A 56506-nucleotide genomic window follows, 5' to 3' on the forward strand; every position below is an offset into this window, starting at 1 on the left:
CTAATTAACTCAGCCCTGCTGGGTCATTTTGTATGGCTTAGTCTAAACTCCAGTATGTATTTATATTTAACTTAAGCGTATATAATAAAAGAATCTCACTTTTCCTAGACCAGTTATTAGTATGCTGCGTTGTATCGTAATTTTGAGCAGAGAGTCAGTATAAAGCGTAGATATATAGTAGTTACCTGCAAATTACTAGCTTTACATTACATATTATGCTCTTTGATGAATCTGCAATTATTTTCGCTCTCAATTCCTGTTGGAAAGCTATTGGTTGTATCGCTGCACAAGAACCATCAGCTGTTGCGGATATCGAAATTTAAACAGGCAATTATTAAACTAATCGCATAGACACCTGTTTTTTTGTTAGTATTCAAAAAAACCTATTGACCCATTTGTCAGATCAATTGTTCGTTGTTTGTAAGTAAATGTCAACAATTGTTTCAAAAGGAAGAAAGCACCTGAGGTTTAATGACTGATTATTTCCAAGGAAATTTCCCATTGCAATCTGTCCCACTGACGAAGAGTGCGGTAATAAGCCACGGCCAAACCGAAGAGGCAAGCGAAAAATTAGCTGCAACGATCGCTGTTGCGGCATCAGACCGCAAAGCAGGTGAGATTTTATTGCTCAAAGTAGCAGAGGTATCTTACCTGGCTGATTACTTTGTGATGATGACTGGCTATTCTAGAGTACAGGTCAGGGCGATCGCTCAAGCAATTGAAGGAAAAGTCGAAACTGAGTTGCAACGCCGTCCCATAAGGACAGAAGGAAAAGTCGAGGGTAGTTGGGTACTACAAGATTACGGTGATGTGATCGTTCATATCATGATGCCCAAGGAACGGGAGTTTTATAATTTAGAAGCGTTCTGGATTCATGCAGAACGTATTTCCCTTCCAGAATCTGATGAAGGTGAGGGTAAGCCAACATGATTAGGTCTTCGGTTTCTAATTGCCCAGTTCCTACAGACCAACAACCACTCAATGAATACGAAGAGTTAAAAACTTCCTGGCTGTTTCGTGATACTACTTTAGATTGGCGCGAGTATATCACGAAACTTGTTTGGATTTGGGGTTTATCTTGGCTTTTCGCAGGGCCTATAGCTGCGGCAAGTTTTCCCCCTCACAAGTATATTGCACATTTTCTTCTCTGTGGTGCAGCAGGAGCCAGTGTCGGGTTAGTGTTGATACTAGTAAGGTTGTACTTAGGCTGGTTCTACGTGTGTGATCGCCTTTGTAGTCCCACAGTATTTTATGAAGAGTCCGGCTGGTACGATGGTCAAACTTGGACTAAACCACAGGAAATCCTTAACCGCGATCGCTTAATTGTCTCATACGAAATCAAACCCATTCTGCGGCGGTTACAATTTACCTTCGCTGGCTTGGCGGGAATGTACGTTATTGGTACTATAGGTTGGCATTTGTTTTAAAGCGTCATTGGTCATTGGTGAGTCAGTGCGGTCTTCTCCCAAAGGGAGAGGCTAGCGCCAAGGGGGTTTCCCCTATGAGCAACTGGCGTTAGCGCAGCGTTAGCGCAGCGTTAGCGACGCAGGAGCGTCACCTGAAGGGTCATAGCTAAGGACTAATTACCAATGACCAATAACTAAATTAATTAAAAAAGGTGATAAATATAAACCCATGACAATGGGAAAACGAACTCAAGCCACAGCACTGGAAGTCCGGTTGCTGCGGGAAGGTATTATTGAATCCAGGCATATAGTCCAAGCTGTTGTCTGCGACGAACGAGGACGGGTTCTAACCGTTGCTGGAAATTCTGAAACTGCTGCATTTATTCGTTCAGCCCTCAAACCATTTCAGGCACTCGCAGTAACTACCACAGGTACACTGGAACGCTATCAACTCAGCGATCGCGACTTAGCAATTATCACAAGTTCTCATAAAGGAAAAGTAGATCAAGTCCGACAGGTATTTAACATCCTTTGGCGAGCCGATCTTGACCCGACTACACTCCAGTGTCCAATTCCTGAAGGCAAACGGAGTCCTCTGGAATACAATTGCTCTGGAAAACATGCCGGAATGTTAGCCGTTTGTCAGCAACGCCATTGGCCCTTGAATAACTACTTAGATCGCAAGCACCCAATCCAGCAATTGATTTTAGGCAAAGTAGCAGAGTTGCTGCGAATGCCAGCAGCAGAATTTATCAGCGCTCATGATGACTGTGGCGCACCAACTTATCTGATGCAACTCGGTCACATGGCATCTTTATATGCACTGCTAGCCTCTAGTACCAACTTGGATATGGAGCGGATTGTCCGTGCTATGACTCATCACCCCGCGATGGTCGCAGGAGATGGAGAATTTGATACGGAACTGATGCGCTTAACTCCAGGAGAACTAGTCAGTAAAACTGGTGCCGAAGGAGTGCAGTGCATTGGTAGACTCGGTGAAGGCTTGGGATTGGCAATCAAAGTCATGGATGGGGCAAAACGAGCAAAATATGCCGTTGCTATTCATTTACTTCAGCAGATGGGGTGGATTAGTCCCAGCGCCGCCGAAAGCCTCTCAGAAAAGTTTGTCACCTTGGGAAAATACAAGCGTTTAGAAGTAATTGGAGAATTATCATTTTTGTAGTTGCCAAACTCTTGACTATAGGTTATGCTATAAAAGTTAAGAGCAACGCGGGATAGAGCAGCCTGGTAGCTCGTCGGGCTCATAACCCGAAGGTCAGTGGTTCAAATCCACTTCCCGCCACCACATAAAAAATAAAACAAAACCCTACAATCAGTAAAGATTGCAGGGTTTTGTTTTATTTTGATCTATTCTGGAAGAAATAGCCATCCAAAAAGCGCGGAGAATCATGGTTGTGAAGTTGCAGCGACCAATTTTAGTGGGAGGATTGGGACTTTCCTTTTCCCTGTGGATGTTGGACAGTTGGCACGATTCTATATTGCAGGTGGGTGAGTTCGGTTTGTTGAGTGCCTTAGCTGTAGGTGGTGGTTTGTGGTTATTCCAGCAAAAGCGCCCCAAAGACAGTTTAAAGCAGCTAGATGATATGGTGGTGGATCGGGCGACTGTGGAAAGTGCGATCGCTAAAACTGAAACTGTAATTAACCAACTAGCACAAGAAGCAGAAAACCATCCAGCTTTAGAGACACTCAGAGAACAAGTTGCCCAATTGTTGCTGGAATTAGACAGGCAAAAAATTAAAGTAGCTGTGACTGGCGGGAAATCCGTCGGTAAAAGCACTTTAATTCAAGTGCTAGAGCAAAATCTAGAGACACAAAATTTCGTATCTTTACAAGAGACACCACCTTTATTTAGAGAAGTGGGTGAAAACTCAGATACGGCTATTTTGGCAGAAGTAGCAAAATCTGATTTTGTGCTATTTCTGACAAACGGTGATTTGACAGACTCAGAATTTCAAACCTTACAGCAGCTAAAGGCAGCAAATCAGCCTAATATGCTGGTTTTCAACAAACAAGACCAGTATTTAACCGATGAAAGTGCCAACATCTTGCTGTCTTTGAAACAGCGGATGCAGGGAAATGTAGTTGCAACTGCGGCCTCTCCCATTGCCATCAAAGTCCGAAAGCATGAGGCTGATGGTTCTGTGCAAGAGTGGATGGAGCAACCAGCAGCAGATATCCAGCAGTTAACGCAGCAGTTGGGTGAAGTTTTAGCACAGCAAAGACAACGGCTAGTTTGGGTAACTACCATGAGAAAAGCCGGGTTGTTGAAAGCCGAGGCGAAAAATTGGCTAAATGGAACCAGACGCGATCGCGCCACCCCAATTATTGAACAATATCAGTGGATAGCTGCTGCCGCTGCCTTTGCTAACCCAGTACCAGCCTTTGATATTCTGGCAACTGCGGCAATTAATGCTCAAATGGTAATGGATTTGGGTAATATCTATCAGCAAAAATTTTCCCTAGAACAGGCACAAACCGTAGCTGGAACAATGGGAAGTTTGATGCTGAAATTGGGTTTAGTTGAACTTTCTACAAAGGCTATTAGTACTGTTCTGAAAAGTAATGCCGTTACCTTTGTTGCTGGTGGCGTAGTGCAAGGAGTAAGTGCAGCTTATCTGACTAGAGTCGCAGGGTTAAGTCTAGTTGAGTATTTCCAACAGCAGGAAATAGCGATAGATTCTGGAACTGGTTTGAATTTGGAGAATTTGCGGCAAACATTGCAAAAAGTATTTCAGCAAAATCAGCAGATTGGTTTTTTGCAGGGGTTTGTTAAGCAAGGTATGAAGCGTTTGTTGCCAGAGGTGCAGCAGGTTGAAGTAGTTAGTGTTCAGAAGGCGGTGGTATAATATCACGCAAAGGCGCAGAGTTTTTCTTAGCGCCTTTGCTTAAAGCAAAAAACCAGTTTAAAAGGTATTTTTAGATACTATTAATTACAGTCAAAAGTCTTTGTGCTATCGGCTCAAAATAATCAACTGAGTCGCTAGCTCTGCTAATGTGTGCCCCACGCAGACCATCTGCACTTGTACAATCAAAAACCGGTTTTTTTGCTTCTAATGAATAAGGAATTAGACTGTGAAGATTAGGAATTTTTCCTAAATTAAAAGTTTTATCAGGCCAGTAGTGAACTTGATCCCACTTTGCTAATCTTTTGACAATATTTTCTTCGATTGCAGACTCGATGCGATTTCCAAATATTTGCCAGCCTTTTGTCATTTTTTCTTCAGAATCTTCGCGGATATTATGCTGTTGCATTACATAACCTAAAAAAGTTGGGCGTCCATGTGGTAGAGATAAACTTTTATCTTTCCATGCATCATTGCATTGTTCCCAACCTTGACGCCATGCTTCGAGTTTAGAACCTAAATTTTCTGTACCTCTAATTGAGAATAGATCAGGAGAGATAGGAATTATGAAATAATCGCTAGCCCCCAGTACAGCACGATTGAGAGCACCCAGGTTAGGGCCAAGATCAACCATGATAACATCCGCCTGAACACGGTTTGCAGCCCAATTAATATAACGATAAATAGCTGACTGAACTCTTAAACTAGATTCACTACCACCTCTTCCACTGTTCCATGTATCACCCAAAAGGTCTTCATAGTTACTTAGCAACAAATCGCCAGGAACTATGTAAAGATTTGGATATTTGTTTGAATTTATTTGAGATGGGCCACGTTGTCGAATATCTCCAATTGATCTATAAACTGGCTCAATTGCACGCCAAATGCTGTTTCCACGCTCGCTCCATGCTCGTTCTATACTGTTTTCAGGCAGCGCATAAGCTGTTAAATTGCATTGGCTATCACAATCAACCATCAATACGGTTTTTTTATACTGCTCAAGAAGGTGGGCTATATGGAACATATAAGTTGTCTTACCGACTCCACCTTTGTTATTAAAAATACTAATGATAGCTGGCATATATATGATAAATAAAACTTTCAGATATTAGAGTAACATTTTAATTATAAAGTGTGTATTTTATTTGACTTTTACGTGATATTCACTTTTTAATTTTTACTTGTTAAGCAGACGACAACATTTGCGTTTTATTTGCTAAAGGTACACCTAAAATTTACCCAAGCCCATTTAGGGCTTGGGTGTATTTAAGAATATCGTGAGAGTTGCGAGTTACCTAAAAATTGTGAATAAGGATAATTAGCTAAACAGCACCACTGTTTCTATTAAACAGAATAGCTATAGTTTTGAAAATTAGCTTTAAATCGTACACTAAACTCCAATTTTTTTGATACTGCAAATCCAGACGAATTACATCTTCAAAACTACGGACTGTAGAACGTCCATTTACTTGCCATTCGCCAGTCATGCCGGGTTTTACATCTAAACGTTGCCACTCCGGTACTTCATAGCGTTCAACTTCATCGGGTGTAGGTGGTCGCGTGCCTACTAAACTCATCTCTCCTTTGAGGACGTTCCAAAATTGGGGTAATTCATCAAGACTAGTTCGCCGTAAAAAGCGCCCTACCTTAGTAATTCTAGGGTCATTTTCATTCTTGAAAAAAGCACCTTGCACTTGGTTTTTGACTTCGGATTTCTTCGCTTCCGCATCCACACACATAGAGCGGAATTTCCAAATTTTAAACCGTTTCCCCATCCAACCACAACGAATTTGGCTAAAGAAAATGGGCCCGGGATCGTTAATTTGAATAGCGATCGCAATTGGAATAAACAAAATTCCTGTAATTAATAAACCAATCACTGACCCGATAATATCTAAGAACCGTTTCATCCAAGACGCCATAGAAGGGTGAGTAGTGGGTAACTGCTCTACTTTACGGGAAGTTGTCTTCCGATTATCTACTACGTCATCTTGTTCTATTAACGACCCATCCCCCACAAGCTCCAGAGGAAAAACTTGATCCAACCCTGTGAGTTTTAGGACTGCCATCACTTGAGGTGTTACATTCCGCAGTGTTAATGTAATACCTTTGGTCTGAGCGTATTTAAAATTACTGACTAGGGCACCTAAACCACTACTATCGATAAAAGTAGTTTGATGAAAGTCAATGATAATTTGCTTGGGATGTGAATTGGGCCCAATTAAGCCTTGGCAGGTTTGCTTAAAGCCTAAAGCCTCTAGCACGCTCAACCGCGTCGGCACCTGCACTATAGCCATGTCGTTTAGGGAATTAATGGGAAAATCGACCTCTGTCGGTTGGCTAGTCATGAAGCTCTGCACTTTCGTTGCCATGTATAATGTAATCTGCCAAACATTACTTTGTCCTACAAAATTACTGAACCTAATATCGGAATTAGTTGTAATCAGGACTAACTGCTATTTTCCAGGGCTGAGATTGGAGATCGCTAGCGACGATTCACAATAGAACAAGAAGCCAAAAAACATCCTTGCTGTTGTGCCGACGCAGCGCGATCGCGTTGCTCTCATCAAATGATTGCTAAAAATACGGTTACACCTACCGCACGCCTGATTGAGGTCTTTTCTGCCATTCAAGGGGAAGGACTGAATGTAGGGACACGTCAGATATTTATTCGTTTTGCTTTGTGTGATTTGCGCTGTCACTTTTGTGATAGCGCCCACACTTGGAGTGCACCTACAACTTGTCGGATAGAGCGATCGCCTGGATTGCGCGACTTTAAAATCTACTCTAACCCCGTTCCATTACCCACATTAATCGAATGGGTGGAACAGCAAAATCTGCCTTCTCTACACGATAGCATTAGCTTAACTGGCGGCGAACCACTTCTTCATGCCTCATTTCTAACGCAGTTTCTACCACAAGTGCGAGCCATAACTGGTCTACCTATATACTTAGAAACTGGCGGACATCGCCCAGAACAACTAGCAATGATTATCCCATACTTAGACTCTGTAGGTATGGATTTCAAATTGCCCAGTGTTAGCGGCGAAAGTCATTGGCAAGAACATAGTAAATTTCTCCAGTTATGTCATGACTCATATTTAAATGTTTTTGTCAAGATAATTGTGTCTCAAAACACAGATCCCGCCGAGTTGGAACGTTCAGCTTCGTTGGTGGCAAAGGTTAGTCCAGATATCCCAGTATTTTTACAACCTGTTACGCCTTTGGCAGTATCAGAACAATTTTCTCCAATACCTGTACTTGCGCCTTCCAGTGATCAAGTTTTGACGTGGCAAGCTTTGATGAAGGGGTTTGTCAGGCACGTGCGCGTGATCCCCCAAACGCATAAAATGCTGAACCAGTTGTAAAATTTTAGTTTGATAAAGATGTAGTCAAGAAAAAAGTAAGATTTTATGAAATGGTAATTGGGCTGTTGCCGCTAATTAGGCAGGCAGCGGCCCCCTTAGTAGGCAGTCTCATGAGCCGAATCAAAAGACCCTAAGCAATACTTCTCGCTTTGTGCATTTTTAACTCGGAATCGGGTTTGGGGTAAAGGGTAAAGGGTAAGAGTTAAAGGTTTTTTCTTTCCCTTTTCTCTTTCCCCTTTTCCCAAAACCCGAGAAGTATTGAGACCCTAAGAGGTTTTATTACGTAAAATCTTGCCTCCCTGACTCGGAGAGAAACTTGAACTAAAGTTCAAGGCAGGGAGAGGTTCGTCAAACTCAAATTGATTTAGGTATTTCGGGGGTAGGCAATACCCACCCAACCTAATTTCTGGTTGTTATAGTGCGCCCTCATCTGGAGCTTTGGATTTAGCTTTTGCCTTATTAGCACTGCGTTTGAGGGCAGAGAGTCTTGCTTCGTATCTCGCTCGTTGGCGCTTACTAGGAGTATTATCAATCAGGGTTTTCAAGGCGCTACCAAGACTCTTGTAGGCATTGGGAAGGCTATAACCAAAACGAGTTGCTAAAGCGATCGCTTTCTCATCAGCATTGAGCAATTCTCTTAGTTGCTTTTCCCCATTATTCTTTTGGTAGAGTCGCCAGCCTGACACGCCACAAAGCGACAAAGCTAACACCAGCAGCAATCCATCTTGTACCCACAATTCCCCGACAGCACCACCTAAACCGATGGCTAGAGCTGCCATTTCCCAACCATCTTTAGGAATTGTGTCATTTTGAACGCGAGCAACCTCATGCCAGAACAGCAGATTACGCTGATCCATTGCGAGGGCATCCCATTTCACTAAATCAATTTGAATTTCTACCTGGTCTTTCCCAATTTCTTCGCAGCGAACCAGGGGTGGATTGACCTCAGTTGTGCCTTCTACCGTAACCCAGCTTTGCAGTTCTGGTGGTAGTAAGGTTTTCAACCGCCGGAGTTCGCTCATTTCCGCTTTGGCAGAGGAGGTTGCATAGGATGTCATAATATCCAGCCCCAGAAAATTTCAGTATATAGTGAGGGTATCACTTTGGAGTATAGCTATTTAAGTGATGATCCGTCTCACTCACTAGGAAAACTTCCTCGCTTTTTTCGTGCTTCCATTGCTTTTTCTAGTAAATCTAACAATCCTGGGGCTTCTTCTTGAATACTGAGTAACAGTCTTTCCCCAAGTTCTATATTCCCCGGATCGAGACCTGTTGCCATCACTTCTGTCAAGCGAGGTATTGCTATGCCATCCACAATCTGAATTAATCCACTCAGACAACGGTGAAATTGTTTTTCTGTAAGAATCGAGTCTTCTAAAGGAAACTCAATAATGGCACGAATTTCACCATCGGATGGGTCATACTCCCATTGCAACATTTTGGTTTCCCAGGAAATGGCAAGCATTGTCTGGAGGATAGCTGCCTTGTGAGGATGGTCTTGGATTCCTCCCAGAACTTGAGGGGCAAATACCCGAAAAAATTTTCCTTCTTCATCCAGTTGGACAACTATTAGAAAATCTTCTAGGTTATCAGCCTCTACACCTGTTATAATTCGGTCTTCTTCATCATCAAAACGGTAGTCCCAACCAAGGTTGTCTAAATAGTTGGCAATCTGTTTGAGGTTAGCTCCCATAAAAGCCTCATAAGGAACGTGGAGCAGTTGTTACCAGACCTAGTTTAACCTGCTAGGGGTATTTGTTTGGGTTGGTGTGGATACTTCTAATCCCATAGAAGTATGCAATTAAGGTATTGGGCATGGGTTATGGCGCATGGTGCATTGAAGATGAGAAAAATAGAAGATTGTTCGGCGCTATAAATGATATTTTTTGAATGACTCTTACTCATTATTTAAGAAGCAATAATTACTATTTTTCAAATCTTAGCCAGTGAAATATATAGCACTAACTTGGATAAAGTTTAATTTTTTTATAATTTAAATGAATGTATTGCTAGAGCAAGCATAGTGGCAGGATTTGTAGAAAAATTGAAATATAAAGCTAAGTTTAAATAATTTATACATAGTATCTGAGTTTTTTAAATATCCGTAAACCCCTCAATTACTACTTTTAAAAGCGAATAATATAACATATTAAATGATGCATTTTTATATTATAATTAACAAATTATTTTCACATAATTATTGTAGCTAGCAATACTTTTTTTAGTATGAATATCAAGAAATTTTATGCGTAAATCAGCATTAATAATAGCGATCGCACCTCTAATTTTTGTTATAAATTTTCTGAAACCTCTACGCTACTTTGCGCCTCTCTGCGTTTATATATTTATAGATAATTGAAACTTATAAAATATCAAAAAGATGGAACTGCGACATCTGCGCTACTTTATTGCTGTCGCTGAAGAACTGCACTTCAGTAGAGCCGCCGAGCGACTGCACATCGCTCAACCGCCCTTAAGCCAGCAAATTCACCAATTAGAGAAGCAATTGGGAGTAGAACTGTTTCACCGTAAAACCAAACGACAAGTACAACTAACAGAAGCAGGGGAAGTTTTTTTGCAAGAGTCTTATCAACTTTTAGCTCAACTCCAAAAAGCAATTGAGCTAACCCAAAAAACGGGAAGAGGTGAAAAGGGACAATTACGAATTGGGTTTACCAGTTTGGTAACTTACGATTTGCTTCCTGTGATTTTGCGGCGGTTTAGAGAACAGTTTCCAGAAGTAGAGTTGGTATTGCAAGAATTAACCACAACTCAACAGGAGCAAGCGCTACAGAATCGGCACATTCATGTAGGTTTTGCCCATCCGCCCTTAGAAGACAAAACACTCAATCAAGAGTGCATTCAGCAAGAAGCGTTAATTGTCGCTATGTTGGAAACTCATTCTTTAGCTGCACAAGAAAAGATTTCAGTGCGATCGCTAGTAAACGAAAACTTTATCATGTTCCCTCGCCATTTGGGGCCCGGACTTTACGACCAAATCGTAAGTCTTTGTCAGCAAGGAGACTTCAGCCCAAAAGTGACTCAAGAAGCGATTCAGATGCAGACGATTATCGGATTGGTTTCAGCAGGAATGGGGATTGCGATCGCACCATCTTCATTGCAAAATCTTCAGAGAACTGGTGTAGTTTATCGTACTCTGGAGGAGAAAACACCATTAGTAGAAACGGCTATAGTGTGGCGGGAAGAAGATATAACACCTGTACTAAGGGGATTTCTACAAGTTGTTAGAAGTATCTGTTGAGAAATGACGATCTTCTTCTGGCAAAGATGCTATGCAAAATAACAAAACATTTAAACTTTGTATTTAGAAATATAGTTTTTTTAAGTAAAAAATTAATAATAGATGCTACTTACTCAACCCAATTTTTACTACTTACTAAAATTTTAGTAAAGAGTCCTTCATTCTCATAAGCTGCTTTGGGGCTGCAAATAAATAGATATATTGAGAATGATAAGGCCATCTCGCCCAACCACCCCAATCCATAAAGCGAACCCATAAAGTTGTTGGTGAACACGTACCTACTTCCAGAGGGAACCTCCAAATATCCCTATTTAAAGTAAGCTCTGGATGAGTTGGTGCAAAAGTATCTTGAGCATCCCATTCAATGATTCCGTCTTCACCCCATGATGTACCATCAAATTCTGCTTTAAATGGTTGAGCTATCCCTTGCAAAATAGAATTGTTATGTTCCCTCTGTGAATTTGCCAAAGGTACATCGGGTACTGCAATAGCAATAAATGCTGCCTTTTGAGACGCTATTAGAGCATGAAATTGACCTATAATGTAACCAGAAGTTAAGGCATCTCCGCTTACATATTCTTGGAGAAACAAGTCTTTATAAGAGATTTGACTGGGATGCCCTTCATCAATTAAGTAATTACTTGCATTTTTGTAGAAAGTAAAGCATATTGGAAACCAATCTGGATTTTGCTCTACAATTTCATAAATTTTAAGCTTAATGGTTTCTGATAGAGACAAGTTTGACCTCAAAAATATTTAGTAAAAATTTGAGTTATTTATATAGTACTTATGTACCAAAAAGATAATAACATAGTTATTTAAATTGAGGGTAGATGCCCAAAAAAATCAGAGAGTTAAAAACTATTTTGTTGAGGGCTGGGTTTGTCTACCGTTCTGCTAAAGGTAGTCATACGTTCTGGACTCACCTATTGATACCTGATGAACCAGTTACTATTGCTGGAAAAGATGGAGACGATGCACCTCGATACTTAGAAAAACAAGTTGATCGTGTTTTGAAGCAACTAAGAGAAATAGAGGAAGAATAATGAACGATCGCTATAGTATGGTAATTCAATGGTCAGATGAAGATAATTGCTACTTAGTACACTTACCGGAATTCCCTTGGCAGCAATTCCACACTCATGGTAAGAGTTATGAAGAAGCCGCTAAACACGGACAAGAGGTAATTGAATCCCTGATTGAATGGTATAAAGAGCAAGGAAAAGCTTTGCCAGAGCCAATTACTTTTCCTCATAAACCGTTAAAAGTGGCTTAAATCTTTTTAAGATACAGTGCATGGCACTTACCCCAATCCCTCAATATCAATCCTTTCAGCTTCCAGATCAACAGGCTCAAACTTCACCTTATTGTATAAATCTTGTAGAGAAATCTCAAAAGGTACGGTTACAAGTGCGATCGCTTCATCTTCTTCATCATATTCACGAAGCGTCCATTGCTTTTTCCCGGTTTTGGAAAATTGATCTACATGAATCTGAGTTTGGTCAATTAATAGGTATTCTTGGAAAGTGGAAATAGTTCGGTAAGCTTGAAATTTATCTTCGCGATCGTAGCCTTTGGTAGATTTTGATAAAACCTCAACAATAATCTGTGGATTCAGAATTATATCCTTTCGGTTGTTAAAAAACTCTGGTTCACCCGCCAGAATCATCACATCTGGATAGGTATAGGTACGCTTTTGGAGTATCCATAGACGGATATCACCCATAAAAACCCGGTAGTTCTGCTTTTTAAAAGCGAAATTTAACTCAGTACTTAAGTTGAGTGCTATTTGATTATGATTTACTGTTCCACCCGCCATAGGAATTATTTGCCCATCAATGTATTCACTTTTGTAGTCAGCAGATTCTTCTAGCTCTAAATATTCCTCTGGGGTATAGTATCGCTGTTTTGTTATTTGCATAATTTTATCGGGTAGCAATGTTTAACGATACGGATTGTCTAATGAGCCATATTTACTGAACAGTTTAACGTGGTTAGATAAAGATGTTATGTGCTTTTTACAAAGTGAGCGTAGGCGCAGCCGACTGTAGGCATCGCTATCTCAATTCACATAGTCTTTTAACTTCTTTTCCTATTGATAACCGGCGGCTTGTAAGAGAAACAATTTGGCATAACGTCCTCCTAGCTGTAACAATTCTTCGTGAGTTCCCTGTTCTATAACTTCGCCGTTTTCTATAACTAGAATTTTGTCAGCCATTCGTACCGTCGAGAAGCGATGGGAAATCAAAAGTACCATCTGATTTTGAGTAATAGCGCGAAAATGATTGAAAATCTCAAACTCAGCTTGGGCATCTATTGCTGATGTTGGTTCATCTAAGACCAAGATATCTGCTTGCGATCGCATAAAAGCACGAGAAAGAGCAATTTTTTGCCACTGTCCCCCAGAAAGTTCTTGTCCTCCTTTAAACCAACGACCAAGTTGAGTCTGAAAGCTTTGGGGTAATTGCTCAATAAAAGATTGGGCCATGCCTTTTTCAGCAGCAGTTTTCCACTGTATTTTGTTTTCAAGATGTTCTACATCGCCCACGCCAATATTCTCCCCCACAGTGAACTGGTAGCGGACAAAGTTCTGAAAAATCACACCAACGCGACGCCGCAACACATCCACATCCCATTCCTGCAAATCCAAGCCATCTAAGAAAATTCGCCCTGAGTCTGGCGTGTAAAGTCGGGTAAGTAGTTTGATTAAAGTAGTCTTACCGGAACCGTTTTCACCCACAATTGCCAGTTTTTCTCTGGGTTTGAGATGCAGCGAAATATTTCTCAATGCTGGCTTGGAACTTCCCGGATAAGTAAATGAGACATTCTCAAAACGGATACCATCTTGGGGATTTAAACCAATAGTTGCCTTACCCCAAGATTTTGGTACTTCTTCTTCCAGAAAATCGTAGAGATTTGATAGATATAGGTTGTCCTCATACATCCCTCCAATAGAAGTGAGGGCATTGGAAAAAGTAGATTGTCCTTGGCGAAAAACGGTGAGATACATTGTCATATCTCCCAAGGAAATCTTACCTAACACTGTTTCCAGCACAATCCAAGCATAAGCTAGGTAAAAAGCACCAGTACTGACCAAACTCAAGAGATATCCCCACAATCCTCGCCGGAGAGTTAAATCACGGTCTTCACCATATAGTTGATCGAACAGGCTGCGATAACGTCCTAGCAGCATCTCTCCCAACTGGTAAAGTTTGACTTCTGTGACAAAATCTTCTCTTGCTAATAGATTTTCTAAGTAGTGCTGTTGTCGGGTTTCTGCCGCACGCCAACTAAATAAGCGAAAGGCTTCTCCAGCAAATTTTGTTTCGGCAATAAATACAGGCATAGCTGCCAAAATCAGCACTACCACTGCCCAAACTGAGAAATTTACTAGCAAAATACCGTAAGTAATCAGGGAAAGGGCATTTTGCACCAACCCAAAGGTGCGGTTTACTAGGGAAAGGGGACGAACCGATGCTTCTCGTCGGGCATTGGTCAATTTGTCATAAAATTCTGAGTCTTCAAACTGCCTAAGATCGAGTGTTAGCGCCTTTTCCAAAATGAGTACATTCACTCGCTGACCCATTAGCGCCCGCAATAACGACTGACAAATGATGATTCCTCGCTGACTGCCTGCTAGTAAAATTACAGCGATCGCTTCTAGTCCTACATAAAATAGGGAGGGATAAATATTGACAAAACCATTGCTGTCTGAGTTAACTTGAGATGCAAATACCACTGCATCCACAATTAACTTACTGATGTAGGATATCGCCGCCGGTAAAAGACCAGCAACTATTGTTAAACTAGCCAGAAAAATAGTAAGCGATCGGCTAGTAGTCCATACTAAGTTTACAGCCCGTCCACTGTAGCGAAAAACCGTCAGTGATTGACGCAGGATATTTCTTTTTTTTTAATCTTCATCTTTATTGCCGCGAGATACCCCAGCTTATGCGGATCTTCCTGACTCTATTAAATCTTTATTAATTTTACATTTTTCTAAGAATGTTCGCTGAAAACCCCGAAGTTAAAACCTAAAAACTAGTTTTGTAGGGTGTGTTATGCCGTAGGCTAATGCACTAGGATGTTAACTTTGTACCATTTTAGGTGTTCAAAATTCATGCAAAATATATATATACTAGTAGTTCTAATCAAGCGGACTACGAACAGCTTTACCACCCCTATTAAGTACATGGGTGTAAATAATCGTGCTTTTTAAATCTTTCTATCCGAGTAATTCCTGCACTGTGCGGATGTCGGCAATGCTTGATATATTAGGATTTACAAAAAGATTATACGGAAATTTTCCGTACAATAAATAGTTAGCTTGAAAATTAATACCGAGATCAGGACAATGAGTAATCGGCAGCTTGAAGAGATGCAAGAAAAGTTGGCAAATCAGAAATTAGCGTCTGAGCTTGGCATATCATACGACGAGCTGCTTGAATTAGAGTGGGATATTGATACAAACGAGAGCGATGATGGTTTGATCTATGAATATATAGTCACATTCTCTGAAGAATCCCCAAAAAAGATCCTCGATAAAATCGAAGCAATAGAGGATGGCAATATTGTTCGTCTTCAGCCGTCGAGCTTTGAAGAGCCTGATGATTTTGAATAAACATTGAGTAATGACTTTTACACAAAGGCTTTCAAATAGCTGCTGTCTATTTTTTTAGCTCTGCTGACCTCTAAGCTATAATTAGTGGGCATATATGTCTGCTTTTAGTATGTGGAGTATCCGATGAACACTCGCCTAGAAGTTGAATCAGCAATCAAGCAATTATCAGAGGATGAAGTTCGCAATCTGGCAAAATGGCTTCAAGAATATCTTGATGAGATGTGGGATCGGAAAATCGAAGTGGACTTAGCATCAGGAAAATTAGATCGTCTCATTGCTCAAGCAGAGGAGGACATTGCAGCAAACAACGTAAGGGATCTCGATGAAGTCCTTTGCGACGGCTGATTTTTGAAAAGCGTATGCCGAGTTGTCACCTGAGATGCAAGAGCAAGCGCGGAAAGCTTATCAACTTTGGCAGGAAAATTCACTTCATCCCTCGTTGCATTTCAAAAAAGTTGGTAAAAACCTTTGGTCTGCCCGTCTCAGTGGTGGGTATCGAGCATTAGCTTTGAAAAAGGGCGACGATTATTATTGGATTTGGATCGGCGATCATGATGAATATGAGAGTTTTTTGAACTAGCCCGTTGCGACAAGCCAGCTAACAACGCAGTGGAGCAGACGGTACAGAGACTTCGCGCTACGTTCTAGTCTACTCGACGCCGCTCACTTTAGCCGTTATACGTCGTTATACATATAGCTCCAGAGGGTGCAATTGCACAGGTCAAAGTAGTTGCCCAGAAGAGGGACTGATAGCGAATTTGACCCTGCATTTGTCAACCCCACAATCTCCTACCTGCCTTCCCACTTAATTTTTGGTGAGTATCTGCCAATAAAGCTGGAATATCTAACTTTTCTGGACACCGAGGTAAACAATCACCACATTCTGTACACCGATTGCCTTTCATTCCAGGGAACCAATGACCGGCATTTTCAAACATTCCGTAACGATATTGGCCATAGTCTTTCATGTCGTATGCTACGGCAAGATTACGTAACCGTAATACCTCTGGAATATTGATATTTTCTGGACAAGGTAAACAAGCATAACACTGGCTACAATTATCAGTTTCCAAAGCAAGTTTTTGGTGATTTTCTAACTGCCAGAAAGTGGAAATTTCTGCTGATGTTAACTCTCCATCATGGTCAGCGATTTGCAAAGGTTCTCTTAATTCACCTGGGTTAGCTGGGCCTATACTCAAAGTATTAATACGTGTATCAGAAAGTAAAAAGCGATAGTTCAGTTCTAAGGGTGAATACGGGTAACACAGGTCTTTTAGAGTTTGTGGTGGTGTGTACAGGCGTCCTCCCTTATCAGCAGGGGAAATAATGAAAATGCCCATATCCTTTTCGGCAGCTAGTTGAATTGCTGGTGCGTGCCGTTGGAAGAAATAGTAATAATGCAGATTGACAAATTCAAATAAATCTGTGTTGATTGCTGCCTGAATTACCTCTAATGGCCCGTGGGTGGAAAAACCAACGTGTCGTACTCGACCATCGGTAACAGCTTCTTCTACGGCTTGCATACAGCCATTTTTGGCTTGCACCCACTCTAAATGTTGCCAAGTGTTCAAACCATGAACACCCAAGCAATCTAAATAATCAAGCTGTAATCGTTCTAGGGATTCGTCGATGCACCGACGCATGGTGTCAGCATCTGCTGTGGCTGAGATTTTGGTAGTGACATAAAGCTTCGTTCGGGGTACTGACAACCCAGCTTTTAGCGCTCTACCAAGATACTCCTCGCTTTTGCCGTAACCTCTGGCGGTTTCTAGATGATTAATTCCTAGCGCTAAGGCTTGTTCGATGGTCTGGTGAGCATTTTCAAAATCAGCCAGGTAGCGCATTGTTCCCAAGGAAAAAACCGAGAGGCGCAGATTCGTTTTTCCAAAGCGTCGGTATTGCATAAATTCAGTTCTGAGTAATGAGTGCTGAGTGCTGAGTATAAATACGATTAATATTGTCTGTACAAGAGTGAAAAAGAAAGAATAAAGAAATTTATTTTATTCTCTAGATTCTCTATTCTTTCTCAGCACTCCCCACTCAGCACTCAGAACTCTCCTAGCTGTCGTCATTACCAAACCGCTTGATCAAATCTTCAGGACGGAGATTAGAAATAAATTCACGGAAGGCTTGCTGTTCGGCTTCATCTGCATCGCGATCTACAGGGATAGAAGCATCGGCAATAACTTCTTCCATTACCCAAATGGGAGTATTTGTACGGAGGGCAATGGCGATCGCATCGCTAGGACGCGCGTCAATTTCTTTTTTGACTTCGCCTTGCTGGACGATTAAAGCTGCATAAAATGTATCCTTTTGCAGGGAATGAATGATCACCTTTTCTAGAGTCATATTCCAAGTCTCTAGAAGATTCACAATCAGGTCGTGAGTTAAGGGTCTGGGAGGCTTCTGATTCTCCAGTGCGCCCATAATTGCCCTAGCCTGTTCCTGACCAATGTATATTGGCAAAGCCCGCCGATCTGAAGAATCTTTCAAAAGGACGATTGGGCTGCGGGTTATGGCATCTAATGCTATGCCAGCGACTTTCATTTCAATCATTGCCTAAGCCTCTACAATGCTTTGAGAGTCTTGGATGCCGTGTAATAAATAGCACCCATTTTTAGGCAGTTTGGTGACAGTAATAAACATAAGCATTCGTTCTCTATAATTGCTTCTATTAAACTCCGAACTTGTGGTGAAAACCAGAGTAAGTCAAATTGGTCTTCTTCGACAATAACCTTCTTACCCAAGTATGCCCTGTGAAGGATGCTAATGTGTTAATATTCCTATGCGAAAAAAAGTCAGAAAATATACTTGGATGTTCGAGATTTCTGTGACAATTACCAATTGATTTCAGGCAAAATTAGGCAATAAATAGAGTTAGTTTGACAAAAAAGCCGTGTTTACAGGATTAATCCAGGCATTAGGAACGATGGAACCCTTGGGGGGCGATTCTTGGCAAATTACTTGTGTAAACCAGTCGGGTGAAGTAATTATGCAAGATTTGGCTTATGGTGACAGTGTTGCTGTAGATGGTGTTTGCCTGACAGTGGAACAAGTTTTAAAAGACGGGTTTATTGCCACGGCTTCACCAGAAACTCTACGCCGGACAACCTTGGGAGGTGAGCAAACCCAAAGGAGATATGTCAATTTAGAAGCGTCGCTCAAGGTAGGCAGCAAAGTTGGCGGTCATTTTGTGATGGGTCATGTAGATGGCATCGGTCGATTGCTAGTGGCACAACAAACGGCTAGTTCTTGGGAAATGACCTTTATTGCTTCCGTTGCGATCGCACGCTACATTGTCCCCAAAGGTAGCATTGCCGTCAATGGCATCAGTCTCACAGTCGCCGATTATGAACCAGAACTTTCCCAATTCAAAGTAGCGGTAATTCCCCTGACATATAGCGAGACAAATCTTCGCTATTTGGTTGCTGGGAGTTTGGTGAATCTAGAAGGGGATATTCTCGGCAAATACGTGGAAAAATTCCTTTATTCTGGCAATCCCCACACTAGAGCCACTGATGACAATAGTATAGATGGCATTACACCCGCATTCCTAGCAGAACACGGGTATTTGTAACTAAAGGAGTTAGGAGTTAGGAGTTTTAAATTCATAACTCCTCACTCTTCACTCCTCACTTTCTTCTAACTGCCTGGTTCTTGGCTTACCTGAGCGGTTTGCAAACCTCGCACTAACTGACTGAGGGCACTTTGTAAATGCACACCTGGGTCAGTAGCAACCCACCCGTTTGGTGACAAGTGACGGACTTCAAAGTGCAGGTGAGGGCCTGTGGAGTTACCAGTACTGCCAACTCGACCGATGACAGTTCCAGGTTCTACCCACTGACCGGGTTTAACAAAGATTTCTGACATGTGACCGTAGAGGGTTTGTTGAGCCGATTTGTGATTCAGGGTAACGGTTAAACCATAACCGCCCAACCAGCTTGCAGTTTCTACTTGACCAGCAGCAGCTGCCAAAACTGGCGTACCCGTAGGCGCACCTATGTCTGTACCAGCATGAAAGCGTTGATTACCTGTGATTGGATGAACTCGCCAACCAAATACAGAAGTGATGGAAGCAGGAATAGACAGAGGATACATCATTCCCGTACCACTATATGCAATTCTCCCCATGTAGGGGATTTGCGGCAATACTGATGCCAGCGAGAAGTCGTAAGTTACGTTGCTGGGGCGGGGTGCAATGTTACCATCTGCCATTGGTGGCGGTAAAGTCCCACCACTTGGTGCAATGGGAGTTGCACTCACTTTTGTAGGGCTAAACTCGCTGGGAGTCGGGATAAACCGATTCGAGCGAAATGCGCTCTTGGTGACACTGCTAGAACCACTTTGAGCAGCACCCCATCTACTGGTGTTGCCAGTAGTTGCAATTTTCCGCGCTGGTGAAACTACTGCTAATTGGGCGTTTTGACTTCTTCTGAGCCAATTAGGTGCTGGTTTACCATTAGAATCAGCTACACTCCTCTGCGGTACTTTGGCGCAAACGCCGCCTAATACGCTTTGCCCTGACGGCAAAATGGCTCGACAACCACTGGAGCGTTCTGTAACGATTACAGAGTTTGGTGCTTGATAAGTACCTGTTGCACCACTGTCATAACTATTAGGATCGATATAAGCGTTATTATAATCCTTGGTTTTTTCCGCCGTTGTACTGATAGGGCTGTTAAAGTTATTTGATGGTTGAGCAACTACTGGAAGTTTTTCAGGTGCATAGCGGGCAGGGGTATTGGGTTTTTCCTGTCTCACCCTTACAGGAGTAACCTGGGAGGCTTCTACTTTGGGCTTTGACTGTCTGATAATCACTACAGGTTCAGCAGCTTCGATTTTGGGTGTAGACTGCCTAACTGGCTCTTTTGATTGAGCAACCTCTGGTCTGCCTAGTCTTTTTCTGAGTCTGGATCGCCGTTGGGAAAATTCCGGTTGCGCTTGAGGGGTTTCCGGTGCAACAGCCTGTTTCTTAAAAGTCGAGGCTTTAACTGGATTCGTAACTGCTGTTGGTTGAGAACTTTCAACAGTGGGAACGATATTGTCTATTTGTGTTTCCGTTTGGGCAAACACAAAGCCGCCGCTAAGGAGGCTAACGCTACTCAGCCAACAGAGGCTTTGAGCTGGTAATGTTGAAGCAAAACGTTTTTTTGTTAGACCTTGCTGCCATAAGTAATGCAAACGATGATGGGCAGAATTATTGCGCTGCGTCATTTGTTCTCTCAGTTGTGTGTAATTAGCCTAAAGAGATGATGCTAGTGGTTTGTTTTGCCCAAAGAGCGGAATTTTGAACAAACCTCAAATTTAAACGGAAGATTTATGGTACCCCAAACTGATTGTACCGGGTTGAATATAAATTTCCGGTGTAATTAGTCCCTTTGGATGATGTGTTTCTAAATAAACTCGTAAATTTCCTTGAGGAGTTACCCCAACTACTGTACCTGAAAGATTATTAACATACACGCGATCACCCATGTTTGTAAGCAAATCTAAATAGCGAGACAAGAGTATGCTTACTCCTTCTTGAAAAAGGCACTCTATACCGGATTCTATTCCCAGCAAGACTCTAGAGGTGAGCATTTCCAGACAAGAAATTGGTCTAATATCTTGGGAAGCTTGCCACGATTCCAGATTGATTCCAGTTTCTGGGACTGGGTTCGTCCAGTTAATACCAACACCGATTACTGCTTGGGTAATTTGTCCTTTGTTTACTTTGGTTTCTGTCAAAATGCCGCCTAGTTTGCGACCATTTAAAACTAAATCGTTAGGCCATTTTATCCCAACATCTATACCGCATTGGCGCAATTGCGACGCAATTCCCCAAGCAGTAGCAAAAGTTAGCTGATAGCTGTCAGTAGCCTCTATTTTGTGGTCGAAAGAAATCGCCACGGAAACATATAATCCCCCAGCCGGAGAAATCCACTGGCGGCCCCATTGTCCCCGCCCAGCAGATTGCACAGTTGCGATTACTACTGTCCCTGAAATAGCCCCTTGGTTGAGTAAGTTCCAGAGGGTTTGGTTGGTTGAGGAGACGCTTTCAAAAAAATGAAGGGAAAATGGTAAATATGTATGCTTACGCCCTGCTTGCAAGGCTGCTTCCAAGTTTTGCAAATTAAATCCCACAGCAGTTAACCCAAATTCCGTTGTTCAAGTTAGCATTGATTGGCTGATGAGTGATTTCTGTTTAGGTTTGGTTGAAGATGCACACTTGGCACTGGCGCAATTGGGAAGGACTGCCCTATCTAACTTGTAGTATTCTGGAACGTTGGCATCACGGCTTCTTTACCCAGCAGTTTTGGCCGCGATCGCCACAAGTTATCACAGAAGTATTGCAACCAGAGGCATCAGTCTATCGCTTAAAGCAGGTTCATGGCAATACTGTTCTCACCCCTCAAGAAGTTGAAAGCTTCTTAAGCTCTGCACAGGAGGATTTCGCATCGGCAGATGGTTTAATGAGCGAGCAGCCTCTACAAGCCGTTTGGGTCGCTAGCGCAGACTGCACACCCGTGCTAATTGGGGATGTGCGAACTGGACGGGTAGCAGCATTACACGCGGGTTGGCGAGGGACTGCTAAAAAAATTGTTCCCTTGGCGATCGCTCGCTTACAATCCCAAGGCAGCCAACTCGATGATTTACGTATCGCTATGGGGCCTGCGATCGCTGGTGAGGTTTACCAAGTCTCAACCGAAGTGGCTGCCGAAATTGGGGCTAGTATTATATCACATAATGACGAAGAAAAAATTGTCACTGCACTACATGAACTACCAAATTCACCTTTGCGAGAAGATCCAGATCCAGGAAAAGTAAGGTTGGATGTGCGGCGAGTGAATACCTTACAACTGGAAAACATGGGGATTAGTGCAGAACAAATTGCGATCGCACCTTATTGTACTTTCCAAACTCCAGAGCATTTCTTTTCTTACCGCCGGGAGAAAGAGAAAAAAGTACAGTGGTCAGGGATTGTCAGCAAGAAAACGAGTTACTAGCCTATATTCTCATTACAGGATAGTTAGGATGTTTTAGATGGGAGCATCTCAATGAGTGTAAAAACATCTGCCCTGGCGAATTGAATAGAGCCTCCGGCACGCTGACGCGAATGCGGCTATACAGACAAAAGCTACCGATCCTGGGTTTCAAATTCTTTAAGTTTGCGTATGCGGACTTCTCTGCGAGACGCACTTGCGTTCGTTTGTGTAGCTGCGATTTCTAATCGCCTGGTATATTTGCTTTTCCTAAGTTTTGACTGAATTTTGTAAGTAGATTAATTCCTATCTACCATTTCAAGGGTTAATATTCCTTTTGGTTTATTAACGACCAACTGCATAATGTCCAGCCACAACGAACCTATTATGGTATCAGGAATGTCATCTCCGACATGGACGGGAATTATAACTTCAGTTCCATCAATAATAAGTTTGCCTTCATAGATATCGAATCGTGCTTCCCCTCGTGCTGTCCGCATTTCAATTTGTGCGGTCATCAATGACCACTCCAATACTTCCAAGTCTTGAGTATTGATAGCTAACCAACCATCTGTAAACCCAGTATCCAGTAAAGCTTCAACAGAAAATTTGTGATTATTAGCAGCAACAAGCTGAATTTCAAATAATAGTTCGCCATTATCGCCAAACGAACCTGAAATCATAACCTGCCGCAGGTTCCTGTATCGTTGAGTCGGAATATAGTAAGTTTTACTTCGTTAGTATTGCCATAAGCATCATGAATTTTTTGCATTATCCCCAAGAGTGTTGGATCGATAAGATACTGTTCTGTTTCAGGGTCGATAGCAATATGCCAGTTATAATACGTTTCGATCAAAGTTGGACGTAAGCGCTCGAAAACAGCACGACACCTCACAGCAAGAGCATCACGCTGTTCCTGACGATGGCTTACTTCTTCAGGTGCTAAGGTTGATGCTGGTAAAATGCGAGTGCGTTTTGGTTGGGATACCTGTGTCATATCATTATCTTGTTTATATCTAAATAAAAACCTAACTCAAAGCTTCACTCAACAATTCGCAGTGCAGTAAAGCACCATCCACCAAAGATTGGATTTTCTCTGATGATAAAGGATCGCCATTGGCATAATGCTCTATCCAAGTCAGACCAATCAAATTGGGGTCATCGGGTAAACTTGCTAAATCCCACCCAGGCATTTCTAAGTCTTCCATGAGACGATTTACTTTGGGGTCATAACTGAGAGCAAAGCAACGACAACCTTCAGCAGCAGCCATAATTAAACTGTGCAAACGCATCCCAATTGCCATTTCAACGCCGCGAAACACACCTTTTAAAAGTTGCGGCTCTTCCAGACACACAATCTTGCTAACATCTTTAAGATGTGGTTGAATAGCTTCGGCAATACTTAAATCTTCACTTTTTTGAAACGGCAGTAATAAAATAAAAGCCTGTGTAGCTTTTTGAAAGTCAACCAAAGCACGAGTTAAGTTTGCTAAACGTATTTCCGTAAGTTGGGGATGCGATCGCAACGTTACCGCAACTCTCGGCGCAGGTAAATCCCAAAGTCCTGGAACTGGTTGAGATTCCAACGCCCAAACTGGGTCAGGAGCTATAATACAAGGAATTTGCCAGTCAGATAATAAAGCCGCACTGGCGCGATCGCGGACACTGATTTTGGTACAATTACTAAAGGTTTGCCGTGCTAACCAACGAGTTTGTGGACGCACTAAAGGGCCAATACCCTGCGCCCAAGCAACAGTTTTCAAACCCATTTTCTGCGCTAATGCCATCAGCCCCCCATAATAAAATGGGCTGATGGTACTGGTAACATCTTGAATGAGACTCCCGCCACCCCAAATCAAGGCATCACAAGAACGTAAAGCTTGTAGTACAGCTAAGGGAGCCATGCGATCGTAGGTTTCTACATTGTAGTGATCGCGGGTTTCTTCTGGATTACCAGAAAGCACCACAGGCGTTACGTGAGATGGTAACATTTGCAAAAGCGTTGCCAATAAAGCTTCGTCACCACCATTACCTTTACCATAATACCCAGACAATAATGCCCGTATGTTGACCATTTTGGATTTTAGATTTTGGATTAATAGCTATTGTTAAATGAATCTCTGTCTCCCATATAGATGGTAAACTCATTCCCAAGTTCTATAGCAGTGGTCAAACAACTTAGGACATTTATCATTGCCAAATCGTCAGAGAGCTACTGTCACAGTTATCCATAGCAGACTTGTCCTAACCAGGATAGCAGGCGCTATAGTTACTTACATTTTTTCGACTCCGAAATGTTCACTTCCGGTTTCATTGACACAAATCTTGCTACTCTGCGGTTTCTTGGTCTGTGCTTGGATACTTCGATACTTGGATAAAGGTTGCGATCGCTTCTGTTTAAAACTAGCTAATACAATAGACATTTAGTGAAAAATCCTTGTAGAAACTCGAAATTTCGCGTCTCTACAAGGATTTAAATTTTCAAAAGATGGGTTTTGTTACACAAAAAGTAGGAGTAGAGTTCTAATGTGGAACTTGAAAACTGGTATTATGCTACTCACGTTGAGTTGCATAATTGCAACTGGTATAACCATATATCTTCTTGGCGGCATTGAACCAGTACAAATTCAAGCTTTGCTGAAATCTTCTGGTATCTGGGCACCTATTATTTATATTGCTTTGTACGTTGTGGCAACCATGTTAGTTTTGCCCTCAACGGTACTAAATTTGACTGGAGGTGCTATTTTTGGCCCTTGGCTGGGTACTGTTTGGACTAGTGTTGGAGCAGTCATTGCGGCAATAATTGCCTTTGTTTTTACTCGAACTATTGGACGCAAAGCAGTTGCAAAACGACTAGCAGGACGCTGGCAAGCTATGGATGCTGAGGTGCGTCGTGGAGGGCTTTTTTATATGTTTGCCATTCGATTAGTACCAATCATGCCTTATGGCTTGGTCAACTTTGTCGCGGGGCTGACTTCAATCAGTTTTAAAGATTATGTTCTCGGTACAACACTTGGTACTGTTCCTAGTGTCTTACCTTTTGTACTACTAGGTAGTTCTGGTCTGAAGGCAGTGAATACAGGCGATTTTTTGCCGCTAATACTTGCATTAGGCTTAACTGGAACGCTCGTAGCCGGGTCTACTTGGTATCGCCATCGTCGAACTTTTCCCAAAAAAGCTGTAGAAAGGCTGAAAAAATCAGACTCTTCAGATGACTCAACCTAAAGAATAAATAAACTATAACAATCTGACTTAAGTCTTATTAGGTATGGTGAGAAGCAAATCTTTATAATTACAAGCAGTCTATCAACTGTTAAAAAATTAAACAATACTTTTAGATGTTACCAAAGTATTCATTCATTGTTCCAATTTATAACGAAGAAGAAATTATTCCAGAACTATACCGCAGACTGAGTGCAGTAATGAATCGGATGGATGGGCTTGTCGAATTAATTTTAATCAATGATGGTAGCCGCGATCGCTCCCTACAATTACTACGAGAACTTCATCAAAAAGACCCGCGCATTTGCTATCTGAGCTTTGCTCGTAACTTTGGTCATCAAATTGCCGTAACTGCTGGTCTTAATTTTGTCCGGGGTCAAGTTATTGTCATCCTTGATGCTGACTTACAAGACCCACCAGAACTAATCCCCGACATGGTTGAAAAATGGCGACAGGGCTATCAAGTCGTCTACGCTCAACGCACTCAACGCCAAAAAGAAGGATGGTTTAAGCGTTTTACTGCCTATTTTTTTTATCGAATCCTTAAGAAGCTTGCAGATGTAGAGATTCCTACTGATACTGGTGATTTTTGTCTAATGGATCGGCAGATTGTAGATATTCTCAATTCTATGCCAGAACGTAACCGTTATATTCGTGGTTTGCGTTCTTGGGTTGGCTTTCAGCAAACAGCAATTCGGTTCGAGCGCAACCCCCGCTTTGCTGGGGAAGTTAAATACACTTTTAGCAAATCCTTAGCCCTTGCTATCAATGGTTTAGTGTCTTTTTCAATAGTGCCACTGCGGTTATCAACCTACTTAGGCTTAATAGCAGCAGCGGCCGCCATCTTCATGGCTTTATTAGTCTTATATTGGCGTCTTTTTGTCCCCCATTCCCCTTTAACTGGGTTTACGATTATTTTGATGGCAATTTTCTTCCTCGGATCTGTGCAGTTAGTCAGTGTTGGCATCTTAGGCGAATATATAGGGCGGATCTACGAAGAAGTTAAAGCCAGACCCCTCTATACTTTGGCAGAGGTAGGTGGTTTTGAGCGCAAATCCTCCAACTCAACGAGCAATTCTGACAAACTAGATAATTTAGAAGACGCTTACAAATAAGAATCTTTGGCGTTGCATAATAAAGGTTTGTTTAAACAAATATAAAATTCAAGCTACATATCACCTTGACAGTGCTACTGTCCACTCCAAATCCCTAACTCCCAACTCCTAACTTTCTTATGCACACCCTTTCGATTCCCACCTGGATTATTCATGTTTCTAGCGTTATAGAGTGGATTGTTGCCATTTGGTTAATCTGGACTTACGGCGAACTGACTAATAACCGCAGCTGGTGGGGATTATCCCTGGCGATGTTACCAGCTTTAGTCAGTGCTATGTGTGCTTGTACCTGGCATTATTTCGACAACGCCGAATCTTTGGAATGGCTGGTAACGCTTCAAGCTACTATGACTTTAGTTGGTAATTTTACGCTTTGGGCGGCGGCGTTTTTGATTTGGCGTTCTACCAAATCTGTTAACACTGTTGAACCAAAACCTATCAAATCAGAGCAATGATTTCTAAAGAAACCCTATTTGCACTTTCACTGTTTCCCTATTTGGGTTTCTTGTGGTTTATCAGCCGCAGTCCGCAAATGCCGCGTTTAGCGTTGTATGGATTTTACGGCACTCTCGTCTTTGTTGCCATTACCATCCCGGCAGGAATTTATGCTGTATTGCATTATGGCGAGTCTTTAGCCAATGTGGATTGGTTGCACGGTAGTGCAGAACTATTTTTAACGCTTTCTAACATCTTGCTTGTGCTAGGTTTTGGGCAAGCTGTAAGGCAATTACAAATGAAAAATGAAAAATAGTAAATTCAGCGATAGATAGCGTTTTGATTGCAATAAGGAAGAGTTAAATGGACGTAATTCCAGCGATTGATTTACTAGAAGGCCACTGTGTGCGGCTGTATCAGGGAGACTACGATCGCTCCCAAGTTTTTAGCGAAAATCCTGGTGATGTTGCCAAACAGTGGGTAGATCAAGGTGCTACCAGATTGCATATAGTTGATTTAGATGGTGCTAAAGCAGGTAAAGTAGTAAATTTGGGGGCAATTGAAGCGATCGCTCAAGCAGTGTCAGTACCCATTGAAATTGGGGGAGGATTGCGCGATCGCACCAGTGTACAACAAGTATTTAATTTAGGCATACAGTGGGCAATTCTCGGAACCATTGCCGTAGAACAACCCGAGTTAGTGCAAGAACTCTGCCAAGAATTTCCCGAACAGATTATTATCGGTATTGATGCCCGTAACGGCAAAGTAGCAACTCGCGGCTGGTTAGAAACCTCGGAAGTTTTAGCAACTCAACTAGCTGTACAAATGCAAGAATTGGGCGCAGCCGCCATAATTTACACAGATATCCACCGGGATGGTACACTTACAGGCCCAAATTTAGAAGCTTTGCGAGAACTTGCAGCAGCAATTTCCATCCCGATAATTGCTTCTGGCGGGGTAAGTTCTGTCACCGACTTGTTGAGTTTGTTGGCGTTAGAACCTCAAGGCGTGACTGGCGTAATTGTCGGACGTGCTTTGTATACTGGGGATATTTTACTCAAAGAAGCATTACGAGCGATCGGTCCTGGCCGAATTCAAGATATTCCACCCAATCTCGGTTTTTCTACTTTTGCTTGACAATTTTTGTGGCAAGTTCGACAAATAGACCATCTTGTAGAGACGCGATTGATCGCGTCTTTACCCAAGAATGTATTGCAATCATTAATTGAATTGATATTATAATTATTTTAACAACTATCTTTAGATAGATAAGGTAAACATTACATTATTCCTCATTACAAATCTCTTGCTAATTGCGAAAAATCTACATTTTATATTTAATTGATTTTGTCAAGATGTAATCCCTTGTATGATTTAAAAAATCAGCAAGGCCTTCTGTGGACTGAATTTATATTCATGCTTTCAGTAGATGTAGTTATGACTTTGCAAATGCAATGATATATATGTTCTCAAACAATAAATAGTTGCTGTGGTTCAGATAAAAAACTCAGATTTTATCAGACTCTAGTAACTTAGGTTTTTAGAAAATTGTTTGATGTTTTGAGAAGGTAACACAATGAATAAAATCCTAAAACGCGCACTTTTACCCAGCCTCATGGCTGCAAGTTTAGCTGGTGTAACCTTAGTTCCCGCCAAACCCGCTGCTGCTGATGATCAAGTACTAAGAGATGCAGGTATTGGGGCTGTTACCAACGTTGTAACCGGAGCTGTTAGGGGAAATGGCAGTGTATTAGGGAATGCTGTTAAGGGTGGTGTCACTGGTGCAGCCGTCAATGGTGCAAATGGTTTGAGAAATACTCGCAATCGCCGTCACCGGAACGCTGCTCAAGATGTCGGAGTTGGTGCAGGAGCTAGCGCAGTAACAGGCGTAGTTACTGGCGATAAAAGAGATACTCTTGGCAATGCTGTTGATGGTGCCGCTGTAGGTGCAGCAATTCATCTATTAACCAATGGTAAATAATTCGTAAATTCATCAGTTGAAATATTTGCTAACGATTTACGAACTTATCTCCCCTAATTCCTCTGCTTCGTAAAAAGAGCAAACCTAACCTCGCTTCCCTGGTAGGGAAGCGAGGTTAGGTTAAATTTATTTGAGATATATACCACCGTCAGGATTGAATGACGTTAGGTTTAATAGTTATCCCTAGCCCTTCAACGCCTTTCTAAAGTTTCGACGATAAGACTGATTTGTAATAAACAAAGCTGGCCATAGCAAAGATAAACCAATGCGATTGGTCAAATTTGGATTAAAATTAGTCCGTTCAAACCCCTTCCAAAACTTCCAAACGCCGCCTCCGTAAACTCCTATCAAGCCAATAAAAATTAAGGTACTCATTCCCATCAACTCCGTTAGTAACTGACAGAATTTAAGTTAAGTTTTACCACACGAGGTAATCACCTCATAAGTAACACCGAGAAGGTATGACAAAACTCCTCAGTTTTTGATATCTAAGTTAGTTAAACACACATTCTCTTATTCCAGTGTAGATTAGCCTCACGATCCTAGCTAGTTATCAGTGGTGGCAAGCTAGTCAATAGGATGCAAAAGCGTTATTTTTGAGGTGTTTTGGCGACACATTTAAATGTATTTCCTGATCCTCTAGTACAAAAAAGTCTATACTATATTAAACTACAAAGTTCTGTAGCGCATTATTTTTATACTTCATTTACCCAATAAAGATAATATCTTTCATTATCCACCCAGCCTCTCTGAAAATCTTTGATTGGAACAATTTTCAAATTATTGCGGTTGACATTCAGTTTTTTATTTAAAATAAGCAAAACTTTCGTTGGCCCATTTTGATTTTCAAGTAGAGAATTAATCTGACTTAATATCTCAGTTTGTTCCACTTCTTGACGACCTTTTTTAAATAAAGTAAAGCTTCCCATTTTTTCAATCTCTGGATAGTAAAACTTTCGATTGAGATAACCCGATAAAGGAGCCATATTCGCATCTCGACTGGCAACAATAAACTCATTATCTAATCTAGATTTGTGAATATATTGGGCTGTTTCGCGGCTAGCAGAAAATGGTATAACTAAATCTCTTGAAAAACTATAAATTCCTCCCCCAAACTGGACATAAAGAATGAGCATCAAAGCCAGATAATGCCATTTATGAATAAATGTAATTGAACGTGGAAGAATAGAAATTTTATTAAGTAAAACTATAGATTTTTGATAATAACTTCCCAGCCATAAAGCTGCTATTAAAACTAAATAGAAATGTCCAAAATGCCGTGGCATACCTATAAATCTCAAGTATGTAAAGGAAAATAATATACAATTGCCTATCATGTAGAAAAATAAAATAACTGGTTTTTCAGATAATTTTATTAAAGTTAAAACTACAAAAAATAAAGCAATTGTCGCACAAACAATTAAATCTAACCATCTTTTATGTGTAGGAATAATTAATAAATAACTACCAAATACTCTGCCGACGCTTCTCAACAAATGACGGATATCTAATTCTATTAGCCAACCATTATTTAATCCACCGTGAAGATAACTATCTGTCGGAGGAGTAATAATATAAATGGATAAAATAAAACATAATGTGATAATTAAAATACTTAAAAATAAGTCATATTTTTTGGTTTGACTAAAATACTGCTGCCGATGTTCACTATCAAAACAAAATTCAACCAGCAAAGTCAATAATAAAGAAAATGATACTAATAAACCATAAGCACTACTATTTGCTAGTAAACCCAATAGAATTGCCAAATAAGTATAAGTTATTTTTCTAGATGCAAAAACTGTACAGAATGCAAAAACAAATAACATACTAAATGCATAGTTTCGAGAAATTAAAAGATATTCGTAAAAAGGAAAGAAGCCAAAGGAAAATAGAAGTTTTTGTTGATAGTTAAAAGGGCTATATAGGCAAAAAAGTGAAACTGAAACAACAGTAATTGCCAAATGGAAAATTTGCATGATAATAGGATCATCGACTATTTTTCTCAGAATTGCCAGAGAAAAATACCATAGAACAGGATGACCTTCATAACGAATATTTGCAATTAAATTCCCCAATGAGCCACTATCTCTGACAATCAGCCAGGGATTTAGTTCATCTCGCCACATTGAATGGTTAAGAATACCTATTAAACCAAGAAAAGAAAAAAGAAGAATAATAAACCAAGGAGAATTAAAAGATAATTTTGAAGTATATTTGCTAATTTTATTGCTTAACATTGTTAGTTCAGAATCCAATTTGTTTGGATCGGCAAGATTGCTGTAAATGCGATGATCGTCAAATATTCTTATGATTCTTTAACTATTCAGACAGATGAATTCTGAATTTTGATTATTACTTATTTTTACTTATAACTTTCTGGTATACCCACTGGTGATAAACCTGCGATCGCTCGTAAGTTTTGGCAACGAATCAACTCAGTAAAATTCAAACCGGAACGTCCTTCAATTTTGGCTACTGCTTCAATTGCTGATAACAGGTGCTGTGCTGCTTCAACTTCTGAATAACCACGCCGCTGTGCTATTTTAATTGCGGCTGCATCAGCATTTAACTCTGACTCTTGAGATTTATTAGTGCGCCAAATCCGAAAAGCAGCGATCGCACTTAATCCTCCAGCTACAGCAACGCCCACTACATCTGACTGTGCTGCTTCCAAGAATCCGCCAAACAGCCCAGCCAACACCACGCCTTGATAGATGTCGGGTTTAAACCACTTTACCCCCGTTAACCAGCTAACCATCTGCAACAGCAGCAAGTCTCGTTGCGGCTTTGTCAGGCGACGCCACAAATCAAAATTAATATATATCGGTCGCGCTTGGTTCCAGGGTTGGGGAAAGGAAGCGTCAATTACTTTTGCTTGCTCTGGCTTACTGACGATTTTTGTCGTCATCCGACCAGAAGCAGGCATCACATCTAACAAACGGCGAATTTCAACATTTGGCTCCATAAATTTAATTATTAGCCATAATGTGCATAGTAACTAGATGTGTAAAAAATAAAGTTTTCATGTTAATCTTTGATTGATGAGATGCTCTCGCAGTCTTGAATAGATTCAGATCGAGTCATAAAAATATTGATTAAGCAGTTTGTATAGTATGGTGGGATTCTATAGTATTCGTTTGCCGCCAAATTCCAAACCTCAAAGTTTTGGCTTGCCATTAAGACTATATTTGTAACTACATGGACGCTTTTGCTCCCCTCCCACCTGAATGGACGAATAAGGCAATACACGCTTATGATTTTTGCTGTCCTAACTGCCACTCAAGTAGCCTAGAAGCTGAAAAAGTTTGGCTAAATCGGCGATCGCCTGTTCTTATGGAAGACCGTCGTCGCAAATGGCAAGAGTTTTATTACTGTCACTGTAATTCTGTGTGGTGGGCTTGGAGTAGCGATCGCCCCCCAAAAGATATATCCAATCAGCCAGATTACAATCCTACATAGCTAATTTTCTTTCTAAACAAAACCCCACTTTTCGGTGGGGTTTTGTTTATCTAATTCTCAGTTTTATATTTCATCACCAATTTTAGAAGGTGAAGGTAGTACGTAAAGTACCTACGTATTCAGTGTCGTTAGCATCGTTGTGCTCTGGATTGAAGATTACCAACAAACCAGGTGTTACCTGAATATTATCGGAAACCTTGTACTTGTAAAGACCCTCTAAGTGATAAGAAGTACTGTCGTCGAAGGTAGTATTGCCAGCGACTGTTTTGATGCTACCACCAGTAACTTTGGGTGGTTGACCAAAGATCACACCTAAAACGTTGCCTTCGCCACCAAAGTCTTTCAAAGCGAGCGCTCCAGCCCAGTACCAAATATCTGCGTCTGCACCCGCATTAATACCAGTCCTAGCATCGGCAGTTGTGTAACCTCCCCAACCACTAATAGCCAACTGAGGACTAAATTGGAAGGTAGCTTGTACACCGTAGTTGTTGGATTCCGTAGCAGTGTTATTCCCAAAGGGATTGTTGGCAAAAATACTACCTGTACCTTGGAAAAGGTTGTTGTTAACAGTATTGTTAACATTACTAGTTTGATAAGTGCGAGCGTAAGTTAGACCAATATTAAAGGCTTTAGTGGGTTGGAAAGATAACTGACCAAAGATAGCGTTATCACCATCAAACAACCCATTATTAAGGGTAGGGTCGTTAGCAGTCCTAGCTAGATAAGCACCGCTGAAGCTGATGGCGCCTTTAGGATTGAAGGTAACAGTTACACCAGCGCCACCTTGACCTTGGCGATATATGGGGCTGAAACGTCCATACCGTGAGAGCGCACCTCTAGCAGAGCTTGCAAAGTCTGGATTGAAAGTATTAACATTCTCGTATAATTCACCACCAGTAGCATCAATTTTGACACGTACTGCGTCAGTCAAGTTGAAAGCATAGTTGATTTTATCGATTACAATAGCGTTGTTGTTATCTCCATCAAAACCCAAGCGGGTCATGTTGGTACCAGTACCAGTACCTAATTCATCATTACCCCGATTGGAGACGATATTTCCAGCATTCAAACGAATTTGCAACTGGTCTGTACCAGTGAAACTGCTCAACAAGTTTAAACGAACGCGATCGCTAAAAGTGGTATTATAATCCAAGTCTTGAGTAGGAGCGCCACCACGGGCTGCTCTAGTGTCACCAAAAACATCAGACACGGCGAAAATTGCTTCTCCAACCAACTTGGTGGTAGTGGAGAACTGATTAGCTTCCAACTCAGAAGTGCGGGCTTCTAATCCATCAACGCGACCGCGCAGAGTTGCTAGTTCAGCAGAATATTCTTCTTGTAAACGCTGTAAAGTAGCTAAATCTTGTTTGCTGACCAAATCGGCAGTAGCTGTAGCAATCAGTTCGTTAACCCGATCTAAACAGGCATTTAAACCTGCGGCAAATTCATAACGGGTTAAAGCACGGTTCCCACGATAAGTACTGTTAGGATAACCTGCAATACAGCCGTAGCGCTCAACTAGAGATTGTAAAGCTTGGAACGCCCAATCTGTCGGCTGCACATCCGAAAACTGAGAAACTGATGTTACCTGACTCATTTCGTTAGACTCTTGAGTTTCAGATAACTCGCCAACATTTGTTACCTGTTCGTTGACTTCAGCAGCTAAGGCACTATTAGCAACGAAAAATGTAGCAGCTAATACAACCGGACTAACTTTAAAAAGATTCCAGAATCGTTTTGTCATGTTTTTACTTTCACTCACACCTACAACAATCCAGTTATGATAAAATGCTTTAAACACTTTTCTTTCGTGGATTTCACACACAATCACAGCGACGATTATACATTAATTTTGTGATTATTACAAGCAAGTAAGTTAATATACTGCTGAACTATATATAGTTTTTAATTAGTTTATTTGGTAGGCGCAAAATAATGCGGCGTTTGTGACGTAAAACTGTTCCTTCTTCCTCTAACTGCTGTAAGAGTCGCGTAACTGTTACTCGCGTAGTATTTAACACTTCAGCAATATCTTGATGGGTAACATTTAAATCAATTAGCTTGCCCTTATCTACGTCACGGCCAAATTTTTCACTTAACCATACTAAAAACTGCCATAAGCGTAGCGAAATTGGTTTTCGATGCACAATGCTTAGTAAATCCTCTGCTTGTTGAATATGAGACAACAAAGCATTAATATCCTGATACCACAAATGAGGTGGAACAATGCTTACTTCCACGCCTGTGAGACATTCAATCTGGTAGGGCTTCACCTTAGACAAAGGATAGCCGATCAAATCCCCTAGTCCCCAATAACCGAGAGTGATAAATGTTCCATCTTCACTCCATGTTAAGGTACGAACTGCACCGTATTCAATACGCCAAAGTACGTCATTTTGAGGTGGAATTACTTCCCGACGGGTAAATATCTGCTGGGGTAATTGTCTGTTGAAAGTACAGCTATTTGACGCAGCAGAAGAGTTTAAAGTGGCACTTGTGGAATACATCATTAACCGTAATTACATAATTATCAGGGAATCTCGCTATTTATAATGATTAAGAAACTTTAATAATTTGTATCAAAATTTACCTGTATATCAGAAAGTCTATTCTTCTCAATCAGAGCTAGAGACTAACTCAAAATTTTCTGATGGTAACAACTTTTACTGAAGGTATCTATCTGTGAGATAGAGCCAAAATTTTTAGTTGTTTATCCGCTACTTTAATTGTGTAAGTTTAAGAATAGGTAAGCTTTTAGTAAAATATTTAGTTAACTTATTTTTAAGTATTTACTATTTTTTAAAGACTAAGTAAAGATGTAGGCGCAAATAATTATGAAAATACTAGGATGGAATGGCGCTTACTAAATCGCTGGATTTAGATCCCCGACTTCTTGCAGATACCTGGAGGGTAGAAGTCGGGGATCTGGGCAGCATATCAATTAGGAGCGTTGACCTGTGACAATATATGCTACCCTTTGACCGATATTTGTAGCATGATCTGCCATACGTTCCAGACAACGAATTGCCAGTGCCAGCAGTATAATTGGCTCGACTACACCAGGCAGATCTCGTTGTTGGGCTAAAGTCTGATAAACGCGATCGTAGGCATCGTCTACAGTATCATCCAGATGTTTTAAACGGCGTCCACTGGCTTCATCGAAATCTCCCAAAGCCTTTAAGCTAGTTGCTAGCATCGACTGCGCATGAAGGGACATAGCTTCAATGTCGGGCATTGATGTATGAGGCGCGTAAGGAAAAATTTTAATCGCAATTTCAGCTAAATCCTCAGCATAATCGCCAATGCGTTCTAAATCTCGCACCAGCTGCATAAAGGCACTCAAGCAGCGCAAATCGGGAGCTGTAGGCGCTTGTAGCGTCATAATCGCCGTACAGTCTGATTCGATTTGACGATAAAAGCGATCGATCTTTTTATCTAATCGGGGGAGTTCCTCGGCTGCTGTTAAGTTACGAGCAAATAACGCTTGGTGGCTGAGGCGAAATGATTGTTCTACCAAGGCACCCATGCGTAATACATCCCGTTCTAAGCGCCTAATGGCGCGTGCGAGTTGTGGTCTTTGAGGATTGGGAGTATTATCGACGGCTTTCACACTTGTTGTCTCAAAGGTGAAGATATTACTAACTATAGTCTTGGCTTAGGGAGTTTGCCATAACTTCGGGAAATTGGAGTTGCATCCACGCACCACCAGTTTCTGGATGGTTCATCGCTTTGATTGAACCACCGTGGGCAATTAAAATTTGCTCAACGATCGCTAAACCTAATCCATTACCAACGATCGCTCCTATGGAGTTACTATCTTGGGAGGAATGAGTTCGCGCTTTATCTCCTCGATAAAATCGCTCAAAAACGTGGGGTAAATCTGCCTCAGAAAAGCCGGCTCCAGAATCAATAAGATTTATTTCCAAGATTGGGGAAGCAGGATCGTTATTCTTTGTTGATAAGATTTTCGCTTCAACATGAATACTTGTACCAGCAGGACTGTACTTAATGCTGTTGTCTAGCAAGTTGAGAAAAACTTGGTAAATCCGGGCTTTATCTGCCTTAATCCAGAGATTTTCGGGGCCAGAATAAGAGAAAGACAGATGTTGGCGCTGTGCTAAGGGTTCTAGTGTTTCCCAAACAGATGTAATGAGCGATCGCAATTCTACAGCTTTGGCTTGCAATTGCATATTTGGGTTTGCTTCCATTTGGGTAAGTTCTAACCAGCTTTGCACTAAGTTAATTAGCCGATCAACTTCTTGCATGAGGCGGTTAACCCAGCGATTTAAAGGTGGCTCCAAGCGATTTTGTAAAGTCTCTACAACTAAGCGAATCGAAGTTAGCGGCGTTCTGAGTTCGTGTGCTAGATCGGAAAAAGAGCGATCGCGTACTTGATTTATATCTAATAGGGGTTGACGATTTTCTAAAAATACTCCCACTTGTCCATTGGGTAAAGGCAAGCTAGAAGCCCGCAAAGCTAGAGATTTGATTGTTGCCATCTCTGCTGCATCATCACAAGATGGATGAAATATCCATTCTCCCGTCTGTGGTTTTTGCAAATCGCGAGTTTGCTCAATTAAATGGTCGAGTTCATAAGACCTGACCAACTCCAATAACAAGCGCACCTGGTCTGGTTGCCACCTTTGCAGATACAAAATTTCCTGCGCCTGTCGATTACACCACAGCAGTTGATTTTCCTCATCCACCTGCAAATATCCCACTGGGGCAAAGTCTAACAGGTCTTGGTAAGTTTGCAACGACTGCTGCAAATCTTGTCGCTGCTGCTTCACCATTGCTATTTCTTGCCGCAACCCAGGAATCAGCAGCAGTCCCATCTTGTCAGAATGCAAGGTTAACGGTCGAAGCAAGCGCCCCAGGTAGCGGTTAAGTTGAACCTGCTGCCAAATCCAAAACCCAATGCCTACCGCTAAACCCAGAAAAAATCCCAATAAAAGCATTTGAGTTGTTAGTTTTTTGGTGACTACTAAAAACTAACAACTATCCCAACTAATTATCCAAACCTATAGCCAAAACCTCTTACAGTCACAATATATTCGGGATGACTGGGGTCTTGCTCTAATTTTTCGCGCAACCACCGAATGTGAACATCTACGGTTTTACTATCGCCAACAAAATCCGGCCCCCAAACCTGATCGAGTAATTGTTCCCGTGACCATACCCGGCGGGCGTAACTCATAAACAGTTCCAGCAAGCGGAACTCTTTGGGAGAAAGACTCACTTCTTGACCGCGAACTAGCACGCGACATTCTTGGGGATTTAAGGAGACATCCTTAAATTTTAATACTGGTATTGGTGGTAAATTACTTAGGCGTTGGCGGCGAAGTAAAGCGCGACAACGAGCCACTAACTCGCGCATACTAAAGGGTTTGGTCAGGTAGTCATCTGCACCCACCTCTAACCCCAAAACACGGTCAGTTTCACTACCCTTAGCACTGAGCATTAAAATAGGTACTGGGTTGCCTTGATGACGCAGCAAGCGGCAAATATCTAGCCCATTGATTTGCGGTAGCATCAAATCAAGAATGACCAGATCAAAGGGAAGTTCCCCTGAATTGGTTTCAAAACTTTTGAGATACTCTATAGCAGACCGCCCATCGGGAGCAGTTATCACCCCATAACCTTCTTCTTCCAGAGCTACAGCTAGCATTTCCTGGATTAATTCTTCATCTTCTACTACTAGAATACGGCTGGTTTGTCCAATGTCCGTTCTGGCAGAATACTTGGTCGATTCACTGGTATACATTGATATCACAAAAGTCTAGGACTGTGCTTGTATCAATTAGGATGATTAAGTCTATTATCTCGCCTTACTGCAACTGCGCTTCTACTAGGGTTAATTCTTTTAGATTTTATTTACATAAAGTAACATACACCACAGCAGTCTCCTAAATCATAAATCACTGTGCCAGCAAGCTTCTAAATAGTTTTTAATTAAAGACTTTGAATTTCGATTCTGTCTTCACACATTATTGCATGAAGAATTATCTTGACAGAGGAGATTAGGTTAGGTATATTTTCTTTAGTACAAAAATACTATAAACCCAAAAGGGAAAACTACACCTAAAAAACAGAAAGACATATATGTGGAAAATTCGTACCCACTAAGTGTCAGATGTGGATCATTTCAGTATTTCCACTGCGTTAAAAATGTTGATTAAAAAGCTACTCTGATGTCTGCATAGGGTAGTCATTGGTATGGCTTGCTACCCAATAAATCATTTGCCTATTGAAGGGAGTTGGAAGATGACTACAGTTGGAGTCAAAGACAGCAAACAACAACTAATGCAAGCATTTCAACAAATTATTATCCAAAGAAAAAAACTTGAATCTAAAATAGCAACCAAACAAGAGGAAGCAGAAAAGGCAAAAAGTCAAGAAATTCTGCAAACAGCTTCTGCATATACAGTTGATAGTATTGTCAAAGGTTTAGCTGATTTACAACTGGAATTTGGCAGTATTCTCAATGGGTTATCTGAAAAACTAGCTCAGGAAAATTCCAAGTTAGATGAATTGAACCGAGCTATAGAAATTGAAACTCAACGTCTACAAGAACTGCAACAAATTAGAGTTGTAGCCGATACTCTAGACGTTTTAAGTCAAGAACACCAAGAAAAATTAAAAATTCTCGAACAAGATACTATTAGCAAAAAGGAAGCACTAGAGAAAGAAATTACAATCAGACGGAAAGACTGGCAAAAAGAGCAAGCAGAGTATGAAGAAAAATTTCAAGCATATAACGATTTATTAGCTAAATCTCGCCAGCAAGAACAAGAAGAATTTCAGTATAAGTTAGAAACTAATCGTAAACTCAATACAGACAGCTACGAAGGGATAAAGCGGCAACAACAAAGGGAAATACAAGAAAACTCTCAAAAGAAAGAGAAAGATTGGGCAGAACGAGAAAAAATCTTTGCTGAACGCCAACCACTCTTTGCAGATTATGAACAAAAGGTAACTACATTTCCTAGCGAACTGGAAGAAGCCGTTAAGAAGGCTAGAGAAGAAGCAATTAAAGAAACAAGCCAAAAAGCTAAAATTGAGGCTGATTTATTTGAAAGAGAATGGGAATCTAACAAACAGAGTTATGAACAAAAAATTCAATCTCTGGAAGAAACAATTAAGAAACAATCTGAGCAAATAGAAGGCATTTCTGCTCAATTGCAAACTGCATTAAAACAAGCACAAGACTTAGCTATGAGGGCTTTTGGTAGTTCTAACCCTAAATAGTTGTGAGTTCGTAGCATCTTAATTATTTTGAATTCCTGAAGAGGAGGTTTGTTGTGGTGGGGAAAAAACCGACTGATAAGAATACTAAAGTAGAAATTCTTCAGGCGTATGAGGAGTTGGCAAAAGAAAAAGCAGCACTGAAATCAGAACTTGAGAAAGTTGCCAAAGAAAACCAGTCTGGAACTAAAGAACAGCCTAAATTAGAACAAAAAACAGCTATGAATCAGCTTTCTAGTGTCCAACAGAAGATGAACAATACAATTGAAAGCTTGGCAAAGATTCAATTAGGTTTTGGCAGTGCTGCTAATGAATTATCGGAACAGCTAACCACAAAAGCCTCGAAATTAGAAGAAATTAGGCGAACTTTAGAAGAAGAAATCCAACAATTAACACAGCTGCATAATTTAGAAATTTCTGATGATATCTTGGATACTCTCATCCAAGCCTATGAAGATAATACTAAAGCTTATCAGGAAGAATATAGCCAACGTTCTGAAGTGTTATTCCAAGAAATACTAGAGCAAAGAAATACTTGGGGAAAAGAACAAGAGGAACAGCAACGGGCGATAAAAGAGCGGAATGAAAACTTGAATAAAACTCGGCAACGCGATGCAGCAGAGTACAAGTATAATTTAGAACTCCAGCGGCAATTGCAAAATGACGAATACGAACAAGAGCAGAAAGCGCTATATAAGCAATTAGAAGAATTACTACAAGAAACAGAAAAGCAGTGGGCTGAACGAGAGAAAGCAATTTCTGAGAGAGAGAAACAATTTGAAGAGTTAAAAGCCAAGGTAGAGGCTTTTCCAAAAGATAAAGAAGCAGCCATCAAAAAAGCTACAGAAGAAGGCAAAGGCATCGCCCACTACCAAGCTAAAATAAAATCAGATTTATATTCTAAGGAAGTAGAAGGGCAAAAGCGTTTCTATGAACAAAGACTGCAATCTCTAGAACAAACTATTACTAATCAAGAGACACGGATTCAAAATCTTTCTAAACAACTTGAATCTGCTCTCAAACAAGTTCAGGATTTGGCAGTTAAAGCTATTGAAGGTACTTCAAATGTTAATTCATATCAGGCAATCAAAGAAATAGCTTTAGAACAGGCAAAGACTCAAGCGAAAAATAAGTAAGCTGATTTATTTTTGATGAAAATTGCAGAGACTTAATTTAATTTAAGTCTCTGCAAGTAACTCTAATGCTTTTTATTCAGTTTTCTTTGGTTTTTTGAGGTCTGGCGGAGGTTGTATTTTCTTCCTCTTTGTTGGGCTAGCCTGCGTTTGCTTCAATGCTTTGTTAGAATTTTGTTCTTGACTAGACATAATACTAAGTTTTAATATTTATTTACTACAACATTATCTACATCACGGGTATTGTTGATTACAAAAATATATCACAAAAAATTTAAGTTGTACTATAAAAAGTTAGCAAATAATATTACGTTTATAGTAACCTTCACTTTTAACGGTATAAATACAAATCTTAATAGGTATCTGTTAAAAACATTATGCTTGAGTTGAGTCTAAAGGCTCAAGTTTACCTCAAACCATACTTTAATGAATCTTTATTTGAATTACGTATTTATTTAGTAGCATTTCCTCAAAAAATTAAATAAGCTAATAACAAGTTATTCAGAGTTTAAAAAATGGATATCATTCAAAATATCAATGAAGCATCTACCTTTGCAACAGTAGGTGCAGTGGTAGGAGTGACTGTGTATCACAGTATTGGAGGTGCAGGTCTAGCAATCGGAGGAACTGCTTATGGAGTAGGTTTAGTAGGATTTGCTGGGACTGGTGCAGTTGCTGGATTAGCTATTTACGGGATAAAGAAGTCAGTTTTTGGATAATTAACTTCGTTTTCAAATTGGTTTTAAATTGAATAATCATGCAAATTAAAAGAATAAATTTAAAACCCCTGTTTTGAAATAGTTTTGGATGAAAAAGTAATGATATTAGATTTATATCTGCTTGGTAAAGAAATCGTCCAAGATGCTAGTAAATTATTCGACAACACACGCTATAGCGGTAAACATTATTTGGGAGAAACAGTTTTATGTGACAGCTATAATCGCGAGTGGAAAATAAAGGTTCGCCGCACAGGTAATCGCGGACGCTACCTTAAAATCTATTCCTATCCAGATTACAAACAAAAGCTGAGGGCATCAGCAGATAAATACAAATCCTATTTACAAATTACTTCTGATGAATGGGAGGTTTTTTATCGGACAGCAGGAGGAGTAAAGGATTCTCGTGCTAGGGCTATTTTAGACAAGTTAGTAGGAATTCTTTAAGACTAGAAAGCGGGCTTTTCAGCAAAACCCGCTTTCTAAACACAAGTGTCATATCACAAGGACAAATGTAAATTTAAGTAGAGATGAAGCTGTGATTTCTAATAATCTGTTAATAGCCAATTCTCCAAGCTTAGTCCTTCAACTCTCAGCAAATCAGAATCATTGGAAACTATAATTAAACCGCGTGTAATTGCAGTTGCTGCTATGAATATATCTTGCTCTTGGATAGTTTGACCTCTGCGTTTTAAATCTACGTGAATTTCGCAGGCTTTTTCAAGAATTGCAATATCATCTAAAAACAAAATTTGATATCTATGGCAGAACAAACTAAAGTCAGCTGATTGTCTTGTAGCATTAATAGCTAAAAGTCCCCGTTTGACCTCATAATAAGTGATGCAACTAATAAATATGTCTTTTTGGAGACGGCGTGCTTCTCGGAACTTATTGTTTACATTGACCTTCTTTTTGAGAATATAGCTGACAATGTTTGTATTAAGTAAATAAGTCACTTTGTCTATTTTCTTTTTACTGCTTCATCGTACATTTTTACTTGCTCTGGCGTCAAATCATTTAAAGTACCTGAAACAGCTTCTAAAATTAGGATACTATCAATTCTGCGTGTTAAATCATCATCTTTAATCGCTTGCATTTCTTCTTGTGAAAATTTACCAAACAGGTCTACTAGCATTTCAATCATTTCCCATTTTTTTAATTTCACCAAGTACAAGCTATTGCTTTTAAATAGGTTGTCTACAATTGGCGATATCCGATTGATAAGTTCCTGATAATAGCTAGAAATTTCTTGCATAACTTTCTCCCAATATTTAACTAATTACCCAAATTATAAACAATTCTCCTCCGCGTAAAAAAAAGGCGGGCTTTTCAGCCCACCCCACAATATTTTGAGAATATTCTGTTGCTATTAACCCAACAATTGTTTAGCCTTAGCTAACACATTATCAACGCTAAAACCAAACTTCTCTAAACAAACACCGCCCGGAGCCGAAGCACCAAAGCGATCAATACTAACAGTATCGCCTTCAGTACCCACATATTTGTGCCAACCGAAACTAGCGCCAGCTTCTACAGATAAACGCTTGGTGACAGCTTTTGGCAGAATGGACTCTTTATAAGCCGCATCCTGTGCTTCAAACAGTTCCCATGAAGGTAGCGAAACAACACGGACTTTCTTGCCTTCAGCCTTGAGTTTTTCAGCTGCGCCGACGGCGAGGCTCAGTTCTGAACCAGTGGCAATCAGGATGAGATCAGGTGTGCCTTCGCTATCCACTACGGTGTATCCACCCTTGGCTACGCCCTCAATCGATGTACCTGCCAAGTTGGGGACGTTTTGACGGGTGAACGCCAACAGAGACGGAGCATTTTCCTTCGCTTTCTCGATCGCTATTTTATAAGCGCCAGAGGTTTCGTTCCCGTCTGCGGGACGAAACACGGTTAAATTAGGAATAGCTCGCAAGGAAGCCAGAGTTTCAATGGGTTGGTGCGTGGGGCCATCTTCACCTTGTCCAATGGAATCGTGAGTCATCACCCAAATCACGCCAGCTTGGGAAAGGGCGGATAAACGGATGGCAGCACGCATATAGTCTGTGAAGATTAAGAAGGTAGCACCGTAGGGAATTAATCCTGAACTGTGCAGTGCTATACCATTACAGATTGCGCCCATACCATGTTCCCGCACACCAAAGTGGATGTTGGGGTTTTGGTATTCTCCTTTTTGGAAGTCGCCCTTACCCTTGATTTCGGTCAGGTTGGAGTGGGTTAAGTCAGCTGAACCACCAATCAATTCAGGTAAAACCGCCGCTAGTTTGTTAAGGCAGGTTTCTGAGTGTTTACGGGTAGGTAGTCCTTTGTCTTCTGGGGTGTAAGTGGGTAGTACCTTATCCCAACCGTCGGGTAGCTTACCGTTTAGGTAACGTTCAAATTCAGCAGCTTCTTGAGCATACTTAGCTTTGTAGTCGGCAAAGGTTTTGTTCCAGTCGCTTTCGTAACCTGCGCCGCGCTCAACTGCTTTGCGTGTGTGGTTGAGGGCTTCTTCGGGTATTACGAAAGGCTCGTATTCCCAACCCAAATTTTTCCGAGTCAAGGCTATTTCGTCTCCACCAAGGGCAGCGCCGTGAACGCCAGCAGTGTTTGCTTTATTGGGGGAACCATAACCAATAATGGTTGTTACTTTAATGAAGGAAGGCTTATCGGTGACAGCTTTGGCTGCTTCAATTGCTTTGGCGATCGCTTCTAGGTCTGTATTACCGTCCTCGACGTGTTGAACGTGCCAACCGTAAGCTTCAAAGCGCTTGGAAACATCTTCGGTGAATGCCACATCTGTGGAACCGTCGATGGAAATGTGGTTGTCGTCGTACAGAGCGATGAGTTTGCCTAATCCCAAGTGTCCTGCAAAAGAACAAGCCTCACCAGAAATTCCTTCCATGTTGCAACCGTCACCTAAAATTACGTAGGTGTAATGGTCAACAATCTTGCTATCAGGTTTGTTAAATTTAGCGGCAAGGTGCGCTTCGGCGATCGCTAAACCGACTCCATTAGCAATTCCTTGACCTAGTGGGCCAGTGGTGACTTCTACACCTGGGGTCATGAAGTTTTCCGGGTGTCCAGGGGTTTTAGACTCCCATTGACGGAATTGTTTGATATCTTCAATGCTTACACTGTCGTAGCCTGTCAAGTAAAGCAGGGCGTACTGCAACATCGAGCCATGACCGGCAGATAAGACAAAGCGATCGCGATTAAACCATTTAGGATTCTTGGGATTAAACTTCAAAAAGCGATCCCAGAGGACAAAAGCCATCGGAGCCGCACCCATTGGTAGTCCTGGGTGTCCCGATTTTGCTTTTTCTACGGCATCAATAGCCAAGAAGCGGATCGAGTTAATAGCCAGTTCTTCGACGGACAATTCTTTGGCGGATTGGGTTGCAACAGTCATAATCTCTTGTTTTTAACGACGGGTTAGCACTCTTCGTAGCTTCTTTTGCTGGGGTTATTTTAGATTCCCCACAGTATCCTCATCATCCCACTCCCGCTTGTCGATGGACAAGCGGGATCTCCTGAGTTTCTGGTGATAAATCAAGCTGATAATTGGGTCATGCTGAACGCTTAAGTTATATCGGAATGATATTTCTGATACTTTGGGCATGGAGCATGGGGCATTGGGCAAACGAGCAGAGTTGGATTAAACTATTGAATTCTGACTCCTGACTGCTGTCTTCTGCCTCCTGCCTCCTGCCTCTTTTAAACGTATTTCTTAAAGGCCAGTGTGACATTATGACCGCCAAACCCAAAAGAATTGGATATTGCTATCTCGACTTTTTGAGCGCGGCTAGAGTTAGGCACGTAATCTAAGTCACACTCTGGATCGGGATTTTCCAGATTGATTGTTGGTGGAATTTGGTCATTAGCGATCGCTAGTACTGTTGCGACTGCTTCAATACCTCCAGAACCGCCCAATAAATGACCTGTCATCGATTTGGTGGAGCTAATTGCCACCTTATAAGCATGTTCTCCCAAGGCTTTTTTGATTGCTGAGGTTTCAGTTGAATCATTGGCTGGGGTACTAGTGCCGTGGGCATTAATATAGCTAATTTGTTCGGGAGTTATGCCAGCATCCTTGAGAGCTAGTTCGATCGCTCTAGCGGCTCCGAGTCCACCAGGTACGGGAGAGGTGATATGGTAGGCATCACAGGTCATGCCATAGCCGATCATTTCGGCATAAATGTGAGCGCCGCGACTTAGGGCGTGTTGCAGTTCTTCGAGAATTAAAATTCCCGCACCTTCACCCAAGACAAATCCGTTGCGATCGCGGTCAAAGGGACGGCAAGCATGAGCCGGGTCATCATTGCTAAAAGAGAGTGCTTTGCAGGCGGCGAACCCAGCTATCGACAATGGTGTGACAGCTGATTCCGTTCCCCCGCAAATCATTGCCTGGGCATATCCCCCTTGAATTAAGCGAAAAGCATCGCCTACAGCGTTAGAGCCAGCGGCACAGGCAGTTACAGGACAAGAGTTTGGCCCTTTAGCACCCGTATGAATTGCCGTTAATCCTGCGGCCATATTGGCGATCATCATCGGGATCATGAATGGACTACAGCGATCGGGACCACGGTTGAGGTAGATAGTTTGCTGGTCTTCTAATACCTTAATGCCACCAACCCCAGAACCGATCATCACACCTACCTGTTCTGCATTCAGGTCATTGATCGCTAACTCCGAGTTAGCTAGGGCCTGTTTTGCTGCCGCAACCCCAAATTGGGAAAATCGATCCATGCGCTTGGCCTCTTTGCGCTCCAAGTAATCATGTGGATCGAAGTTTTTCACCTCACCAGCAATCCGGCAATCATGGCGAGACGCATCAAATAATGTGATGTAGTCAATGCCATTGCGTCCACTCAATAATCCATTCCAATATTCTGTTGCTGTGTTACCTATAGGTGTAATCGCGCCAACACCAGTTACAACAACGCGTTTACGTGTATGATCTGTCATGATTCAGTTAAAAATGGCGAAAAAGCAGCAGGCAAAAAATTTGAGGTTAGCAACTAGGTACTGGTGAGCCAGCGCGGTCTTAAAGATTTCCTTTACGAGCGACTGGCATCGGATTTGCTGACTTCAAGTGACTGTCGTTAACGTCAGCATTAGCGACATTAGCAGCGTCACGCGAAGGGTGGCTAGACATTAGAGAAAAATCTCCCCAATCCCAATCCCCAATTCCAATCCTCAGTTAAGCTGAGGCGGTAACTTTGTTATTGATGTAATCTACTGCGTCTTGAACCGATGTAATCTGCTCCGCAGCTTCGTCGGGAATTTCGATATCAAATTCTTCTTCCAAAGCCATCACCAACTCAACGGTATCGAGGGAATCTGCTCCCAGGTCTTCCATAAACTTGGCTTGTGGTGTGACTTTATCTGGGGGATCAACACTCAGTTGTTCGATAACGATTTTCTTGACCTTTTCAAAAAGTTCCGTTTGGCTCATAAATAAAAGTCCTTAACCACTTGCTACGATCTGCTCTTTAGAGGAGACATTGTTTTGAGCATATACATCTTATCGTCAAGCGCGATCGCCCGCATACTTCCAAGGGTTTTTCTGCTAGAAAACCTCTGCCATTTTTAAAATAAATGGGATAAGTTTTCTAGGAACACTTGAGCAGTGGAGCGTGCTACACCATCGCTGGTTCCGTGTAAATGCTTCAGTTTTATAATTATTGCTAAAATTTTTTACAATGTCTCGACCAGTATTTACAGTCTTGCTAGCAATTAAGAATATGTAGATGCTGCGACCCTTTAACCTAGATGCTTAAAGGGTAGCTAAACGTCAAACATCAGAATAGTGCTAACAAGGTAATGATAAAACAGTTATTGTTTAGAGCGATCGCTCTAACCCAAACATACTTCTATGCTACCTCAGACACTGAAATACGCTTACTTCCCTGGTTGTGTTGCTCAAGGGGCCTGTCGGGAACTTTACCAATCAACTCAAGCGCTTACCCAAGCACTGGGTATTGAACTAGTTGAACTTAAAAAAGCTGCTTGCTGTGGTTCGGGCACATTTAAAGAAGATTCGCAACTGCTAGAAGATACAGTCAACGCTAGAAATATTGCCCTAGCAGAAGAATTAAATCTGCCCTTACTTACCCATTGCAGTACTTGTCAAGGTGTTATCGGTCATGTCAACGAACACCTGAAAGAATGTAAGACTTCTAACCCTGTTTATATTGAACAGGTTAATGGTTTGCTAGATAAAGAAGGCTGTTCGCCTTATCGCGGTAGTACTGACGTTAAACATCTTCTTTACGCCTTAGTAACAGATTACGGTTTAGAGGAAATTACCAAACGTGTTACCCGAAAGTTAACTGGATTAAAATGTGCGGCTTTTTATGGCTGTTATCTCCTCCGCGCCCAAAAATCTATGCCTTATGACGACCCTTTCCAACCGGAAGCGATGGAAAATATGTTTCGGGCGGTGGGTGCAACACCAATTTATTACCGAGGGCGGACACAATGTTGTGGTTGGCCTCTTGCTAGTTATGCCACTACCCAATCTTTTAAGATGGCGGGGATGCATATTCAGGACGCTATAGCATCTGGTGCTGACTGTATAGTTACACCTTGTCCTCTGTGCCACTTAAATTTAGATTCGCGCCAGCCAGAGGTAGAAAAGGTGATTGAACAAAAGCTAGGTTTACCAGTGTTGCATTTACCCCAGTTGATTGCTTTGGCACTTGGCGTTAGTCCAAAAGAACTGGGTTTAGACCGTCACATTGTTTCTACAAAGCCAGTGTTGGAAAAATTAGGATTTTAGTTTATGGAGTACAAGGGACTTAAGTCCCTTGTCTGGTTAATTGATTGGACTTTGGACAGTAATAATTGTTTTGATAAAAAAATTTCCAAAATTAACCAACTTACAATATATAAGACTGGTAATTTTGGATAACTTTAATTAAACTCTAATTTTGAGAACCGCTTTGGTATTAGCTTTGTAAAGTCAATGCTTCTTTTTCGAGGTTTTCATCCATCCAAGAAAACATATCGCCAATTGATTTAACCATATCTTCAACTCCTTCACGGAAGAGTTCTACATCTTTCTCAGACTTGGTATAAATTTGGGCTACTTGAATCAATTCATCTGTATGTTCTGGATCTAAGTGGCAGTGGAGATGAAAATATTCAATGGTATGATCATCAATACCTTTAAATATCTTACGAAGTCCTTCGATATATTTGATGAAAATTCCAGGCAATACTTGCTCAATTGCCGCAAATCTTCCTAAAGAGCGTACTATAGGTTCATCATCACAAACTTCAAATTTCTTAAAGCGTAATGCCGGAATGAGAAACGCTCCATCATCGGCATTGATATCAATTTTAGGACAATCAATACCTTTCATAAAACGCATAAATAATGCTACATGAGCAAGGTCTGAGTTGAGTTCTCCATGCTCTGTAAATGCATTTTCTAGCATAATCGTTCTAGCATGGTAACTATCCATTTTGGACGCAACTTTCAGAAAAGCCATATTGAATCTGTTTGAGCCAGGTAGCATTTTTATAGCAAACTGGCGGATTGCATCTTGTGAAAATTCTCCATTAGCAAAGCGTTGAACAAAGGGATGTAGAGACAAATCTTGTGCAGTTGTGATTTCTAATAAAACTTGCTGTAATTGGCTGGATATTTCAGTATCTAAAGAGAGAATTGCAGTCATTATTTTAGGGGATAAGTGGGTTTTTGTTGATGCTTGATTGTTTAATTTGACGTGAATATATGGGCAATTATTCACGAAGCTTGCATAGCAAAGAATGCATACCTTTTGCAAGTATGGTTGCAAATGCTTATTAACGAAGTAAATTCACTTCAGTTACTTTATTGACACATTCGATGCGAATAATGAAAAATTACTCAGGCAGTTTGCATAGTAAAATGTGCATACCCTTTGTAACCATCCTTCACAAGTTATTTGCAAATGCTTATTTCGGTTCAGTTCGGCTTGAAAATTGGCATTATCTTCAACAATTGAGTTTAAACTTTAACTAAAATACGTTCCAAAAACTTTGTTTTTGGTTTACTGAACTGTATACACAGTTTTTAAACTAATTTGTTACCCTCTTTTATGAAAAAGTTCAGTACAAGTTCGTACTTTGTCCTAATAAAGATTGTAGTCTTGATATTTTTTTATACGCAGAGAAAAAAGAATCATTAACTAAATCTTTACTTGTTCCCGCAATTTCTAAAGTTGGTATAAAATTATTAGGCAGCTTTTGTTTGTCATCTACCAATAGGAATAAAAAAAGCTTCTTGAACAAGAATACAGAATGGGACGTGCAAGATTCACGCCCCAGAAGAGTTAATTTGAATTTGGTTATGTAATTTAGATAACTTTCAGCTTATTCATTGCTATTTTTGAATTGACGTTGCAATTGTTTTAGCGATTGATACATATCTGGCAGGCGACCATAAACAGCACATACCTTGAGATATAGTTTGTAAGGAAGGGCTGGAGTTCCACAGACAACTTCTCCTGGTGCAACATCGCTGTGAATTCCAGTTTTAGCAGATGTCATTGCCCCGTCTCCGATTTTCACTTGATTGGCTATTCCTGTTTGTCCAGCTAAAATAACGCGATTCCCCAGTTTCACCCCTCCCGCCATGCCAACCTGACCTGCGATCGCACAACCAAAACCGATTTGGCAACCGTGACCTATTTGTACTAAGTTATCTATTACTGTATTGCGACCTACTCGTGTTTCTCCGACTGCTGGGCGGTCAATGCCACTGTTACAGCCAACTTCCACGCCATCTTCTAAGACTGTATAGCCTGATTGTTCCATTTTGAACCAACCAGTCCGGGTGGGAACAAAACCAAAGCCTTCTGCACCAATGACAGCACCACTGTGAATGACGCAATCTGCACCGATGCGGGTACGTTCGTGGATGGTACAGTTGGCGTGTAAGGTGGTGCGATCGCCTATTTTGGCATCTGGATAAATCACCACATTGGGATGAATGATTGCACCATCACCAATTTCTACCCCTTGTTGAATCACAGCATGGGGGCCAATGTAAACATTACTACCAACTTTTGCGGTGGAGTGAATCACAGCGGTAGGATGAATTTCTGGGGTAGGGCGATATGGTTGATAAAAAAGTGCGATCGCTTTGGCAAACAATAATCGCGGATCTGAGGTTGCTAGCCAGACAATACCCCTTTCTTGCGCAAGCGCTTGTAATTTTTCGTCCTGGGGCAAAATTAAGGCACTAGCATTGGTATTACCGACAAAAGACCCAAATTTTGCACTTTCTACGTAACCGATCGTACCGTTGGTAGCTTCATCAATGGCTGCTACCCCTGTAATTTCTGGGTCTTGGTCTGGGTTGCTAGTCAGGCTATGATTGGTGGCCGCGTCACCAAATTGACGGAGGATTTCGCTGAATTTCATTGTTGGGTGTGTTCAAAATTGATCTACAATTGCAAGATAATTTTCCCTCTTTATGCTCCAATACAATAATTTTGTAGACGCGTAGACAGTGAGGCAATCAGACTGTTTCTAGTTTCGCTTCAGGTTGGATTACTTCACTGACATTCTTCTGTTGATGGCTCTCGTGAGCTTACTTTCACTGCATCTTGTCTCAATAGCGTCTTGAAGCGTTGATTATCTTCGGCAGCGATCGTTTCACCATAGTGATGAAGTTGAAAAAGCTGGCAATACCGATTTTGTTTAGCGCAAATCAAGCAGCCATAGGCATGATTACCGTTAGTACCACATAGCCGATGTCCCATCACCGGGCCGAGAGAAATATTTTGCTCGCTAGCTACAGTACTGAGAATTGAGCGCAGTTTTGACTCGAACTCTAATGACAAGTATTGCTTACGTCCTGGTTGTGTACGATTCCATTCTGGAACGATTAATTCCTGTTTTAACAGACTTGCTTCAATCTCTTCAGACATCACAAGCCCAGATAGAATAACGTGACGGGAAACATGAGGTAATAATGTACGTGCTAACTGCCACATTAAGGCTTCATCAAACCACTCCTCAACTAGTGGACGCAGATACCAACAACAGGGAATGCCAAGGTTTACTAAATCTTGCAGCAACTGTACCCGACTCGGAATTGAGGCTTGCTCATAGCCTGGTTTCAAGGGTGGTAGACTAACAAAGACAGTGACTCGAAGGGAATGAGGTCGCTCTAGAGTTGTTTTGAGGCGCTCTAGAAAAGATTGACCAGGATGAACTTTGGTGGTGATGTAGACGATGTTGGCAGCTTTGCGGTCAATCAGTGCATCCAAAATTGATAGTACGCGTTCTCGATGGGCTGGAATAAAAGGATCAGAGTAATCGCACAGTGAAATCGGAAAGCCCTTTTGTCCCTCGTGAGTAGCAAAAATGTAGTCTAGCAAAAGATCGAGCAGGTCGACCGGAGCTGAGACATCCTGAAAGTTTTGTGGATAATGATGCCAGTCACGGTCTTGATGACAGACACAATAGGCACATTCTACCGGACAGCGATTTTGGGCATTTGGTAGAAATGGATTGAGACTGAAGTATTTGACAGCACGCTCATCATCAGGAATACCAAGCACTGGAAAGCCATGTAGGATATACTGGCTTCCTCGCAACGTAATTTCAGACGCAGTATTTCTATCAGTATTCATTTATTTTTGCGCAAAAAGTAATACACCCAGAAAAATTTACCTTCTCTAGAGTGGCTGGTATGAATATGGAGTGGCAAGGTGGGAAATGCTAGAGGATTAGTAAGAATTTTGATAAGTAAATATAGTTAAGTAGCGATCGCTTGTTCCTAAAGAACTGGTAAATAGGTTCGGGTTAACACGGAGACACTCTAGCTAACAAGTTTGGATAAAGAGAGGACTGAGATAAAATTTCCAAGTTATCTTTTTGATAAGCTCGTAGTAAGCACTTTAGTCCTTATTTTCCAGGCACTGAAGTGCTTACTACGAACTCTCTTAAGCTGTCATAATCCCTGTGGTGGTACTAATCGTTAGTCCCCATTGCCACGCCTGCTAAATACCCGGTTGTCCAAGCACTTTGGAAGTTAAACCCACCGGTAACGCCATCAATATCTAAGATTTCTCCGGCAAAATAAAGACCAGGAATTAACCTACTTTCCATTGTCTTGAAGTTGACTTCTTTGAGCTTGACGCCGCCACAGGTAACAAATTCTTCTTTGAAGGCTCCTTTGCCGTTGATTGAGTATTGTCCTTGAGTAAGTTCTTGCACCAGTTGATTTAAGGTTTTACTAGATATTTCTGCCCAACGGTCTTCTGTAGTAATACCTGCACGGGCAATGATATATTGCCAGAGACGATGGGGTAGATCAACGCCACGATGCAATGCGATCGCTTTTTTTCCCCATTCATCCTTAACTGCTAAAACTTTTTCTCGCACTTGTTCTTGGTGCAAATTAGGCAGCCAATTTATCAATAATGTGGCTTGATAGCGGCTTTCGTGCAGAACTCTCGCACCCCAAGCAGAAAGCTTCAAAACAGCCGGGCCACTCAAACCCCAGTGGGTAATTAGTAATGGCCCAGTTTGTTGTAATTGGGATTTTCCGCCCGCAGATAACCGCAATTGGGCAGGATTAACACTAACTCCAGCTAATTCTCGCAGCTTTTGATCGAGAATATTGAAGGTAAATAACGAGGGTACTGGCGGTTCAATTTGATGACCTAACTCTCGAGCAATTTTATAACCCGCAAGGCTGCTGCCGGTCGCCAAAAGTAGGCGATCGCATTTAATTGTCTCTCCTGACTTCAGAAGAATATCAAAACCCCCATCTGCTGCGGTTCTCACGGAAGTTACATGGGTACCGATACGAAGTTTTACCCCAGATTTCGCCACCGATTTAATTAGACATTCCACAATGGTTTCTGAAGTATTGGTGACAGGAAACATCCGGCCATCAGCTTCCGTTTTTAGATAGACTCCACCAGCAGCAAACCAAGCTACTGTATCTTGAGGCCCAAACCGAGTCAAAGCACCCCGCAAAGCTTTTGCACCTCTGGGGTAATTTTGTACTAACTCCTCCGGTTCAAAGCACGCGTGAGTAACGTTGCAGCGTCCGCCACCAGAAATTAGCACTTTCGCTAGGGGTTGGCGACTGGCTTCGAGTAAAGTAACTTGGGCATCAGGATTGGCTTTAGCACAAGCGATCGCGCCAAAAAATCCTGCTGCCCCACCCCCAATAACTACAATTTGTAACGGTAACAATTTCAAAAATGTCTCTTTTACAGCACCTACTTTCTAGGCTAGCTGTTATTTTCACTCTTCATCAGGTTCAAAGTCGGCTTTTGTCGCACCACAAGTTGGACATGACCAATCTTCTGGGATATCTTCAAAGGCTGTTCCCGGTGCTATGTCGCTATCTGGATCGCCTTCTGCTGGGTCATATATATAGCTACAAACAGTACATTTATACTTTGCCATGTTCCTTTCCCCTCGTAAATTGTTGGCATTGCTTCCCTATTAAATACTTTTGGCAATAAGTCAAAATAGGCAAGCTACAATTCTTAAACGAGACTAGGGCATGAAAATCAAACCGCTTCGCAAAGTCATTTGTCATTAAAAACGCCACCATGTCCTTTGGGCATAACTGATAATTCCGATCGCGATCGCCCCAAGTAGCAGTAGCCAAATAATTCCACCTGGGATAAAAGTGAGAATACCAATACCTCTCAGTACCCAGACGGCAACGCTAATGCCGAGAAGTGTACCAAAAATCTGGATTAATCTACGATTTAAAGAAGATTGATTCACCTAATTTTCCTCTCAATTCAACAGACATTACACTTGATATTGATAATTAAAATATGAAGTTACGATGAAGTTATAGTTTCATCAGAAATAACACGTAAAACCGAGAGATACTATCCAAACGTTAGGGTAAAGTACTTGATGTTAAATCGTGTTTGTGCCATTCTAGCTGTTAACAACGCAGTTTTTCATCTACAAGTATTACTTTGACAAAAGTCACTGGAGTATTAATTATGTTAATTGTGATAAGAAACACAGTTTTTACAGTAAAGTAACTGAAATGATGAGTAAAAAATCATCCTTTCCGGAAAATATAAGTATTAAACTGGAACTAATTTAATAATGGGTTGGATCTAAATCAAGTTTTATGGCTTGTAGTTTCAACTCTATTTAGGTGGATGAGTTGAGGAGTAACTTAATCATTATGTCTGCGTCTTATATATCAGATTCAATTATTGCAGGTTCAGATATGGCTTGGAGTCAAGACAAGCAAAAGTTGCTGGTACAGGGTGAAATTCTCCTAGAAACGCGATCGCACAAGCTATCGGGTGGCGCGGTGACAGCCTGGATGTATTTACCGATGGTGCGATCGCACGTTTGGCAGCAATTAACTGATTATCCCCGCTGGGTGCAATATTTTCCCGATATCACCAAGAGTGAGGTAGTACATAAAGGTGAAGTCAAACGTCTGTATCAAGCAGCACAAAAAGCTTTCTTCTTTTTTACGGCTCAAGTGGAAATTTACCTCAATGTTGTAGAAGTGCTGGGGCAGCAAATCCAATTTCGCATGGTAAATGGGACTTTTGAGGACTTTAACGCTAATTTAGAACTACAAGATTGTGGTAATGGCACAATACTTGCTTATACTGTGCAAGCAACACCTCTAATTCCGATTCCATCTATTTTTATTCAACAAGCGATGAATTTAGAGTTGCCTGCAAATATGCGTAAAATGCGACAAGTTATGTGTAAGACTCAATAAAAAATTCAGGCATTGCTGATAGGATTTTCACTTTACTTCTGAATAATTCAAAAACCCGCTCTCTGTTAGAAAACGGGTTTTTGTGTGTGATTTATCAGGTGTAATTATCCGGTAAAGACTTCAACTGGTAAACGGCTAAACGACAACCTTTCATTTTGCACATCAACAAAGATGGTGTTGCCGTCGTTGAATTCGCCACGCAAGATGGATTTAGCGATTTGAGTTTCTAACTCTCGCTGAATCGCCCGCTTCAGTGGACGTGCCCCATATACGGGGTCATATCCTACTTCTGCTAAAAAGTCAAGTGCAGCATCCGATAGTTTGAGAGATATTTTGCGATCGCTCAATCTTTGGCGCAATCTTTCCACTTGCAATAGCACAATATGCCGCAATTCCTTCTTATCTAAACCGTGGAAGATGATGATTTCATCAATCCGGTTCAGGAACTCTGGACGGAAGCTATTTCGCATTGCTTCCATGACTCGACGGCGCATTTCATCGTAGTGGCTGTTATCTCCAGCGATATCAAGAATGTACTGCGAACCGATGTTGCTAGTCATGATGATAATAGCGTTCTTGAAGTCCACTTTATGACCTTGAGCATCAGTGACGCGACCATCATCAAGAATTTGCAAGAAGATATTGAAGACATCGGGGTGTGCTTTCTCGATTTCGTCGAAGAGAATCACTGAGTAAGGACGGCGACGAATCGCTTCTGTAAGTTGTCCGCCTTCTTCGTAACCCACGTATCCTGGAGGCGCACCGATTAAGCGAGAGACGGCGTGTTTCTCCATGTACTCGGACATATCGATTCGCACCAATGCATCTTCGCTATCGAACATATACTGAGCCAGCGCTTTCGCCAATTCGGTTTTACCCACACCCGTAGGGCCAAGGAAAATAAAGCTAGCGATCGGACGATTAGGATCGGCTAATCCAGCGCGCGATCGCTGAATTGCATCGGCTACAGCTGTGACTGCTTCTTCTTGTCCAA

At 41.3% G+C, this 56506-nt stretch carries 61 protein-coding genes and 1 tRNA gene (1 of these 62 cut by a window edge); 27 read left to right on the top strand and 35 right to left on the bottom strand.

All coding sequences use genetic code 11. The annotated features are described in order from the left end of the window. Positions 1–471 precede the first annotated feature (471 nt). The 5 genes from rsfS to RMY27_RS23465 all read left to right on the top strand — a co-directional run bounded on the left by rsfS (position 472) and on the right by RMY27_RS23465 (position 4273). Entirely contained in the window at positions 472–930 is a 459-nt protein-coding gene (gene rsfS, locus RMY27_RS23445) for a ribosome silencing factor (RefSeq protein ID WP_322667277.1), read from the top strand. After that, positions 927–1427 carry a CGLD27 family protein gene (locus tag RMY27_RS23450; protein WP_322667279.1) on the top strand — a complete coding sequence of 167 codons (501 nt, stop codon included), beginning with the start codon at positions 927–929 and terminating at the stop codon, positions 1425–1427. The genes rsfS and RMY27_RS23450 overlap by 4 nt, the downstream gene beginning before the upstream one ends. Before the next feature lie 208 nt (positions 1428–1635). Then, positions 1636–2589: an asparaginase gene (locus tag RMY27_RS23455; RefSeq protein WP_322667280.1), complete on the top strand. Its 954-nt coding sequence runs from the start codon at positions 1636–1638 to the stop codon at positions 2587–2589. Positions 2590–2635: 46 nt separating this feature from the next. Then, positions 2636–2712, top strand: a tRNA-Met gene (locus RMY27_RS23460). A gap of 103 nt (positions 2713–2815) precedes the next feature. Continuing rightward, on the top strand, positions 2816–4273 hold the full coding sequence (locus tag RMY27_RS23465) for a YcjF family protein (RefSeq protein WP_322667283.1): 1458 nt from the start codon (positions 2816–2818) through the stop codon (positions 4271–4273). Positions 4274–4343: 70 nt separating this feature from the next. Here RMY27_RS23465 and RMY27_RS23470 read toward each other — a convergent pair whose 3' ends face one another. After that, entirely contained in the window at positions 4344–5351 is a 1008-nt protein-coding gene (locus tag RMY27_RS23470) for a ParA family protein (RefSeq protein ID WP_322667285.1), read from the bottom strand. A gap of 241 nt (positions 5352–5592) precedes the next feature. Beyond that, the gene (locus RMY27_RS23475; protein WP_322667287.1) at positions 5593–6642 is read right to left on the bottom strand and encodes a sugar transferase; all 1050 of its coding nucleotides are present in this window, start codon (positions 6640–6642) and stop codon (positions 5593–5595) included. A gap of 198 nt (positions 6643–6840) precedes the next feature. Between RMY27_RS23475 and RMY27_RS23480 the strand changes: the two genes are divergently transcribed. Then, positions 6841–7638, top strand: coding sequence for a 7-carboxy-7-deazaguanine synthase QueE (locus RMY27_RS23480; RefSeq protein WP_322667289.1), 798 nt, complete (start codon positions 6841–6843; stop codon positions 7636–7638). 413 nt (positions 7639–8051) lie between these two features. On the opposite strand, the gene RMY27_RS23485 is transcribed toward RMY27_RS23480, so the two are convergent. Together RMY27_RS23485 and RMY27_RS23490 are read right to left on the bottom strand one after the other, a co-directional pair. After that, the gene (locus RMY27_RS23485) at positions 8052–8696 is read right to left on the bottom strand and encodes a DUF3318 domain-containing protein (protein WP_322667291.1); all 645 of its coding nucleotides are present in this window, start codon (positions 8694–8696) and stop codon (positions 8052–8054) included. 77 nt (positions 8697–8773) lie between these two features. Further along, positions 8774–9331 carry a hypothetical protein gene (locus RMY27_RS23490; RefSeq protein WP_292774879.1) on the bottom strand — a complete coding sequence of 186 codons (558 nt, stop codon included), beginning with the start codon at positions 9329–9331 and terminating at the stop codon, positions 8774–8776. 687 nt (positions 9332–10018) lie between these two features. On the opposite strand from RMY27_RS23490, the gene RMY27_RS23495 reads away from it, so the two are divergent. Further along, positions 10019–10900, top strand: a complete 882-nt coding sequence (locus tag RMY27_RS23495; RefSeq protein ID WP_322667293.1) for a LysR family transcriptional regulator — start codon at positions 10019–10021, stop codon at positions 10898–10900. Positions 10901–11035: 135 nt separating this feature from the next. Here the strand turns inward: RMY27_RS23495 and RMY27_RS23500 are convergent, their stop codons facing one another. Next, on the bottom strand, positions 11036–11638 hold the full coding sequence (locus tag RMY27_RS23500) for a hypothetical protein (RefSeq protein ID WP_322637617.1): 603 nt from the start codon (positions 11636–11638) through the stop codon (positions 11036–11038). A gap of 95 nt (positions 11639–11733) precedes the next feature. Between RMY27_RS23500 and RMY27_RS23505 the strand changes: the two genes are divergently transcribed. Together RMY27_RS23505 and RMY27_RS23510 are read left to right on the top strand one after the other, a co-directional pair. Continuing rightward, the gene (locus RMY27_RS23505; RefSeq protein WP_322667295.1) at positions 11734–11946 is read left to right on the top strand and encodes a type II toxin-antitoxin system HicA family toxin; all 213 of its coding nucleotides are present in this window, start codon (positions 11734–11736) and stop codon (positions 11944–11946) included. Then, complete coding sequence (locus tag RMY27_RS23510; RefSeq protein WP_322667297.1) at positions 11946–12176, top strand: type II toxin-antitoxin system HicB family antitoxin; 231 nt, start codon at positions 11946–11948, stop codon at positions 12174–12176. The genes RMY27_RS23505 and RMY27_RS23510 overlap by 1 nt, the downstream gene beginning before the upstream one ends. Before the next feature lie 27 nt (positions 12177–12203). Here the strand turns inward: RMY27_RS23510 and RMY27_RS23515 are convergent, their stop codons facing one another. Then, positions 12204–12821, bottom strand: a complete 618-nt coding sequence (locus RMY27_RS23515; protein WP_322667299.1) for a Uma2 family endonuclease — start codon at positions 12819–12821, stop codon at positions 12204–12206. 171 nt (positions 12822–12992) lie between these two features. Next, complete coding sequence (locus RMY27_RS23520) at positions 12993–14801, bottom strand: ABC transporter ATP-binding protein (protein ID WP_322667354.1); 1809 nt, start codon at positions 14799–14801, stop codon at positions 12993–12995. A 453-nt stretch (positions 14802–15254) separates the two neighbouring features. On the opposite strand from RMY27_RS23520, the gene RMY27_RS23530 reads away from it, so the two are divergent. The 3 genes from RMY27_RS23530 to RMY27_RS23540 all read left to right on the top strand — a co-directional run bounded on the left by RMY27_RS23530 (position 15255) and on the right by RMY27_RS23540 (position 16101). Continuing rightward, complete coding sequence (locus RMY27_RS23530) at positions 15255–15521, top strand: hypothetical protein (RefSeq protein ID WP_322667301.1); 267 nt, start codon at positions 15255–15257, stop codon at positions 15519–15521. Positions 15522–15644: 123 nt separating this feature from the next. Continuing rightward, positions 15645–15866: a hypothetical protein gene (locus RMY27_RS23535; RefSeq protein ID WP_289799296.1), complete on the top strand. Its 222-nt coding sequence runs from the start codon at positions 15645–15647 to the stop codon at positions 15864–15866. A 22-nt stretch (positions 15867–15888) separates the two neighbouring features. Next, entirely contained in the window at positions 15889–16101 is a 213-nt protein-coding gene (locus tag RMY27_RS23540; RefSeq protein WP_322667303.1) for a hypothetical protein, read from the top strand. Between the two features lie 193 nt (positions 16102–16294). Here the strand turns inward: RMY27_RS23540 and RMY27_RS23545 are convergent, their stop codons facing one another. Both RMY27_RS23545 and RMY27_RS23550 read right to left on the bottom strand, forming a co-directional pair. Continuing rightward, on the bottom strand, positions 16295–17425 hold the full coding sequence (locus RMY27_RS23545; protein WP_322667305.1) for an aldo/keto reductase: 1131 nt from the start codon (positions 17423–17425) through the stop codon (positions 16295–16297). 154 nt (positions 17426–17579) lie between these two features. After that, positions 17580–18077, bottom strand: coding sequence for a bifunctional nuclease family protein (locus tag RMY27_RS23550; RefSeq protein WP_100901288.1), 498 nt, complete (start codon positions 18075–18077; stop codon positions 17580–17582). Between the two features lie 340 nt (positions 18078–18417). Between RMY27_RS23550 and RMY27_RS23555 the strand changes: the two genes are divergently transcribed. Then, positions 18418–19098: a riboflavin synthase gene (locus RMY27_RS23555; protein WP_322667307.1), complete on the top strand. Its 681-nt coding sequence runs from the start codon at positions 18418–18420 to the stop codon at positions 19096–19098. A gap of 65 nt (positions 19099–19163) precedes the next feature. Here the strand turns inward: RMY27_RS23555 and RMY27_RS23560 are convergent, their stop codons facing one another. Together RMY27_RS23560 and RMY27_RS23565 are read right to left on the bottom strand one after the other, a co-directional pair. Next, complete coding sequence (locus tag RMY27_RS23560; RefSeq protein WP_322667309.1) at positions 19164–20735, bottom strand: peptidoglycan DD-metalloendopeptidase family protein; 1572 nt, start codon at positions 20733–20735, stop codon at positions 19164–19166. 90 nt (positions 20736–20825) lie between these two features. Continuing rightward, positions 20826–21644 (bottom strand): biotin--[acetyl-CoA-carboxylase] ligase, encoded by an 819-nt coding sequence (locus tag RMY27_RS23565; protein ID WP_322667311.1) that lies wholly within the window; start codon positions 21642–21644, stop codon positions 20826–20828. 77 nt (positions 21645–21721) lie between these two features. Here RMY27_RS23565 and pgeF point away from each other — a divergent pair, with 77 nt between their 5' ends. Continuing rightward, a complete protein-coding gene (gene pgeF / locus RMY27_RS23570; RefSeq protein WP_322667312.1) occupies positions 21722–22507 on the top strand; it encodes a peptidoglycan editing factor PgeF in 786 nt (261 codons plus the stop codon). Between the two features lie 275 nt (positions 22508–22782). Here the strand turns inward: pgeF and RMY27_RS23575 are convergent, their stop codons facing one another. The 4 genes from RMY27_RS23575 to RMY27_RS23590 form a co-directional block, all read right to left on the bottom strand. Beyond that, positions 22783–23166, bottom strand: a complete 384-nt coding sequence (locus tag RMY27_RS23575; RefSeq protein WP_322667313.1) for an aspartyl protease — start codon at positions 23164–23166, stop codon at positions 22783–22785. Continuing rightward, positions 23163–23480 (bottom strand): hypothetical protein, encoded by a 318-nt coding sequence (locus tag RMY27_RS23580; RefSeq protein ID WP_322667314.1) that lies wholly within the window; start codon positions 23478–23480, stop codon positions 23163–23165. Before RMY27_RS23580 ends, RMY27_RS23575 begins: the two co-directional genes overlap by 4 nt. Positions 23481–23511: 31 nt before the next feature. After that, positions 23512–24558: a polysaccharide pyruvyl transferase CsaB gene (gene csaB / locus RMY27_RS23585; protein WP_322667315.1), complete on the bottom strand. Its 1047-nt coding sequence runs from the start codon at positions 24556–24558 to the stop codon at positions 23512–23514. 198 nt (positions 24559–24756) lie between these two features. After that, entirely contained in the window at positions 24757–24906 is a 150-nt protein-coding gene (locus RMY27_RS23590; protein ID WP_322667316.1) for a hypothetical protein, read from the bottom strand. A 103-nt stretch (positions 24907–25009) separates the two neighbouring features. Between RMY27_RS23590 and RMY27_RS23595 the strand changes: the two genes are divergently transcribed. The 6 genes from RMY27_RS23595 (at position 25010) to RMY27_RS23620 (ending at position 29236) form a co-directional block, all read left to right on the top strand. Further along, complete coding sequence (locus RMY27_RS23595) at positions 25010–25708, top strand: TVP38/TMEM64 family protein (RefSeq protein ID WP_322667317.1); 699 nt, start codon at positions 25010–25012, stop codon at positions 25706–25708. A 113-nt stretch (positions 25709–25821) separates the two neighbouring features. Next, entirely contained in the window at positions 25822–26820 is a 999-nt protein-coding gene (locus tag RMY27_RS23600; protein WP_322667318.1) for a glycosyltransferase family 2 protein, read from the top strand. A gap of 119 nt (positions 26821–26939) precedes the next feature. Next, entirely contained in the window at positions 26940–27275 is a 336-nt protein-coding gene (locus RMY27_RS23605; RefSeq protein ID WP_322667319.1) for a DUF2499 domain-containing protein, read from the top strand. Then, positions 27272–27571: a DUF3593 domain-containing protein gene (locus RMY27_RS23610; RefSeq protein ID WP_099099640.1), complete on the top strand. Its 300-nt coding sequence runs from the start codon at positions 27272–27274 to the stop codon at positions 27569–27571. The genes RMY27_RS23605 and RMY27_RS23610 overlap by 4 nt, the downstream gene beginning before the upstream one ends. A 47-nt stretch (positions 27572–27618) precedes the next feature. Further along, positions 27619–28392 (top strand): 1-(5-phosphoribosyl)-5-[(5-phosphoribosylamino)methylideneamino]imidazole-4-carboxamide isomerase, encoded by a 774-nt coding sequence (gene hisA, locus RMY27_RS23615; protein ID WP_322667320.1) that lies wholly within the window; start codon positions 27619–27621, stop codon positions 28390–28392. A 439-nt stretch (positions 28393–28831) separates the two neighbouring features. Then, positions 28832–29236, top strand: coding sequence for a hypothetical protein (locus tag RMY27_RS23620; protein ID WP_322667321.1), 405 nt, complete (start codon positions 28832–28834; stop codon positions 29234–29236). A gap of 183 nt (positions 29237–29419) precedes the next feature. Here the strand turns inward: RMY27_RS23620 and RMY27_RS23625 are convergent, their stop codons facing one another. From RMY27_RS23625 to RMY27_RS23635, 3 genes are all read right to left on the bottom strand, one after another. Beyond that, positions 29420–29611, bottom strand: a complete 192-nt coding sequence (locus tag RMY27_RS23625) for a hypothetical protein (RefSeq protein WP_322667322.1) — start codon at positions 29609–29611, stop codon at positions 29420–29422. Positions 29612–29931: 320 nt separating this feature from the next. Beyond that, complete coding sequence (locus RMY27_RS23630; protein WP_322667323.1) at positions 29932–31476, bottom strand: hypothetical protein; 1545 nt, start codon at positions 31474–31476, stop codon at positions 29932–29934. Between the two features lie 125 nt (positions 31477–31601). Then, positions 31602–32204: a DUF3318 domain-containing protein gene (locus tag RMY27_RS23635; RefSeq protein WP_322667324.1), complete on the bottom strand. Its 603-nt coding sequence runs from the start codon at positions 32202–32204 to the stop codon at positions 31602–31604. A gap of 233 nt (positions 32205–32437) precedes the next feature. On the opposite strand from RMY27_RS23635, the gene RMY27_RS23640 reads away from it, so the two are divergent. Next, positions 32438–32698 carry a hypothetical protein gene (locus tag RMY27_RS23640; protein ID WP_322667325.1) on the top strand — a complete coding sequence of 87 codons (261 nt, stop codon included), beginning with the start codon at positions 32438–32440 and terminating at the stop codon, positions 32696–32698. An 82-nt stretch (positions 32699–32780) separates the two neighbouring features. On the opposite strand, the gene RMY27_RS23645 is transcribed toward RMY27_RS23640, so the two are convergent. From RMY27_RS23645 to RMY27_RS23665, 5 genes are all read right to left on the bottom strand, one after another. Continuing rightward, positions 32781–34442: an iron uptake porin gene (locus RMY27_RS23645; RefSeq protein ID WP_322667326.1), complete on the bottom strand. Its 1662-nt coding sequence runs from the start codon at positions 34440–34442 to the stop codon at positions 32781–32783. 148 nt (positions 34443–34590) lie between these two features. Continuing rightward, complete coding sequence (locus tag RMY27_RS23650; protein ID WP_322667327.1) at positions 34591–35208, bottom strand: Crp/Fnr family transcriptional regulator; 618 nt, start codon at positions 35206–35208, stop codon at positions 34591–34593. A gap of 431 nt (positions 35209–35639) precedes the next feature. Next, positions 35640–36308, bottom strand: coding sequence for a phosphate signaling complex protein PhoU (gene phoU, locus RMY27_RS23655; RefSeq protein WP_322667328.1), 669 nt, complete (start codon positions 36306–36308; stop codon positions 35640–35642). A 28-nt stretch (positions 36309–36336) separates the two neighbouring features. Continuing rightward, on the bottom strand, positions 36337–37656 hold the full coding sequence (locus tag RMY27_RS23660) for a sensor histidine kinase (protein WP_322667329.1): 1320 nt from the start codon (positions 37654–37656) through the stop codon (positions 36337–36339). A 53-nt stretch (positions 37657–37709) separates the two neighbouring features. Next, entirely contained in the window at positions 37710–38462 is a 753-nt protein-coding gene (locus RMY27_RS23665) for a winged helix-turn-helix domain-containing protein (RefSeq protein ID WP_094349166.1), read from the bottom strand. Between the two features lie 500 nt (positions 38463–38962). On the opposite strand from RMY27_RS23665, the gene RMY27_RS23670 reads away from it, so the two are divergent. The 4 genes from RMY27_RS23670 to RMY27_RS23685 all read left to right on the top strand — a co-directional run bounded on the left by RMY27_RS23670 (position 38963) and on the right by RMY27_RS23685 (position 42239). Beyond that, positions 38963–39946: a hypothetical protein gene (locus tag RMY27_RS23670; protein ID WP_322667330.1), complete on the top strand. Its 984-nt coding sequence runs from the start codon at positions 38963–38965 to the stop codon at positions 39944–39946. A gap of 53 nt (positions 39947–39999) precedes the next feature. Beyond that, positions 40000–41079, top strand: coding sequence for a hypothetical protein (locus RMY27_RS23675; protein WP_322667331.1), 1080 nt, complete (start codon positions 40000–40002; stop codon positions 41077–41079). Positions 41080–41591: 512 nt separating this feature from the next. Next, positions 41592–41795: a hypothetical protein gene (locus tag RMY27_RS23680; protein ID WP_322667332.1), complete on the top strand. Its 204-nt coding sequence runs from the start codon at positions 41592–41594 to the stop codon at positions 41793–41795. A 99-nt stretch (positions 41796–41894) separates the two neighbouring features. Further along, complete coding sequence (locus RMY27_RS23685; protein ID WP_322667333.1) at positions 41895–42239, top strand: hypothetical protein; 345 nt, start codon at positions 41895–41897, stop codon at positions 42237–42239. Between the two features lie 98 nt (positions 42240–42337). Here the strand turns inward: RMY27_RS23685 and RMY27_RS23690 are convergent, their stop codons facing one another. The 5 genes from RMY27_RS23690 to acpP form a co-directional block, all read right to left on the bottom strand. Further along, on the bottom strand, positions 42338–42748 hold the full coding sequence (locus RMY27_RS23690) for a type II toxin-antitoxin system VapC family toxin (protein ID WP_322667334.1): 411 nt from the start codon (positions 42746–42748) through the stop codon (positions 42338–42340). A 5-nt stretch (positions 42749–42753) separates the two neighbouring features. Continuing rightward, positions 42754–43047 (bottom strand): hypothetical protein, encoded by a 294-nt coding sequence (locus tag RMY27_RS23695; protein ID WP_322667335.1) that lies wholly within the window; start codon positions 43045–43047, stop codon positions 42754–42756. Positions 43048–43161: 114 nt separating this feature from the next. Further along, on the bottom strand, positions 43162–45189 hold the full coding sequence (tkt, locus tag RMY27_RS23700) for a transketolase (RefSeq protein ID WP_322667336.1): 2028 nt from the start codon (positions 45187–45189) through the stop codon (positions 43162–43164). A 305-nt stretch (positions 45190–45494) separates the two neighbouring features. Beyond that, the gene (gene fabF / locus RMY27_RS23705) at positions 45495–46745 is read right to left on the bottom strand and encodes a beta-ketoacyl-ACP synthase II (protein ID WP_322667337.1); all 1251 of its coding nucleotides are present in this window, start codon (positions 46743–46745) and stop codon (positions 45495–45497) included. A 235-nt stretch (positions 46746–46980) separates the two neighbouring features. Then, a complete protein-coding gene (gene acpP, locus RMY27_RS23710; protein ID WP_292744190.1) occupies positions 46981–47235 on the bottom strand; it encodes an acyl carrier protein in 255 nt (84 codons plus the stop codon). A gap of 420 nt (positions 47236–47655) precedes the next feature. Here acpP and RMY27_RS23715 point away from each other — a divergent pair, with 420 nt between their 5' ends. After that, complete coding sequence (locus RMY27_RS23715; RefSeq protein WP_322667338.1) at positions 47656–48561, top strand: CoB--CoM heterodisulfide reductase iron-sulfur subunit B family protein; 906 nt, start codon at positions 47656–47658, stop codon at positions 48559–48561. A 169-nt stretch (positions 48562–48730) separates the two neighbouring features. Here the strand turns inward: RMY27_RS23715 and RMY27_RS23720 are convergent, their stop codons facing one another. The 6 genes from RMY27_RS23720 to RMY27_RS23745 all read right to left on the bottom strand — a co-directional run bounded on the left by RMY27_RS23720 (position 48731) and on the right by RMY27_RS23745 (position 54533). Continuing rightward, on the bottom strand, positions 48731–49462 hold the full coding sequence (locus RMY27_RS23720) for an iron-containing redox enzyme family protein (protein WP_322667339.1): 732 nt from the start codon (positions 49460–49462) through the stop codon (positions 48731–48733). 679 nt (positions 49463–50141) lie between these two features. Next, a complete protein-coding gene (lpxD, locus tag RMY27_RS23725) occupies positions 50142–51194 on the bottom strand; it encodes a UDP-3-O-(3-hydroxymyristoyl)glucosamine N-acyltransferase (RefSeq protein WP_322667340.1) in 1053 nt (350 codons plus the stop codon). Positions 51195–51328: 134 nt separating this feature from the next. After that, positions 51329–52411 carry a hypothetical protein gene (locus tag RMY27_RS23730; RefSeq protein ID WP_322667341.1) on the bottom strand — a complete coding sequence of 361 codons (1083 nt, stop codon included), beginning with the start codon at positions 52409–52411 and terminating at the stop codon, positions 51329–51331. 340 nt (positions 52412–52751) lie between these two features. Next, positions 52752–53987, bottom strand: coding sequence for an NAD(P)/FAD-dependent oxidoreductase (locus tag RMY27_RS23735; RefSeq protein WP_322667355.1), 1236 nt, complete (start codon positions 53985–53987; stop codon positions 52752–52754). Positions 53988–54038: 51 nt separating this feature from the next. Then, positions 54039–54203, bottom strand: coding sequence for a rubredoxin (gene rd / locus RMY27_RS23740; protein ID WP_322667342.1), 165 nt, complete (start codon positions 54201–54203; stop codon positions 54039–54041). Positions 54204–54338: 135 nt separating this feature from the next. Next, positions 54339–54533 (bottom strand): hypothetical protein, encoded by a 195-nt coding sequence (locus RMY27_RS23745; RefSeq protein WP_292729343.1) that lies wholly within the window; start codon positions 54531–54533, stop codon positions 54339–54341. A 421-nt stretch (positions 54534–54954) separates the two neighbouring features. Between RMY27_RS23745 and RMY27_RS23750 the strand changes: the two genes are divergently transcribed. After that, positions 54955–55512, top strand: coding sequence for an SRPBCC family protein (locus RMY27_RS23750; protein ID WP_322667343.1), 558 nt, complete (start codon positions 54955–54957; stop codon positions 55510–55512). 104 nt (positions 55513–55616) lie between these two features. Here RMY27_RS23750 and clpB read toward each other — a convergent pair whose 3' ends face one another. After that, positions 55617–56506, bottom strand: the 3' portion of a protein-coding gene (clpB, locus tag RMY27_RS23755; RefSeq protein ID WP_322667344.1) for an ATP-dependent chaperone ClpB. It continues 1729 nt past the right edge of the window; 890 of the gene's 2619 nt are visible here — the last part of the coding sequence; the start codon falls outside the window, past its right edge; its stop codon occupies positions 55617–55619.

It is taken from the genome of Nostoc sp. DedQUE09 (genome assembly GCF_034530915.1).
Lineage (GTDB): Bacteria > Cyanobacteriota > Cyanobacteriia > Cyanobacteriales > Nostocaceae > Nostoc.

What these genes read in the sequence shown, in the direction of transcription:
- rsfS (WP_322667277.1), top strand. Translation starts at nt 472, where the DNA reads ATGACTGATTATTTCCAAGGAAATTTCCCATTGCAATCTGTCCCACTG.
- RMY27_RS23450 (WP_322667279.1), top strand. Translation starts at nt 927, where the DNA reads ATGATTAGGTCTTCGGTTTCTAATTGCCCAGTTCCTACAGACCAACAA.
- RMY27_RS23455 (WP_322667280.1), top strand. Translation starts at nt 1,636, where the DNA reads ATGACAATGGGAAAACGAACTCAAGCCACAGCACTGGAAGTCCGGTTG.
- RMY27_RS23465 (WP_322667283.1), top strand. Translation starts at nt 2,816, where the DNA reads ATGGTTGTGAAGTTGCAGCGACCAATTTTAGTGGGAGGATTGGGACTT.
- RMY27_RS23470 (WP_322667285.1), bottom strand. Translation starts at nt 5,351, where the DNA reads ATGCCAGCTATCATTAGTATTTTTAATAACAAAGGTGGAGTCGGTAAG.
- RMY27_RS23475 (WP_322667287.1), bottom strand. Translation starts at nt 6,642, where the DNA reads ATGGCAACGAAAGTGCAGAGCTTCATGACTAGCCAACCGACAGAGGTC.
- RMY27_RS23480 (WP_322667289.1), top strand. Translation starts at nt 6,841, where the DNA reads ATGATTGCTAAAAATACGGTTACACCTACCGCACGCCTGATTGAGGTC.
- RMY27_RS23485 (WP_322667291.1), bottom strand. Translation starts at nt 8,696, where the DNA reads ATGACATCCTATGCAACCTCCTCTGCCAAAGCGGAAATGAGCGAACTC.
- RMY27_RS23490 (WP_292774879.1), bottom strand. Translation starts at nt 9,331, where the DNA reads ATGGGAGCTAACCTCAAACAGATTGCCAACTATTTAGACAACCTTGGT.
- RMY27_RS23495 (WP_322667293.1), top strand. Translation starts at nt 10,019, where the DNA reads ATGGAACTGCGACATCTGCGCTACTTTATTGCTGTCGCTGAAGAACTG.
- RMY27_RS23505 (WP_322667295.1), top strand. Translation starts at nt 11,734, where the DNA reads ATGCCCAAAAAAATCAGAGAGTTAAAAACTATTTTGTTGAGGGCTGGG.
- RMY27_RS23510 (WP_322667297.1), top strand. Translation starts at nt 11,946, where the DNA reads ATGAACGATCGCTATAGTATGGTAATTCAATGGTCAGATGAAGATAAT.
- RMY27_RS23515 (WP_322667299.1), bottom strand. Translation starts at nt 12,821, where the DNA reads ATGCAAATAACAAAACAGCGATACTATACCCCAGAGGAATATTTAGAG.
- RMY27_RS23530 (WP_322667301.1), top strand. Translation starts at nt 15,255, where the DNA reads ATGAGTAATCGGCAGCTTGAAGAGATGCAAGAAAAGTTGGCAAATCAG.
- RMY27_RS23535 (WP_289799296.1), top strand. Translation starts at nt 15,645, where the DNA reads ATGAACACTCGCCTAGAAGTTGAATCAGCAATCAAGCAATTATCAGAG.
- RMY27_RS23545 (WP_322667305.1), bottom strand. Translation starts at nt 17,425, where the DNA reads ATGCAATACCGACGCTTTGGAAAAACGAATCTGCGCCTCTCGGTTTTT.
- RMY27_RS23550 (WP_100901288.1), bottom strand. Translation starts at nt 18,077, where the DNA reads ATGATTGAAATGAAAGTCGCTGGCATAGCATTAGATGCCATAACCCGC.
- RMY27_RS23560 (WP_322667309.1), bottom strand. Translation starts at nt 20,735, where the DNA reads ATGACGCAGCGCAATAATTCTGCCCATCATCGTTTGCATTACTTATGG.
- pgeF (WP_322667312.1), top strand. Translation starts at nt 21,722, where the DNA reads ATGCACACTTGGCACTGGCGCAATTGGGAAGGACTGCCCTATCTAACT.
- RMY27_RS23575 (WP_322667313.1), bottom strand. Translation starts at nt 23,166, where the DNA reads ATGATTTCAGGTTCGTTTGGCGATAATGGCGAACTATTATTTGAAATT.
- RMY27_RS23580 (WP_322667314.1), bottom strand. Translation starts at nt 23,480, where the DNA reads ATGACACAGGTATCCCAACCAAAACGCACTCGCATTTTACCAGCATCA.
- csaB (WP_322667315.1), bottom strand. Translation starts at nt 24,558, where the DNA reads ATGGTCAACATACGGGCATTATTGTCTGGGTATTATGGTAAAGGTAAT.
- RMY27_RS23590 (WP_322667316.1), bottom strand. Translation starts at nt 24,906, where the DNA reads ATGTCTATTGTATTAGCTAGTTTTAAACAGAAGCGATCGCAACCTTTA.
- RMY27_RS23595 (WP_322667317.1), top strand. Translation starts at nt 25,010, where the DNA reads ATGTGGAACTTGAAAACTGGTATTATGCTACTCACGTTGAGTTGCATA.
- RMY27_RS23600 (WP_322667318.1), top strand. Translation starts at nt 25,822, where the DNA reads ATGTTACCAAAGTATTCATTCATTGTTCCAATTTATAACGAAGAAGAA.
- RMY27_RS23605 (WP_322667319.1), top strand. Translation starts at nt 26,940, where the DNA reads ATGCACACCCTTTCGATTCCCACCTGGATTATTCATGTTTCTAGCGTT.
- RMY27_RS23610 (WP_099099640.1), top strand. Translation starts at nt 27,272, where the DNA reads ATGATTTCTAAAGAAACCCTATTTGCACTTTCACTGTTTCCCTATTTG.
- hisA (WP_322667320.1), top strand. Translation starts at nt 27,619, where the DNA reads ATGGACGTAATTCCAGCGATTGATTTACTAGAAGGCCACTGTGTGCGG.
- RMY27_RS23620 (WP_322667321.1), top strand. Translation starts at nt 28,832, where the DNA reads ATGAATAAAATCCTAAAACGCGCACTTTTACCCAGCCTCATGGCTGCA.
- RMY27_RS23625 (WP_322667322.1), bottom strand. Translation starts at nt 29,611, where the DNA reads ATGAGTACCTTAATTTTTATTGGCTTGATAGGAGTTTACGGAGGCGGC.
- RMY27_RS23630 (WP_322667323.1), bottom strand. Translation starts at nt 31,476, where the DNA reads ATGTTAAGCAATAAAATTAGCAAATATACTTCAAAATTATCTTTTAAT.
- RMY27_RS23635 (WP_322667324.1), bottom strand. Translation starts at nt 32,204, where the DNA reads ATGGAGCCAAATGTTGAAATTCGCCGTTTGTTAGATGTGATGCCTGCT.
- RMY27_RS23640 (WP_322667325.1), top strand. Translation starts at nt 32,438, where the DNA reads ATGGACGCTTTTGCTCCCCTCCCACCTGAATGGACGAATAAGGCAATA.
- RMY27_RS23645 (WP_322667326.1), bottom strand. Translation starts at nt 34,442, where the DNA reads ATGACAAAACGATTCTGGAATCTTTTTAAAGTTAGTCCGGTTGTATTA.
- RMY27_RS23650 (WP_322667327.1), bottom strand. Translation starts at nt 35,208, where the DNA reads ATGATGTATTCCACAAGTGCCACTTTAAACTCTTCTGCTGCGTCAAAT.
- RMY27_RS23660 (WP_322667329.1), bottom strand. Translation starts at nt 37,656, where the DNA reads ATGCTTTTATTGGGATTTTTTCTGGGTTTAGCGGTAGGCATTGGGTTT.
- RMY27_RS23665 (WP_094349166.1), bottom strand. Translation starts at nt 38,462, where the DNA reads ATGTATACCAGTGAATCGACCAAGTATTCTGCCAGAACGGACATTGGA.
- RMY27_RS23670 (WP_322667330.1), top strand. Translation starts at nt 38,963, where the DNA reads ATGACTACAGTTGGAGTCAAAGACAGCAAACAACAACTAATGCAAGCA.
- RMY27_RS23680 (WP_322667332.1), top strand. Translation starts at nt 41,592, where the DNA reads ATGGATATCATTCAAAATATCAATGAAGCATCTACCTTTGCAACAGTA.
- RMY27_RS23685 (WP_322667333.1), top strand. Translation starts at nt 41,895, where the DNA reads ATGATATTAGATTTATATCTGCTTGGTAAAGAAATCGTCCAAGATGCT.
- RMY27_RS23695 (WP_322667335.1), bottom strand. Translation starts at nt 43,047, where the DNA reads ATGCAAGAAATTTCTAGCTATTATCAGGAACTTATCAATCGGATATCG.
- tkt (WP_322667336.1), bottom strand. Translation starts at nt 45,189, where the DNA reads ATGACTGTTGCAACCCAATCCGCCAAAGAATTGTCCGTCGAAGAACTG.
- fabF (WP_322667337.1), bottom strand. Translation starts at nt 46,745, where the DNA reads ATGACAGATCATACACGTAAACGCGTTGTTGTAACTGGTGTTGGCGCG.
- acpP (WP_292744190.1), bottom strand. Translation starts at nt 47,235, where the DNA reads ATGAGCCAAACGGAACTTTTTGAAAAGGTCAAGAAAATCGTTATCGAA.
- RMY27_RS23715 (WP_322667338.1), top strand. Translation starts at nt 47,656, where the DNA reads ATGCTACCTCAGACACTGAAATACGCTTACTTCCCTGGTTGTGTTGCT.
- RMY27_RS23720 (WP_322667339.1), bottom strand. Translation starts at nt 49,462, where the DNA reads ATGACTGCAATTCTCTCTTTAGATACTGAAATATCCAGCCAATTACAG.
- lpxD (WP_322667340.1), bottom strand. Translation starts at nt 51,194, where the DNA reads ATGAAATTCAGCGAAATCCTCCGTCAATTTGGTGACGCGGCCACCAAT.
- RMY27_RS23730 (WP_322667341.1), bottom strand. Translation starts at nt 52,411, where the DNA reads ATGAATACTGATAGAAATACTGCGTCTGAAATTACGTTGCGAGGAAGC.
- rd (WP_322667342.1), bottom strand. Translation starts at nt 54,203, where the DNA reads ATGGCAAAGTATAAATGTACTGTTTGTAGCTATATATATGACCCAGCA.
- RMY27_RS23750 (WP_322667343.1), top strand. Translation starts at nt 54,955, where the DNA reads ATGTCTGCGTCTTATATATCAGATTCAATTATTGCAGGTTCAGATATG.